Origin of the sequence: Porphyromonas sp. HMSC077F02 (genome assembly GCF_001815465.1) — a bacterium.
GTDB lineage: Bacteria > Bacteroidota > Bacteroidia > Bacteroidales > Porphyromonadaceae > Porphyromonas_A > Porphyromonas_A somerae.
The window spans coordinates 373-42,845 of sequence record NZ_KV820637.1 but is presented as its reverse complement, the minus strand read 5'-3'; the positions used below and the strand labels follow the sequence as shown (position 1 = coordinate 42,845).

The following is a 42,473-nucleotide window of genomic DNA, read 5'->3' as shown; positions in this document are numbered from 1 at the left end:
GTTGCATCTCGCCGATCGCTTAGTTGCAACTCAGCTTTGACTTTTATATAGCATTGGATATCAACCTGTTATAAATGGCTTTTTTGGACCATCACTTTCCATATTTTATAGGGTCATTAACTTATGCATCTACTCCTGATGCGTAAGCCCTGATCTGTGGGGACAAAAGGGTCGGAGTGTCGCTATTTTTATTTAACTTTGCGGAAAACTGTACAGGCACTATTGCAGGGTGCAAAGTAAATCGATTTTATAGAGGGTAAAACTATGTCGGAAAGGCAAATTAAGAGAGCGCTCATCTCGGTATTTAATAAGGAAGGACTGGAGCCCATAGTGAGGGAGCTGGCTGCACTTGGCGTGGAGCTGATCTCTACGGGAGGTACTCAAACATATATTACTGGATTGGGGTTAGAGTGTACCGCGGTGGAGGAATTGACCTCTTACCCCTCTATCTTAGGCGGGAGGGTGAAGACGCTACACCCTAGTATTTTTGGTGGCATCCTCTCCAGAAGAGATAATGCAGATGACGCCAAGCAGTGCGATATGTACGACATCCTGGAGATAGACCTCGTGGTGGTGGATCTTTACCCCTTTGATGAGACCATCGCATCGGGTGGTACGCACGAGGAGATCATCGAGAAGATTGATATCGGTGGAGTGAGCTTGATCCGTGCAGCAGCGAAGAATTACAAGGATGTCCTCATCATTGCCTCTCGTAAGTATTATGGTGCCCTTCTGGAGATGCTACAGAGTGGCAAGGGGGTGACCACTGAGGAGCAGAGGAAGGAAATGGCCAAAGCGGCCTTTGGGCTCACGTCGGAGTACGACAACCACATTCACCACTATTTTGTGGGCTCCAAAGTGACTGAGGAGCTACCTGAGGAGGGCATTGAGCTATCCATTCCTGTGGCTTATCCTCTTCGCTATGGGGAGAACCCACATCAGGAGGCAAAGTTTTATGGCACAGCCCTTACCGAGCGCTTTGAAATCCTCCACGGCAAGCAACTGAGCTACAATAATATCCTTGACCTAGAGGCGGCGTGTGCGTTGGTAGAGGACTTCGATGAACCTACCGCTGCGATCATCAAGCACAACACCCCTTGTGGCGTGGCTAGCGACAAAGATATCCACACGGCCTACACCAAGGCACTCGCCTCTGACCCTGTCTCGGCCTTTGGTGGCATCGTGGTGCTCAATAGAGGTGTAGACACAGCGTTGGCAGAGGAGCTGGATAAGCTCTTCATTGAGATACTGATTGCACCCGACTACTCGAGCGAAGCGCTTGAAATCCTTGAAAAGAAAAAGAATCGTCGCCTACTCATTGACCGTATCGGCTTTGACTCGAGCAAGTACACTTACCGCTCGGCGGTGGGCGGCTTGCTAGCACAAGCTAAGGATAAGAAGATAGAGAGTGCAGAGGAGCTCACCCCTACAAGTGAGTACCTAGCAAGTGACGAGGTGGTAGCAGACCTACTCTTTGCGATGAAGATCGTAAAGCACTGCAAGAGTAACGCCATTGTACTAGTGAAGAATGGTCAGTTGATCGGTGCTGGTTATGGGCAGACCTCGAGAGTGGACGCTCTAAACCAAGCGGTGGCGAAGGCAAGGGCTATGGGATTTAGCACTGAGGGAGCGGTGCTCAGTAGTGACGCCTTCTTCCCATTCTCCGACTGTGTGCAGCTTGCCAATGAAGCTGGCATCAAGGCGATCATTCAGCCAGGTGGCTCGGTGAGAGACGAGGAGAGCATTGTCTTTGCACGTGACCACAAGATACCAATGTACATGACGGGGGTACGCCACTTTAAGCATTAAAAAGGCAGGGAGAGGGCTTTTATAGAGATAGAGAAACAAGTATTTAAGACGAGATTGATAATAGTATGGGATTATTCTCATTTACACAGCGGATGGCGATTGACTTAGGTACCGCCAATACCGTGATCATTAAGGAGGGAAAGATTGTCATAGACCAACCTAGCTATATCACGATGAATCGCAAGAGCGAGAAAATCGAATGGGTAGGTAGCGAAGCATATAGGAGGGTAGGAAAGGAAAATAACGACCTTCTGACCGTACGTCCACTACGCGACGGTGTGGTGGCCGACCTCAATGCCACGGAGCATATGATCCGAGGATTTATCCAGATGGCGAGGACCAAAAAGAGTCTATTCCCATCGGCCCTGAAGGTGGTGGTGAGTGTGCCATCGGGCAGTACAGACGTAGAGCTAAGGGCGGTACGCGATGCTGCTGAAAAGGCGGGCGCCAGCGAGGTATACCTCATTATGGAGCCAATGGCGGCTGCCATCGGCATTGGACTAGATGTACTGGAGCCTAAGGGCAATATGATTGTGGACATTGGTGGAGGTACCACGGAGATTGCGGTGATTTCACTGGGAGGTATTGTCTCCAATAAGTCGATCAAGGTGGCGGGTGATGAATTCACCAACGACATTGTGGACTACATGAAGGCAAAGCACCAAATTCGGATAGGCGAACCAACGGCAGAGGAGATCAAGAAGAATGTGGGCTCTGCCCTGCCCGAGCTAGAGGCGGGACCCGATGACTATACAGTGATAGGGCAAGACCTAGCGAGTGTGCTACCTAAGACCATTACGGTGAGCTATCGGGAGATCGCTGGTTGCTTGGAGAAGTCTGTACAGAAGATCGAAACTGCTATCTCCAATGCACTTGATGCCACAGCACCTGAGCTCTATGCCGATATCTTTAAGGATGGAGTATACCTCTCTGGTGGTGGTGCGATGCTCAAGGGATTGGACAAGAGGCTACAAGATAAGTTCCAAATCCCTTTCCACGTAGCAGAAGATCCCCTTTATGCGGTAGCAAAGGGAACCCATATTGTACTCGAAAATAGCAATACTTACAGCCAGCTATTTAAGTAGTCAAGGCTTGGCATACCAGAGGCCGACTTGTAGGTAAGTATGGATAAGCTCTTAGAGTTTTTACGCTCCAATGCCCACACCCTGCTATTTGTGGTACTGGAGGTGATAGCACTCCTATTGTTATTCAATGGGAGTGTTTATCGCAATAGCGTACTCCTAAGCAGCACCAATGCCGTTACTGGCACCGTGACGGAGTATGCCAATAAGAGCAATGAGTACCTCGGTCTTAGGGATGCCAATGTAGCCTTGATGAGTAGGAATGCGGTACTAGAGGAGGAAAATCAACGCCTCAAGTATCAGCTCCGTCGCTTGGAGGTGGATTCGCTCACATGGCAAAGGCTCTCCACAGATAGCGTGATACGCCCTTTCCCCTACCAGTACAAGGTGGCTCAGGTGGTAGGCACTACACTCTTTGGTGGTAAAAACTATCTCACAATAGATATGGGTAGCTCCGAAGCGATCCAAAATGACATGGGGGTACTCTCCAATGAGGGCATCGTGGGAGTGGTGGAGACGACAGGGCGTAACTATGCCAAGGTGATTCCTCTGGTGAATAGCGACTTTAAGCTCAATTGCAAGCCCTCGCCGAGAAGTGAATATGTGGGCACTCTCTCGTGGGATGGGAAGGACTTAGAGCATACTTTGCTCACCAACCTCCCAAAGCACGCACCCTACAATGTGGGGGATAGTGTGGTGACGAGTGGCTACTCTGCCATTTTCCCTGAAGGGCTATTTATTGGCACCGTGGAGGGAGAGGGAGAATCGCCTAACGACAACTTCCGCGCACTGAGGGTGAAGCTGGGGGTTGCCTTTGGCACACTGAAGTATGTCTATGTGGTTCAGAACTATGAGCGTGAGGAGCGATTGGAGATCGAAGCAGTGGAGAAAGGTGAGCGATGAATAAGCACTACTTTAGTTATACGTTACAGAGCCTACTACTACTACTTTTGCAGGTAGTGGTGATGAATAATATCCGTCTCTTTGGGTACCTGATCCCTATTATTTATCTCTATCCATTGATATTTCTTCCCTACCAAACGCCCCGATGGCTCACCACCCTACTCGGTACTCTTGTAGGGCTTTTGATGGATATGGCGATGAATACCCCTGGGCTGAATATGGCGTCGGCCACCTTGGTAGGTTACCTCCGCAATCCCTTTCTATTTGCCTTCACTGAGGAGCAAGCGATAGAGGATCTTTCGGCTCCTATTCGCCCCTCTATCTACACGATGAAGCGGGGCAAGTATTTGCTATTTATCCTACTGATGGTTCTAACGCACGTTGGCACACTCCTCTTATTGGAGGCCTTCTCCAGCACTCTATTCCTACAGATGGTGCCACACATCCTTGGCTCCACACTGATCACCTGCGTGGTTTTTGCCATCTTTGAGGCATTCTCTAAGCGTAACCACCCTGCATGAAGGATCGCCAAAAGAATAAATTTGCACACCGAAAGTATGCTGTCGGTGCTGCCATATTAGTGGTAGTGCTACTCTACCTAGGTCGTCTTTTTGACCTACAAGTGCTTTCCCCGGAGTATCGAATTGCGGCAGAAGATATTGCCTTTCTCAAGAAGACATTATACCCTTCGCGAGGAATGATCTACGACTGTCGGGGCAACCTAGTGGTCTTCAACAACTCGGCTGCCGACATCCATATCATCTCCAGAGAGGTGGAGCCATTTGATACCCTCGAATTTTGTAGCATCCTCAACCTTGAGCCAGCCGAACTGAGGCAACGCTTTGCGGACCTCCGCAACCGCAAGAAGAATAGAGGCTACTCCCCCTATACCCCTCAGCTGCTGCTCCCACAGATTAGCGAAGAGGAGGCGGGGCTATTAGAGGAGAAGCTCTATAAGTTTCCCGGCTTTTACGTAGTGCACCGGACGGTAAGGGACTACAAGTACGCTGCCGCAGGCTTGATGCTGGGCTATATGGGCGAAGTGAGCCCGAAGGATATTGAGCGTGACCCCTACTACCGCCCTGGGGAATATATTGGCAAGAGTGGTATTGAGCTAAGCTATGAGCGATTCTTGAGGGGCGAGAAGGGCAAAGAAATCTATATCCGCGATGCCCACGGAAGGGTGAAAGGAAAGCGAGATGATAGCGAACTCAATGAAGCACTTACCTCGGGGCATGACCTCACCCTATCCATAGATATGGAGCTACAAGCTTATGGGGAGCGACTACTCGCCGGTAAGCGGGGAGCCATTGTGGTGATAGAGCCTAAGAGTGGAGAGGTACGTGCTTTGGTCTCCTCGCCCTCATACGACCCCAAGCTCCTGGTGGGAAGAGATCGGGGTAATAACTACAAAGCTCTGGAGGCGAACCCACAGATGCCACTTTTCAATAGGGCAATTATGGGAACCTACCCTCCTGGATCTACCTTTAAGCCAGCACAGGCAGCGGTCTTTTTACAGGCTGGAGCCCTCTCGGTAAGTGATAGTTACCCTTGCTACCACGGCTATCCACCTCTTAGAAATCGTCCTGCCTGCCACGGACACCCCTCGCCTATATCGCTTATTCCGGCAATTGCCACTTCGTGCAATGCCTACTTCTGCTATGGGCTCCGCAATATGCTGGACGATCGGAAGCTATTCCCCACTACTGCGACTGCCTTTAAGAAGTGGACGGAGTATATCGTCAAACTTGGATTTGGCTATCCTCTGGGGCTCGACTTACCTGGAGAGAAGCGTGGGTTTATCCCAAATAGCCTGATGTATGACAAGATCTATGGAGAGGGCAATTGGCGCTCCTCTACTATTATCTCTATCTCGATAGGGCAGGGAGAGATTTTAGCCACCCCTCTGCAATTGGCCAACTTCTGTGCTACGGTCGCCAATAAAGGGTATTTCTATACCCCTCACGTGGTGAAGGAGATATCGGGGCTCCCCTCCGATAGCCTCTATGTGGAGCGGCACGAGACGGGAATAGACCCACTTTACTTTAGCTACATAGACCAAGGCATGCGGGGGGCGGTGACGGGAGGTACCTGTCGAAAGGCCAATCTCCCTGATTTCAAGGTGTGTGGCAAGACAGGAACGGCGGAGAATGTGCACGGCAAAGACCACTCGCTCTTTATTGGCTATGCACCGCAAGAAGACCCTCAAGTGGCAGTGGCTGTGATTGTGGAAAATGGTGGCTTTGGTGCTACTTTTGGTGTGCCAATAGGGCGGCTGATGATGGATTTTTACCTCCATGACCACGAGATAGGTGCGGAGTCGAAGGTGTACGAAACAATGATGATGAATAGCATTATTTACTAATTGTATGGGAATCAATAATCATCGACATACCAGTCCGAAACCACTCAAGGGGGTTGACCTCATCACCATTGCTCTCTACCTAGTGATGGTGGCAGCGGGGTGGTTTACGATCTATGCAGCTGGCTTTGATCCCGAACAGACGATTAGGGAAATCACCATCTCGGGCCGCACGCAGTCACAACTCATCTGGATGGGCGTGAGCTTTGCCACGGGCTTGGCTATCCTCTTAATGGACCGTCGCCTTCTGAGGATGTCGGCCCCATTTCTCTACGCAATTACCCTGCTGATATTGGTGGCGACCATTTTCTTAGCCCCCAATATCAAAGGCTCTCACTCCTGGCTAGTGATCACAGATTCAATACGGATACAGCCGGCCGAATTTGCCAAGGTGACAACGGCGATGATGCTGGCATGGTGGACCTCGCGGTATGAATTTAATATCTCCAAACCCCGAGAGTTGGTGGTGGCTCTATTTATATTCATACTGCCGATACTCATCATTATCCTTCAGAGTGAAACCGGTTCGGCACTGGTCTTCCTCGCCTTTGTGATTGTGCTCTATAGGGAGGGGCTCACTAGTGCGGTGCCGTTTTTTGGCATTCTACTAGTCACCCTCTTTGTACTGACCCTAAGGTACAATGGTGTGGTGTGGGGGGCGACCAATGCAAGTCTTCTACTCCTTTCAATAGTCATCTACATTGCAGTGCTTATCACCACAATAGGCTATTGCAAGCTCCCCTATCGGCTGTGGCTTCCCACCTTGGCTCCACTTCCAGCGGCTATGCTATTGGCCTTTATTATCAGTTTTTTCAGACCTGTAGACTATGCCCTTTTTGCATTGGTTGCTCTAGGAGTGTTGCTAGTCTTCACACTAGTGCAGAGCTTTCAGCACAAGGGGAAGCACCTTTGGCTCGCCGCCCTTGTGGCAGTTCTGAGCTTAGGACTCACCTCGGGCGTCGACTATTTCTTTGACAAAATACTTCAGCCACACCAGCAGACGCGTATCCTGGTCTCCCTTGGCATGAAGGACGATCCTTCGGGTGCGGGGTACAACGTCCGCCAAAGTCTTATAGCGATTGGTTCGGGTGGTGCCACTGGCAAAGGGTATCTACAGGGGACTCAGACCAAGCTCTCCTTTGTGCCGGAGCAAGATACCGACTTTATCTTTTGCACGATAGGGGAGGAGTTTGGTTTTATTGGGAGCTTAGTGCTATTGGGGCTTTTCACCGCACTTCTACTGCGCCTCATCTACATTTCGGAGCGTCAGGTAGACCCCTACGTTCGCACCTATGGGTACAGTGTAGCAAGTATTATCTTCTTTCACCTCACCATCAATATTGGTATGGTGATCGGACTGATACCAGTAATTGGTATTCCTTTACCCTTCTTTAGCTATGGGGGTTCCTCCCTATTAAGCTTCACAATTCTCCTCTTTATACTCCTTCGGCTCGACCAACGACGTACCGACTAACTTTATATTTGGTATCTTTGCGAATTAGGTGTTAGAACATTATATAAAAGGATACAAAGTAACCATGGCAGACTTAATAGAGTTTCATAGAGTAGGATTGGAAGATAGGGATCAGATACTGGCTTACCTAGAGGATAATCCCTACTGTAACTGCGACTACTCTTTTGGAAACCTATACAATTGGGGCTTTCTCTACCTCACCTCTGTGGCTTTTCACAAAGAGATGATGCTGATACGCTTTAGAAGCTTCGATACTGGCAACCAAGCTTATCTGATGCCTATTGGCAAGGGGAACCTAGTGGAGGTCCTGAAGGATATGGAGCATACAAGCAAGATGGAGGGGCACCCGCTCATTCTAATGTCGGTGCAGGACTCCGCTATTGAACTACTAGAGCAGACCCAGCCAACCTCTCTCAAAATCTTTAGCAATAGAGACAATGCCGATTATCTCTACGACCGTGAGAAGCTAGAGACCCTCTCTGGGAAAAAGCTACAGAGTAAGCGCAATCATATCAATCGGTTCAAGCGTAAGTATCCCGACTATACCTACGAGCCAATCTCCGATGAGAATGCCAATGAGTGCATCGCTCTGGAGAACCGTTGGTATGCTGATACTGAGACTACACCAGGGATGGCAGACGAGCGGAAAATGGTGATGAAGGCGCTCAAGGAGTGGAAGGAGATAGGGCTCCGCGGCGGCTGTATCAGAGTGGAGGGCAAGGTAGTGGCGTTTACCCTAGGGATGCCGATTAGCCACGCCTGCTTTGGAGTGCATATCGAAAAGGCCGATACCGACTATGATGGCTCCTTTACCATTATCAATCAAGAGTTTGTAAGCCACCTCCCAGAGCAGTATGTTCGCATCAATAGAGAGGAGGATCTAGGGTTGGAGGGACTGCGGAAAGCAAAGCTATCCTACCAACCCATGAAGATATTGGAGAAGCACAAGGTGGCTATTTCGTATGAAGAGGATTGAGTATAGCAGCTCAGACAATCGGCTCAATCAACAAATACTACAGTTACTTGCCGAGTGCTTTGGCCCTCAATATCACGACTATTACCTTCTGCAGCTAGAGCATCTCCCTTCGCCTAAAACGACTAAAATACTTGGCAATGACCGAGGGGATATCATCGCTTTCACGCAGGTGGTAGAGTATCTCTACCGCACTGGAGATGGGAAAGCACCTCTTCGTGCTGCCTACCTCTATAGTGTCTGCACGGCAAAAGCAGAGCAAGGCAAAGGGGTGATGAAGCATTTTATCAAAGAGATACTCGAGGAGCTAGCAGCGGAAGGGTATGCCATGGCTTTTCTAGTTCCTGCCGAGATTTGGCTCATTGACTACTACAAGCGGTTAGGATTTAAGTGGGAAGCGACCGACGTTTATGCCAAGATACCACGCGATGCTGCTCCGCTCATCTACCCTGGAGAGGCGGCCAAGGAGTACCTTGAAGCGGTGAGGAAAATGGAGCGACAGACCATTAGCCAAGCAAAGTTTGAAGCTAAAAAGCTACAAGAGTGGCAGCGACTTGAGCCCCCAGTGCTGGGCTGGATGAGCTATCCGCTCGCCGAGGGACTGCCCCAAACACCCCCTACATTCCTCTTACTACCACTGACCTAAGAAGGAGAGCACGAATTAGAAAGGGCTTACCGTGAATGACCTCCCCTCGCGGGAGGTCCTTACCATAGACATTCCGATGAACACCACTCAGAAAGACCTTTCTAACGTATGCCAGCCGCTCACCGCAAAATACTTACTTTTAGGTATTGCGAGACTTGGCTACCCCTTGTACCTTTGCAATAAATAATTACAAGTGTATGATAAAACGAAAGTACCCTATAATATATTTGGATAGACATTCCTCAACTATCCAAGCGCACTGTTCACGAAAAGAACAGTGCGTTTTTTTTATGAACAAAATAGAACAACGTTCACTATTGACGCTTTACCCTAATCATGCAAACACTGAAAGATGACATTCGGCAACGCATCATCGCAACCGCCCGTGCAGAGTTTATCGCACATGGCGTACGTAGCACTTCCATACGCACGGTGGCTCGCAAGTCAGGTATTTCCGTAGGAAGTCTTTACAATTACTTCAGTAGCAAGGACGAACTATTTTGCGAAGTACTACGGCCTCTCACCAAGGCGTTAAACAAACACATTCTGTCGCACAATGACGAGAAGTTCCTGTCGATAGACGTATTCAGCATGCGACAATACCAAATAGATTACATCTTTGCCCTGCTCGCCATCATCAAAGACTTCCGACCAGAGCTTCGACTGCTACTATTCGATGCTGAGGGTACGTCGCTACAAGGATACAAAGAGAAGATGGTGGACAGGCAGATGAAAGTGGGTTTGGAATACATACGACTGATGAAAGAACGCTATCCACATCTCAACGCCGACATTTCGCCATTCTGGATTCGCATCACTTGCTCTACATGGATAACCGTTTTCTGCGAACTTGTAGAACATGAAGATTACAGCGGCGAGGATATCAAAGTTGCCCTGGAGCAGTACATGGACTTTAGTATGGCAGGATGGAAAGCATTGCTGAAACCATAACGACTAATTTCTAAAAGACAATAATATATGATTAAGACTCTCAATCGTTTAGGAGCTTACATGGGAGGGCGCAAATACTTGCTGCCATGCTCCGTAGCACTGTCGTCCGTCAACGGACTGCTGTCGCTTGTCCCATTCGTACTTTTGTGGCTCGTGGTACGCACACTACTAACAGCCAAAGGCAACCTCTCAGACACACCCCTTATAGACTATGCCCTATGGGCTTTTATCATATCGGTGGCGAACGTGTTGCTCTACTTTTTGGCACTGATGCTTTCTCATCTTGTGGCATTCCGTATCGAAACCAACATGAGGCGCAAAGCGATGCAACGGCTGATGCGTGCACCATTGGGCTATTTCGATGGACAAAATACGGGGCGTATGCGCAAAATTATTGATGAGGATTCAGGACAGACCCATACTTTCGTGGCACACCTGCTACCTGATGTGGCGAGTTGTGTCGTTGCTCCGATAGGGGTTATCGTACTGCTATTCACTGTGGATTGGCAGTTGGGAGTGGCTGCAATGATACCTCTCGTTGGTGCTATAGGCATTATGGGGTATATGATGAACCCAAAGAACAACCAATTTCAAAGGCTCTACCTTGATGCACAGGAGAAGATGGGGGCAGAGGCCGTGGAATATGTCAGAGGCATTCCCGTGGTTAAGGTGTTTCAGCAGACGGTCTTCTCGTTCAAACGTTTCTACGACAGCATTATCAGCTACCGCGATCTTGTCATCAAGTGTACGCTTGTGTGGCGCACGCCAATGTCCTTTTACATACTTGCTATCAATGCCTTTGCTTTCGTCCTCGTTCCTACTGCTATTATCCTGATAGGACACGGGGGAGATACAACCACCATTATCGCCAACGTGATACTTTATGTGGTGATTGCACCGCTTATTGCTGCCAACGTGATGAAAGCCATGTATCTCAGCCAGGACCTTTTCTTGGCAAATGAGGCTGTGGAACGACTGGAGCAGCTCACTCATATCGCACCGCTCTCGCAGCAGGACGACCCTAAGCGGGCAGAAGGGTATGATATTCGTTTTGACGATGTTTCGTTTCGATATGAGGGAGCGGAGAAAGATGCAGTGAGTCATATCAACCTTACTATTCCAGAAGGAAAGACGATTGCACTTGTAGGAGCATCGGGTAGTGGAAAGACCACCATAGCAAGATTGATACCCCGCTTTTGGGATGTATGTCATGGTAGCGTTACTATAGGAGGTATAGACGTGAGAGATATGTGTAAGGACGAACTGATGCGCAACGTGTCCTTCGTCTTCCAGAACACCCGTCTGTTCAAAACTTCGCTCATCGAAAACCTACGTTACGGCAATCCTGATGCAACGACCGATCAGATCAACCGTGCCATAGACCTCTCGCAAAGCCGAGAGATTATTGATCGTCTGCCACAAGGGTTGGATACCGTTATCGGTGCCGAAGGGACTTATCTTTCGGGAGGTGAGCAGCAGCGTATTGTTCTTGCTCGTGCCATTCTGAAAGATGCTCCTATCGTGGTGCTTGATGAGGCGACCGCCTTTGCCGACCCCGAAAATGAACAGCTTATCCGTAAGGCACTGGCACATCTCACCCAAGGTAAAACCGTGCTGATGATAGCCCATAGACTTACCACTGTGCAGGATGCCGACAGCATCGTAGTTGTGAACGATGGTGAGATTGTCGAGCAGGGAACGCACGAGGAACTATTGAGTAAGGAAAAGTGCTACCACCGCATGTGGAATGAATATCAACAGTCCGTTTCGTGGAAACTATAATCAATCAAACGTCACCAAGCCATGATTAAATATTTTCAAAAACGTTTCGCTCTTACGGAAAAAGGGGCAAAAGACTTGCGCCAAGGCATCGTCTCCTCAACACTGCTCAATCTTGTGCTGATGCTGCCACCCACCTATTTATTTTTCTTCCTAATGGAGTATCTCGATAATATGCAAATGAATGCTCCTCATACGTTGTGGTTTTATCTCCTCGTGGCAGCAGGTCTGATGATCGTGATGTTCCTCGTGATGCGCTGGCAGTACGACAGCACCTATACCACAGTATATAATGAGAGTGCGCAACGCCGTATCTCCTTAGCCGAGAAGTTACGCCGTTTACCTCTCGCTTTCTTTGGTGAGCGAAATCTCTCCGACCTCACTGCCACCATTATGGAAGACTGCACACAATTGGAAACGACGTTCTCGCACGCCATTCCCCAACTATTTGCTTCTATGGTGAGCACCGTCATTATCGCAGTAGGAATGTTCTGTTACGACTGGCGACTCGCCCTTGCTCTGTTTTGGGTAGTACCTTTTGCCTTGGTGGTGCTATTGGTTTCACGGAGTCGAATGGACAGGGCTTTTACACGTGTCTACCACATCAAGCGTGGCGTCAGCGAACAGATACAGGAAGGACTGGAGTGTGTGCAGGAAATCAAATCGTACAATGGCGAGGACGAATACAACCGGCGGTTCGACCGGCGATTAAAAGCATTGGAAAAAGGACTTGTTGCCGGTGAACTCGTGCCAGGCTTATTTCTCAACATCTCTGCTGTATTGCTTAAACTGGGTATGCCTACCGTCATCGTGGTAGGCGCATGGATGCTTCAGCATGGTGATGTGTCGGTGTTCGCCTATTTGGCGTTCCTCCTTGTTTCGGCAATGGTTTACAACCCTATCCTTGAAGTATGCAGTAACCTCGCCGTTCTAACTTTTCTCGATGTACGCATCAAGCGAATGAAAGAGATGGAGGCAATGCCCATACAGACGGGCGATACGGAGGTGGAAGTTTCGAACTATGACATAGAGTTCCACAACGTCAGCTTTTCCTACGAAACAGATAAGCAGGTGCTACACGATGTTTCATTCACTGCCCGACAGGGCGAGATAACGGCACTTGTCGGTCCTTCAGGTGGTGGCAAGAGCACCGCCACCAAGCTCGCCGCACGCTTTTGGGACATCAATAGTGGGAAGATAACACTGGGCGGACACGACATCGCCAGCATAGAGCCAGAGACGTTGCTCAAAAACTATGCCGTAGTCTTTCAAGATGTGGTGCTCTTCAACGCCACCATTGCCGACAACATACGCATAGGAAAGCACGACGCCACTGATGAGGAAGTAAGGCATGTGGCACGATTGGCACAGTGTGAAGACTTCATCAGTCGTATGCCAAAAGGCTACGATACAGTGATAGGCGAAAATGGGGAAACCCTTTCGGGTGGGGAGCGGCAGCGTATCTCCATAGCCCGGGCGCTCTTAAAAGATGCTCCTGTGGTACTCTTGGACGAAGCAACCGCCAGCCTCGATGCTGAGAACGAGACAAAGATTCAGGCTGGTATCTCCGAACTGGTACGCAACAAGACCGTCATCATCATTGCACACCGCATGCGCACCGTGCTAGGTGCCGACCACATAGTAGTACTCTCTGGTGGAACAGTTGTAGAGCAGGGCACACCCAACGAGCTGATGATACACAATGGAACTTTTGCACAAATGGTAAGACTGCAACAAGATACTACTTCGACAAATATTTCATCAAAATAGGCTGTTGCACGAAGACGATCTGTGAAACCTAGGCTTTCGTTAGTATCTAAGGGAAGTAAGGCAAAGTTGCTTTCAGAATTTGGGTCTGGTCTCTTACTCAAGTAAGCTTCCTTCGCCCTGGCGAGGGTCTTAATGCCCTACGTAAACCTTGCCCGTCATTGAATCCCTTGCCTCTTCTTCCTCGTGCAATATTCTCATCTCTGGAGTTTCAATGCAATGACACTGGAGTTTCGATGCAATGCAACTCCAGTGTCACTGCACCGAAACTAATGTCTTGAGATTACGCCTTAGAAGTTGCCACACTTCAGCTGGGTCGCAAGGGTGTTATTACGTCATTATGCACACAGACCTTTCTCATACGTAACCCCTAAAATCCATGGGGAAAAGTCTTGATTATTTAGTTAGCTTTTGGTATCTTGCCAAAAGCTAACTATAAACTAAACCAATAATAAGACCAAGACCATGGCAAATGAAATCTTAAACTTAAAACCACAGCTCGTGTGGAAGTACTTTTATGGACTCACACAAATACCACGCCCCACAGGCCATACCGCCGAAGTGGCTAAGTATGTAGCTGGGATCGGACGTGAACTAGGACTAGAGACACACACCGATGAGGTGGGCAATGTACTGATCCGCAAGCCTGCAACTAAGGGGTATGAGGATCGGCCCATAGTAGCAATGCAGGGACACCTAGACATGGTGCCACAAAAGAATAATCATATACAGCATGACTTTGAGAAAGACCCTATACAGCCTCGTATTGATGGCGAGTGGGTACGTGCTAATGAGACCACACTAGGTGCCGATAATGGCATTGGCGTGGCTATGGGTCTTGCTGTAATGGCCGACGATACACTAGAGCACGGTCCGATTGAGGCTCTATTTACCATTGATGAAGAGGTAGGGATGGTAGGAGCTTTCGGTCTGAAAGAGGGCTTCTCAAAAGCTGATATTATGCTCAACCTTGACTCCGAAGTGGTTGATGAGCTCTATGTAGGTTGTGCTGGGGGTGTGGATATCAACGTTTCACTAGAGTACAAAGATGACCAACCTATCCCAGAAGGGGATATTGCAGCCAAGGTAACCCTTAATGGATTGAAAGGTGGGCACTCAGGTATGGACATCGCCCTCGGCAGAGGAAATGCCAATAAGATGATCGCTCGCTTCCTCAAGAAGGCCATTGAAAGACTAGACCTCTCTATAGCTGAGCTCCAAGGTGGCTCACTGCGTAATGCCATCCCTCGTGAGGCGTGGGTAGTCGTAACGCTTCCCGAGGAGGAGCTTAGTGAGCTAGAGGAGATGGTTAAGGAGTTTGAAGCACTTTACATCAAGGAGTATAAGGGCATCGAGGAAGGCATCAAGATGAGTGTAGAGCGCCTTAACGAAACCCCTGCACACATTGTACCCCAAGAGATTGCTGATAATGTGATTCAAGCGGTAGAGGCAGTGCAGAATGGTGCGATCACCTATCTTTCCGAGTTCCCAGATACCGTAGAGGCCTCTAGCAACCTTGCAGCTATCCAATTGGGAGGTGGCAAGCTAGCCGTTACCTTCCTTACCCGTAGTTCAAGCGAGAGCCGTAAGGAGATGGTAGCTTCGAGCATTGAGAGTGCCTTCTCACTCATCGGTGCGGAGGTAGAGTTTGCGGCTCCTTACAATGGGTGGCAACCCGATGCCCACTCTCACGTACTTGAGGTGATGAAGAAGGTATTCAAGGATATCAATGGCACTGAGCCACCTGTAAAGGTGATGCATGCTGGGCTAGAGTGCGGAATCATCCAAGGGGTGATGCCTAAGACTCAGATGATCAGCTTTGGGCCTACTATCAAGTCGCCCCACTCTCCTGATGAGCGTGTAAACATCGCCACTGTGGAGAAGACCTGGGAGCTACTTATCCGCACGCTCAAAGAGCTATAATTCAGATAGAGGGCGATGCTGACAGAGACAGAGCTAATCGTACTCGGTGCAGTACGTTACTCCGACAATGCCAGTATCGTGTCCACCTATAGTGAGTGCTTCGGTGCACTCTCCTTTAAGTGCATTCGCTCGGCCTCTCGTAGAAGAGGTCAAGCGAATGCCTTTTTTATTCCTCTCTCAATTCTAAAGGTAACTCTCGACTATCTGCCCAATCGTGGGATTCAGCTACCGAGAGAACAAGTGCTACTTCACCGACCTATCCGACCATCCATTGAGCCTGTGGCCAATGCAGTAGCCCTCTTTACAGTAGAGCTACTCACCCGACTACTTCGCTCGAGTGGTGCCGATAGAGCTTTGTACCGCTACTTGAGAGAGGAGATAAAAGGGCTAGAGCACCTTAGCGATAAAGGGATTAGTTCCTTTCATCTTCGACTGATGACAGGGCTACTCCACCATCTCGGTATCTTGCCACAAAGTGAGACCTATAGGCCTAGTAGCGTACTCGACTTCTCCGAAGGCACCTTCCGCCCCTCCTGGAGCCCAGAAGAACAAGGCAAGGCCTATGCCTCCTCCCTACTCTACCAATTCATTAGTTCACCAGCACCAGAAGAGCTTCCCCTCTCAGGGCAGGAGCGCAACCTTCTCCTTAAGTTACTTCTCGATTTTCTAGGCTATCACTTCCCCGACCTTGGCAACTTAAAATCGCCAGAAATACTGAGTCAGCTATTTTAAGACAGGGAGTGTGGCAAATATCATTAGGTTAATTTTGGAGCTATAGACCGAATTGAGTAAGTTTGCAAAGCAAATATTTTATTAAGCTATCCGACATAATTAAGAAATGGATTACGGAATACTAGATTTTATCTACCTAATAGGTTCTCTCGGGCTCTTCCTCTACGGTATGAAGATCATGAGCGAGGGGCTACAAAAGGTAGCAGGAGACCGCATGAAGAGTATCCTCTCAGCGATGACCTCCAACCGCATCTTCGGTGTATTTACAGGTATTTTAATCACAGCACTTGTACAGTCCTCCTCTGCTACCACCTTGATGGTAGTCAGCTTCGTCAATGCATCATTACTTGACTTGGCACAGGCTGTTAGCGTGATTATGGGTGCCAATATCGGTACTACCGTCACTGCATGGGTCATCTCCCTTCTTGGCTTTAAGGTAGATATCAGTGCCTTTGCAGTCCCATTGATTGCACTATCTATTCCATTTATCTTTTCGAAGAAGCAAAATTACAATTCGTGGGGCGACTTTATCCTCGGCTTTGCTCTCCTATTCCTAGGGCTGCAATTCCTAAAGGATTCAATGCCCGACCTTCAGAATAACCCCGAGGCACTAGCCTTCTTGCAGAAATATACCAATATGGGCTTTGGCTCGGTACTGCTCTTCTTACTGATTGGTACCATCCTCACCTTCTTGGTACAAAGCTCAAGTGCTACAGTAGCCATCACCCTGGTGATGTGTAGCCAAGGATGGATACCCTTCTCCATGGGAGCAGCGATGATTCTAGGTGAAAACATTGGTACCACTATCACCGCCAATCTTGCAGCACTTAATGCCAGTGTCAATGCCAAGCGAGCTGCTGTTTCACACACCCTATTCAACGTGCTGGGTGTGGTTTGGGTCCTCTTCCTCTTTTTCCCAGCGGTCGACCTCGTTTCAGGGATGGTGGCACGTTCGAGTGGCTACGATCCTCGGGAGCTTTTCCCTATTATTGCCGACCTCAATGCCCGCTACGAGCCAGGCGATGTTGCACTCATCACTAGTGGTGCACCTATCTACGACGTTGAGATGAGTCGAATACAAGGCACCGTCATAGGTATGGCAGGAGCGATAAGTATGGGACTTGCGTTGTTTCACACCATGTTCAACCTCATCAATACCTTTGTAATGATTTGGTTTGTCCCCTTAATTGTAAAAGCGTGCAAGACCATTATCAAGCCAGCCAAGACCATCTCCGATAAGAAGGAGTACCCACACCTACAGTACCTCTCCACTCGTATGCTCTCCACCAGTGAGCTATCATTGCTACAGGTCAATAAGGAGATTGTCAACTACAGCAAAAAGACTCAGAAGATGCTCGGCATGGTACGCGAATTGAGCAATATGGAGGATGAAGTAGCTTTTGAAGAGAGCTTCACACGTATTGAGAAGTACGAGCGTATCTGCGATAGAGTAGAGATAGAGATTGTACAATACCTCACAGAGCTATCCAGTGGCGACCTGAGTGCAGAATCACGTAGAAATGTACAGAGCTACCTTAGAATCTCTAGCGAGATAGAGAGCATGGGCGATGCTTGCTTCAATATAGCACGCATCCTACGCCGCAAGTTTGAAGATGGCCGTGCCACTAATCCTACACTCTCAGCACACCTCACCGAGATGCACGATATGCTTGAGAACATCATGCAGTTTACAGTAGAAGTACTAGAGAGCGATGAGCGTACACAAAATATGATACTCCACTCTCACGACCTCGAGAAGGCACTCAATATCAAGTACAAGTTCCTAGTGGCAGAAAACCTCAAGGACCTCAATAATAACGTATACCCTTACCAAGACTCAGTATACTACCTTGATATCATCGATGAGTATGAACGCCTAGGCGACTATGCCGTCAATGTAGTTGAGGCCTACGTAAGACAAGTGAAATAACGAACTCTTTTTGTAAAAACGAAACTCTCCCACGGTAGCACCAGCTACTTTGGGAGAGTTTTCTATTTTCACTCCAGAATGTTGCACGAAGGATGAGATGCCAGACGCTGAGGGCAAGGTGCACGTAGGGCACCAGGCACACACAAAAGGATGAGGCTGAAGGGAGCGTACTCACGTACGTGACCGAGGCCGAATTCCGAAAGCAACGCAGCAGATCGCCTTCGTGCAACAGTCTCTACTCAACGGTAAAAGAGTGGTCGATATGATAGATACGAGAGGCTAAAGCTCGGAGATGCACCTCATTGTGCGATACCATGACTATGGCTGATTCCTTTTGTAGCTGTGGCAAGAGTGAAAGCATAGAGGTTTCAAAATCTCTATCTACATAGGTCGAAGGCTCATCCAGCACCAAAAGCATCGGCCGACTTACAAAAGCTCGTGCCAATAGCACCCGCTGTAGCTGTCCGCCCGAGAGATGACCTATTGCCCTAGTAGCATACTTTGTCATTCCTACCGACTCCAGTGCCTCCTTGGCAAGGGCTCGCATCTCACTCGTCGCCCTCAGCGTTTTCCTTCCGAATAGGCCACTCAGCACCACCTCCTCCACACTAATCGGAAACTCCCTATCCAGCTGATTCTGCTGTGGCATATAGCCAATAGTTATCTCCTTCAGAGGCATCCCCTCTCTTGAGAAGTAGCGAATAGAGCCATTCCTAGGTGCTATCAGTCCGAGCAACGCACGGATAAAAGTTGTCTTCCCCGCCCCATTCGGACCGGTAATCCCTACAAACTCATTCGGATAAAGCTTAAAATTGACTCCCGAGAGCAGACTAGGCTCCTTGCCATACCCTAGCTCCAGATCTTCAGCTATGATGATTGGTTTTGCTTCCATTATCTAAAGATCTCAATCAACCGCCTCATCTCAGCCCCCCAATCCTCAGCCAAAGGGTCAATAGAGACCACCTTTAGCCCTAGTTCTTTCGCCACGGCTGTTGCATTTTTAGTATCAAACTCCGCCTGCACTAGCACCGCTCTTGTATCCATGCTCCTTGCACGCTCAATCAGCTCCACCAGATGCCTAGGCGTTGGCTCCTCCCCATCTTCCTCAATAGGCAATTGCGTCAGCCCCCACTCCCGAGCAAAGAGCGATAGAGAGGGGTGATAGATCACAAAAGCAAGGTCCTTGTCACCTTTAGATATTCCTCTCCCCAATTGCCGAATAGCCTCCAATTCAGGCACCACATTCGCCTGATAATTGGCTTTGATCTCCTCCTGATGCTCTGGGAATAGCTCCAGCATCGCCGCCAAAATCGTCTCCGCCATTGCTTCCCCACCAGAGAGCGACGTCCAATAGTGCGGGTCGCCCAAGGCGTGCTGATGCCCTTCGTGGCCGCCCTCTACGAGCTCTCTCGGCAACTGCTTTGCGAGGTCAAAATAGGCCACATCCTTCGGCAAAACCGCCACCCACTGAGCTTCAAAAGGCAACGTACCAATAGCCAAGTAGGCAAGCGAGCTTTGAAGTATAGCGATATCCCGGGGAGAGGGGTCGTACGTCTCGGGGTTACTTCCTCGCGGTACCACCACATGCACCTCCGCCAGCTCCCCAACAATTCGCTCCACAAAGTACTTCTCGGGAAGCAGACTCACAGATATAATAGGCTTCTCCACCCGAGAGGCAGAGCTACAGGCAGTAAATATCGAGAGCATCACCACGCAAAGCCCCCAGCCAAAGCAATGCTTAGCCCACCGCATTAAAGATAATCCACACATTATAAAGGATAAAAACCAAAAGCATCACCCCCCCCTCGGCACGCTTAATCTCACGCTTTCCCCAAAAGAGAGCCACTCCCAATGCAATCACCATGGCAAGTAGCTGCATCCAAATATCTAGCGAAGTAAACTGCAGATTGCTCAACGGCCGCACCGTCCCCGAAATTCCTAGTACAAAGAAGATATTAAATAGGTTACTTCCAATCACATTCCCCACAGCAATATCGGTATTTCCCTTCATAGCAGCCACCACAGAAGTCGCCAGCTCAGGGAACGACGTTCCCCACGCCACCAGTGTAAGCCCTATCAACGTTTCACTCACCCCTAGCGACGAAGCGATCTTAGTAGCATTCCCCACAAAGAGCTGTCCCCCATAGACCAGTCCAGCCAAGCCGCCAACGAGATAGACCACTGCCAAGAGCCAGTGCATGTTGCGTTCCTCCTCCTCCGTCTCCGAGTCATCATCTCCCTGTTTTCCCACCACAATGGTATAAAGCAGGAAGAGTAGGCCAAAGAGGAGCAACGTCAAAGCCTCCGAACGAGAGACCAGCGAGGGCATCCCATCTAGTGGCATATCCGAGAGCACCAACATCAGCAAAATAGAGGCCACAAGTGCAATCGGAAGGTCAAAGCGAAGCGTATTCAACTTCACCGGCACAGGGTGTACCAAAGCACAAGCCCCCAGTACACAGAGCACATTAAAGATATTACTCCCGATCACATTACCCACAGCGATTCCACCGCTCCCCTCAATACTTCCGATCACACTCACCACCAACTCTGGTGCCGAGGTTCCGAAGGCCACAATCGTTAGCCCTATGATTATCTGGGGGATATGTAGCCGCTTAGCTATTGCCGACGCACCATCCGTCATAAAGTTAGCCCCTGCCACGATTAGAGCCACCCCCACGATCACTAAAACTATCTCAATCCACATAATCTATCATCAATTTTTCACCGCCCGTTCATCTAGGGCTGCATACTCCAGCGAAGTAGTCGAGCCGTAGAGAGGCACATCAATAAACAATTGCTCACGACTAAGCAAACCCTGTAAGGAGCGAGCCGAATTAATCACTCCACCGTGGCAAAAGACCAGCACACGACGGTACCCACTACACCTCAACTCAGTAATAAAGTCTGCCACCCGTGCCAAAAGCTCATCTACACTCTCGCCATTAGGAGGGAGCAAGTGCCCTGCCTCGTCGAGAAGAGCTGGAGACTTTCTCGCCAGCTCATCGATCTCCTCCCACCGCAGATGCTCAAAGTCGCCAAAGTTGCGCTCCGCCACACGGGGCTCCACCACCGCATCTGCTCCAAAGCCACACGCTTCACAAAGCTTACTAGCCCTTGATAAAGGACTTGTAAACACCGCATCATAGCGCTCCACGGAGAGTCGCTTCCGCACCTCTGCCGCCTCAGCTTCAAAGGTCTCCGCCACCTCTATATCACTCGCTCCATAGCAGGTATCCCCCGATATCTTGAGCGAGGTGTGGCGCGTCCAGTCTACCCTTAGCACTAGTACTCCTCCCCCTCGTAATTCTTTCCGCGTCGTTTCTTGCGATGGTCTTTCCGCCCCTTACGTAGCTCCTTACTCTTAGGGTTGTCGAGATAAGATGGATCATCCTGCATTCCCTTTCCATACCGCTCCCCGGTCCTCTGCTCAGCAGCCTCCCTTGCAAACTTCCGGAAGAGCCCCTTTAGCGGGATCATCACATCATCGAGCGACACCTCATCGTCCGCTCCTGCTTTATCCCCTATTCCCGACAAAGCACCATTGACCTTCACACGTCCCTCACGGATCAAGTCCTCCGCCTCTTTTCGCGTATACTCGTGGTATTCGCTTATAATACGACTAACGCGTACCTCCATACTTTTCTACAATTGTCTCGTAAGACTACTTATCAATACAGTTCAAACAAAAAAAGCTCCCTACTCCCTATATCTCATTCTCCCCCTTTTTCAAAAATAGAGGCAACCATCGCCTCAGCTGTCTCCCTAGGCTCCTCTGATGGGGTGAGATAAATCAATTCAAAGCCTCTCCGCTCCAACCCTCTAGCCCAGGTCATCTGTCGTTTGGCAAATTGATGGATCGCCAGCTCCAGCCCCCTATGCATCTCCTCCCAATTTCGCTCACCAAGCAGATACTCCGTCACATAGCGGTATTCCAAGCCATAGCCCAAGAGCACCTCCTTAGGCACCCGAGACAAAAGCCCCTCCACCTCCTCCACTAGACCCGACTTAAGGCGTGCCTCGAGCCGAGCTGAAATTCTCGCCCTCCGCAACTCTCTACTAGGGTCAAGGCAAAAGATAGGACCCCGCAGAGGCTTACGGGTGCTACTATCCGAAGCCGGCAGAGTAGCACCTGCCTCCCTTAGCTCTATAGCACGCACCAGTCTCCGAGGATTCACCCCCTCCCCTCCATCTAGCTCCTCGCTCTCCAGCATCTCAGCACCACCCAAAGTCTTTAATCGCGCCCTTAGCTCCTCCACAGATAGCTGCTCCAGCTCCGCGCGAAGTGCTTTATTGGGTGGCACCTCCGAGAGTCGATACCCACCATAAAGGGCAGAGATATAGAGCCCCGTGCCACCGCACAAGATCTTAGGTTGTTCCTTAGGTAGCTCATCATACGCCTTATCAAAGTCCTGTAGATAACGGTGCAGATCATACCGCCCCCCCGCCTCTGCCACATCAATCAGCCGATACGGCACCTCATAGCCATCTGCCAGGCGATACTCCGCAAGATCCTTTCCCGTGCCAATATCCATGCCACGATACACCTGGCGCGAGTCGGCACTCAGTACCACCCCACCCAGCATCTCTGCCAACTGACACGCTACCGCTGTTTTGCCACAAGCAGTAGGACCATAAATTGTCACTATATCTACCCCCTCAGGCAGAGCTTTCATCACTTCTTAAGCAAAGGCGAAGGGTAAACCCCCTTCTTGGTCAATTGCTCTAGTTTGGCTACCACATCAGGCCGATCGGCCGCATAGGTAACTCCAAACCACGTGGCCGAGGTATCCAATACCTTGCAGCTAGCTATTCCACGCTTCACGAGGTCATTCACCACGGTAGGGATATAATACTCTCCCTTCTCGCTATGCAAGTTGGCCTCCAAGAAGTGGATAAAGGCCTCCTCGGAGTAATCAAAGTACTCAGGGGTAAAGCCCCACATATTCATTGAGACTGGTGTCTGCTCCTCTAGCACCACTCGGCGCCCCGCCTCATCCTGAAAGGCGATCTCCCCTTGTTCATCACGTGCGATAGCTGTCCGCTCCACTACTTCTGTGAGCAAACCTTCGTGATCCACTTCGCAAACACCTCTTGCTACTGTACCGCTCTCGCTCAGTGTATTCCCCACACGATAGCCCACCATACAGTAGCGGTTGCGACCGCCAGCCATTGCTCGCAGTTCATCGCCCAGCACCTGGAAGCTCTCCGCCCCATAGAAGTCATCAGCATTGATCACCCCAAAAGGCTCGTTGATCACCCCTTTGCCCATCAGCACCGCATGATTGGTACCCCAAGGTTTGGTCCGACCCTCAGGGCAAGTAAAGCCCTCAGGCAGGTCCTCCACACTTTGGAAGACCACCTCCACGCCAAGTCGACCCTCAAACTGATCGCGGTAGCGGCTAGCCACCTTTGCCTCAAACTCATCGGCAAAGTCCCGGCGAATCACGAAGACCACCCGACCAAAGCCGGCTCTCACTGCATCATAGATAGAGAAGTCCATAATGGTCTCACCACACGGACCCACGCCATCTAATTGCTTCAATCCCCCATAACGGCTACCCATACCCGCCGCCAATACCATCAATGTTGGTTTTATCTCACTCATCTGTATAGAGACCTATATATGTATTCCTTATATATTAATGTGTCACCCCCTCCCCTAGTCCGAAAAAGGCAAAGCCCATTCCACGCTGTAAAGCTACCAAAAAATATCTTAACAGCCACCGAAATGACAGGGGTTACGCATTAGAAAGATCTTACCGTATGTGCTTATAGCAGAGAGTTGATAAGAAAGGACCTCGGCAGAGGTCCGTGTTAAATAGGCACAGGTCGGAGGGGCAAAGCCCCGAACGACCTGTGTATTAGAGCATATTTTCCACCTGCTTGACCCCGGCTGAGGGGTCAGACCTAGATAAGGTTGTCCTACCCCTCAGCCGGGGTCGTAAAGATGAAAATTTGATATTCTTTCTCATTCGTATATATATAGAGAGAGGACGCAAACCGAAGTATCATAACTATTAATTTCAAACAACCATGATTAAATCAACGAACGGACAAAAAAGGAAGCGAGAACTGAAGATATCTAGCAGCTTATCTTCCCGCCCAAATACTATCTGCTTTGAAACCCCTAAGGATTACCTCCTTTATCAAGCTACCAAGGGAGCAGAGGAGCGGTATTGTGCACCACTCTCCACCGAGATCCAACAACGGCTAGCACTAGAGCTAAGAGCAGTGGAGGAGGCGGGCATCACCCCTCAAATTGCTATGCTCCACGAGCAAATAGTCAAAGCTAAGCAACAAGGGGTGCTAATCGGCAATGGCCGAGGCACCGCACCTAGCTCTCTACTGCTTTATCTGCTAGGCATTACGAGGGTGGATCCCCTAAAGCACGGGCTCCTCTTCGAGCGATTCCTCAATCCCGACACCCCAACCAAGGTGAGCATAGACATAGAAGTAAGCGAGAGAGGTACTTTGCCACAGCGTAAGGAGGACCATCCCTACACCCTCCTTTATGATTCTGATGCGATAAGGATAGGATGGCTCACACTCAGCCACCTCACATGGCTCCAAGATCGCATGGAGCAAATAAAGCATCGGTTAGGAAAGGAGATCCAACTTGGGGCGATCCCCACCGACGACCCCGATACGCTCCAATCCATTGGCAAAGAGCGTGGAGGGAGGTGCTACCTCCTCCAAGCGCCCCGCCTACAACAGCTTTGGAAAGAGATAAAGCCCGATAGCTTTAATGACCTAATGCTCTCCATCGCCATCCTGTACAGCAAAGGGCAAGAGATCGTCCCCACCTATATCGCCCGAAAGCAAGGCAAGGAGCCGATCAACTACCTCCTCCCTGTAATGGAGCCATACCTCAGCGAGACCTATGGCATCACCCTCTACCAAGAGCAGATAATGCAGTTGGCAAAAGCGATTGCCAACTTCTCTTCTGGGGAGTCGGATAGACTTCGGCTAGCATTATATCGTGGGCTAACCGACGAATCTGCCAAGATGCGAAGCCAATTTCTCGCTGGCGGACAAAAGCAGGGGTATGACAAAATAATACTCGAAAAGGTCTGGAGTGAATGGGTAAGGATAGCCCCCCTCACGGTCAATAAAAGTCACATCGTAGGTGCAACTCTGCTCGCCTACCAGATGAGCTACCTCAACACCCACTACCCCGTGGAGTAACTCACGATTAATTTTGCAGGTGCGGAATCAAGGGTTTAGATTCGATAGGTAAGATCCGAAATAATTTCCTTACTTTTGTGGCGTAATACTTTTTTTGAAAAACATGAAAGAGATATTGACTGCAACTTAACTACCATTAGTATCTGGTCGTAATTGTAACACTAGTAAGGAGAAAAAAGGAATGATTGTCATCATTAATGGCATAAAATACATTCTTTTGCCCAATGGAGTGCTAACCCCATTAGAAGTATATTAAAGGGTAATCTAGCCGTGATAAATTCATTTGTTAATTCAAGATATGAGCACGCTTCAAAGTAGATTTAAGCTAGTTATTATATTATTATTTATTCCGATATTAAGCTTTGCGCAGTATCATATTACAGGTACTTGCGTTGATGAGCAGCAACAACCGTTGCCTTCTGTTATTGTCAAGTTAACAAAGGGTAATAACAGAGAGGTCATAAAGCATACTGCCTCTAATAGTGATGGGAAGTTTCTCCTCCAACCTATAGATAGAGGGGAGTATAATCTCCAGCTTTCGTATATAGGCTTCAAAGAAGTTGACACATTGATAGTAGTCCAAAATAGCATTGATATGGGAGCAATATCTCTAGCTATGGACTCCAAACTGTTAAATGAGGTGGTCATCTCTGCTCAAGTGCTTAATAGCTTTGGCAATAGAGATGAAATCCTCTTGACCTCGGAAGCTCTCAGCGTGGGGAATAATGCTTTAGATGCGATAAGCAGCTTACCTCAATTCAAGAAAAACTTTATGGATGAGCAGCTCATTACCGTTGATAATAAGTCCATACTCATCCTAATCAATGGTAAGAGAGCTACCTATAGAGAGCTGCAACAGATTTCGTCCAAAGATGTACAGAAGCTAGTGTACTATAGCGAGCCTCCAGCTCGCTTTGCTCACGAAAATATTGGTGCTGTCTTGGAGGTTCAAACAAGAAGGAGCAAAAGCAAGAGCCACTATTTCTATCTTGATGCGAAAAATTCATTTACAACAGGGTATGGTACCAATATGCTGAATTACACTTACTCCGATGAGAATAATCAGTTTACAGTTGGGGGATTTTGTGACTACCGAGCTCTCAATGATAATCGCATGAATAATGTCTATAAATATGGCGATGGAACGAGCAATACATATGAAGGTCTCCCTGGTAGCTATAAGGGGTATTACAACATTGGGCAGATAAGGTATAGAAGATATTTCAGCAATAATGCCTTCATTATATCTCAGCTTGAATATAGACAGAGCCCAGGGCACGAGAAATATGAACAGAGCGTGACAAAGATCTTTAATAATAGAGAGTTGATAGGGAAGAGTGGGAGAGACTTAAAGAGCAATTATAATAGCTTAGCATTCGATTTGTATTACCACCAACCTCTAGGAGAGAATAAACTTATTGGCATCAACTTTGTGAATACCATAAGTAATTCAAAGTCCAACAATAGTCTGAACAGAGTTATGGAGGGAGCGAATAAAGATTACGATTACACTTATGAAAATCTGACTCACAATAAAGTGTACTCACTAATCGGAGAGGTTCTCTATCAAAACGACGCTTGGAACTTTGGTGGACTATTTAGCCATGAGCAGCTTAGGCAGTCTGTGGGAGGGGACAAAAGCTCTCCACAAAACATCTCTAGCAATAAATTATATGTCTATTCTGACTATTCTGGTAGACACGATATGCTGAGTTATAATTTGGGAGTTGGACTAGAGTATTCTGCATTAAAAAACGGCGAGAATAAGACTTTTCGCTTTGTGATTCCGAGACCAGCTGTTACACTAAATTACAAGCTCGGCAAATCAAGTTCACTAAGATTGAATACAAACATTCAACCGACTCTACCTAGTTTAGGATACCTAGCCGATTCTCCTATATCAATAGATGAGGGATATTACTTTAGAGGCAATTCAAACCTTAAGCCCTACTACACCTCAAGAAATAGCCTAGACTTCCGTTGGAATTCCAGTGATAATAATTTCTTTATTTCCTCTTCTCTTAATTGTGACTATGCTCACAAGCCATTTATGCCTATCATATCATCAGACGGAGACCGAGTGCTGAGAAACTATGAGGCGGTGAAAAATAGTATGATATATGGGGCGTCTGTTAGCGGAAGCGCTCGTCTTTTCGACTTCCTGACGTTACAACCCTATTATCAATTGGCAGTAAAGAAATATGAGACGCCAAATCAAAAGATAAATCACCAGGTACATAGTGGTGGTATTGGTGCCTTGATTGCGTACAGAGCTTTTCAACTTAGCTATTATTTCAACTTTCCATTTACAGACGTCAATGGCGATTTCTTAGTAGATATTGGGAGCAGTCATTTTGCCTCACTTATGTGGAAGCACAAAACACTCTCTTTATCATTGGAGTGGATTAATAATCCTAACCCAACTAGGTCTTACACTGCTCTGCCTCAATTTAGTATGGAGGAGAGTACTGTGTGGAATAACTTTAGAAGCCTATTTTATGTCAAACTAACCTACTATTTTCAAAAGGGCAAATCCAAGAGACATGAAAATGCTGTGATAAGTAACCAAAGTAGAGAGACAGGTCTTGTCCCCGAAAATACAGCTAAATAGCATCCCATCTATTTTATTAATTGTTTTCCATATGTGTTTTCAAAATCAGAGAGATACCATGTGTTGATGATGTCATTAATGGAAAAGATTAGTCATCTTATCAATCGCTGTTAGGAGACTCGAAAAGGTCTGGAGTGAATGGGTAAGGGTAGCCCCCTTTACAATCAATAAAAGCCACATCGTAGGCGGTACTCTGCTCGCGTACCAAATGGGCTACCTCAATATCCACTACCCCTTGGAGTAGCCCACGATTGATTTTGCAGGTGCCAATCTTATTGAGAATGTTTGCACGAAGTGCCATTCTCGCACATTTGCTTCAAATGTGCCGAGACTTTGTCGGAGAAAGATAGCCTTTGAAAGATAGGTCAGGTCCAGTACGATAGGAGTGCTGACTGACCCGCCTTTCAAGGGCTTTTCTTTGGGCAGCAAGGAGCGGGGAAACATAGGCTCAAGCGGGCTGTCAGGAGGCAATAAATCCAACCTTTTGTAGCCCATTGAAATACAGGGCAGTAAAAACGCCTCAGCCGAGTTGCAACTAAGCAATCGGTTAGTTGCAACTAAGCAAATGACGAGTTGCAACTAACCGATTGCTTAGTTGCAACTCCACTTTTGCTCTACTACCTAGAGGAAATTATGGGCTATTTATTTAGGAGGAAGGTACCTCGAGAGGAGGCACCTTTATCGGACAAGTCGGACAGGTCAGACGAGTCGGACCTTCTGTCTTGAACATCACGGTCGTGATTTTATTGTGCAGTCGTGATTATTTAGTAGATTTGCATATTATGGTGTGGAGGCTATAAATGTAAGGTAGATAGATATTTTATGAGTAGAGATAAAAGGGGTGGTCTTGGCAGGGTTGGTAGCTTTTGGCATTCGCGAGTGATCAGCATCATCAGTATCTCAATGGTGCTCTTTTTGCTTGGTCTGGTGGTACTCCTTGGTTTGGTAGGCAGTGGCTTGAGTAGCTATGTGCGGGAGCAGGTAACGTTTAACGTAGTTCTAACGCCCGATGCCGACCCCGACGAGGTGGCACAGATGCAGCGGGACCTGAGGAAAGAGCCCTTTGTGCGAGAGGTGGTACTGCACTCAAAGGAGGAGGCACTAGAGGAGCTCACGAAGGAGCTGGGAGAGAACCCAGAGCAGTTCCTCGGTTGGAACCCCCTTTCACCCACCTTTGAGATCACGCTTGGTGAGGCTTATGTAGCTTCGGCGGATAGTCTACAATTGGTAGAGCGCCGACTGGAGCAGTATCGACTGACGCAATCACTGGGGTATCGGCAGGACTTGGTGGATAAGCTGAATGATAATATCCGTGGGCTGACGCTGGTGATGGCGCTACTTTCGGGGTTACTGCTACTCATCTCTATGGTGCTGATCAATAACACCATTCGGCTCTTGATCTACTCACGGAGGTTTTTGATCTACACGATGAAGCTGGTGGGTGCCACCTCACGCTTTATCCGCCGCCCCTTTGTCTGGTACAATATCTGGAGTGGTGTGATGGCGGCCATCGTAGCTGGTGGCTTCCTCACTTGGGGCTGGTATTATGTCCGAAATCATTATCCTCTCCTAAGGTCAGTACTGACCGTGGAGAGTGGGCTCATAGTGTTGGCAGTGGTGCTGGTGCTAGGCGTAGTAATCAGTTGGCTTTCAGCTACTGCAGCGGTAAGTAGGTACCTAAGAATGGATGTAAACAAGCTCTACAGAGCATAGTGAATAGATATGGAAGGCAGGGAAGATAAAAGGATCAAAGGATACGGCTTTGGGAAGGTGAACCTCTACATAGCTCTGGCATCGGTGGCGGTGCTGGTGGTGGGGTATCTACTTTTGGCCGGAGGTAAGTCGGAGGACGGAGTGAGCTTTAACGCGGAGGTATTCAATAGCACCCGCATTGGGGTGGCTCCTGTGGTGCTGACGCTAGGGTATGTAGGGCTACTGGTGGCTCTGCTGTGGCGTGGCAAGGGAGCGAAGAAATCTTCAGGAGAGGAAGAGAAGTAAGCTATGACGATAATAGAAGCGATTATACTGGCAATAGTAGAGGGGCTCACGGAGTTCCTGCCGGTCTCCAGCACGGGACATCTGGTGATAGCTCAAGCCCTGATGGGGATGGAGCCGACCCCCTATGTGAAGGCGTTTACGGTGATGATCCAATTTGGGGCAATCCTCTCGGTGGTGGTGCTCTACTTCAAACGTTTCTTTCGTTTTGACCTTCCCCAGGATATGTGGCATGAGGAGCGAAAGTGGCGGCGGGGGCTGAGCCGTTTTCGTTTTTACTTCCTACTGGTAGTGGGAGTGGTGCCTGCTGCGATACTGGGTCTGCTCTTTAATGACTGGGTGGATGAGGCGCTGGGCAAGGTGTGGATCATCGCTCTTAATCTACTGATTGGAGGTGTGGTGATGCTCTTTATTGACCGCCTAATTCGCAACAATCACAAGGAGGAGGTGACGTATGGCAAGGCTTTTGCCATTGGGCTTTTCCAGACCATTGCGATGTTTTGCCCCGGTATGTCGCGGAGTATGTCTACGATCGTGGGCGGTATGTCGGTAGGGCTGAAGCGCGAGGTGGCGGCAGAGTTTAGCTTTTTCCTCGCTGTACCTACGATGCTCGGAGCCTTTGTACTGGAGGTGATCAAGTTTTGGAAAAGCGATACGCTCTATATCCTTCAGGAGCATTGGGTCACGCTACTCATCGGGAATGTAGTCTCCTTTATAGTGGCGATGGTGGCGATACAGACTTTTATCAAGTACCTCAAGCGACACGGTTTTGCTGCCTTTGGAGTTTATCGTATCTTGGTAGGCGGAGTGATACTTGTATTAATGGGTATGGGGGTGGAGCTAGCCCTAGTTTAGTGAATGATGCAAAAGAGCCAAAGAGATCATAAGTCGCACGAAGTGCCTCAGAATATTTTTTCGGATGGTACCTTTGTGGTGGTGGATAAGCCACTCAAGTGGACCAGCTTTGATGTGGTGAATAAATTTAGGTGGCTACTTTGCAAAAAGCTCGGAGTGAAGCGGCTTAAGGTGGGGCATGCGGGGACGCTAGACCCTCTTGCTACGGGGGTGGTGGTGCTCTGCACTGGCCGATACACGAAGCGGATAGAGGAGGTACAGAAGTTGCCGAAAGAGTATACGGCGACGCTGAAGCTGGGGGCAACGACGCCTTCCTTTGACCTTGAGAGTGAAGAGGATGCCACATTCTCCACGGAGCATATCACGAGGGAAAAGGTAGAGGAGGTGCTGAAGCAATACGAGGGGGTGATACCGCAGGTGCCACCAATATTCTCGGCAGTAAAGGTGGCGGGTAGCCGTGCCTATGAATTGGCCCGAAAGGGAGAGGGGGTGGAGCTACAGGCGAAGGAGGTGCGGATTGACCGCATTGAGCTACTGGAGTACAGCTTACCCTACATTCGGATCAGGGTAGTGTGTGGCAAGGGAACCTATATCAGGGCTTTGGCAAGGGATATCGGGCGGTCGCTGGAGTGTGGTGCTTATCTGACCGCCCTTCGCCGTGAATCGGTGGGGGAGTTTAGAGCATCGGAGGGAATTGGGGTGGAGCAGTTTGAGGAGTATATTGAGGAACGTATGACTATTGACTAAGAAGGAAAAGGAGGAATATATGAATATGGCGGAGTATAAACTATCGAACTTTAATTTTAAGCTTCCTAAGGAGCAGATAGCACAATACCCTGAGAAACACAGGGATGAGAGCCGTCTCTTGGTACTCCATAAGGATACGGGGGAAATAGAGCATAGGCAATTTAAGGAGATCCTAGAGTACTTTGGGAAGGATGACCTATTTGTGCTGAATAATACTCGGGTATTCCCTGCTAAATTGGTGGGAAATAAGGAGAAGACGAATGCGATGATCGATGTATTTCTCCTCCGTGAGCTGAATGAACCGATGCTGTGGGATGTGTTGGTGGACCCGGCTCGTAAGATACGTATCGGTAATAAGCTCTTTTTCGGTGAGAATGACGAGCTGGTAGCGGAGGTGGTGGATAATACCACGTCGAGGGGGCGAATATTGAAGTTTGCCTACGACGGCACCTACGATGAATTTAAGGAGGCTCTTTTCTCGCTAGGAGAGACGCCCCTACCAGACTACATACACCGACCTGTAGAGCCTGAGGATGAGGATCGTTATCAGACAATCTATGCTACGGAGGAGGGGGCGGTAGTGGTACCAGCAGCTGGTCTTCACTTCAGTAGGGAGCTGATAAAGCGTTTTGAGCTGAAGGATATACGATTTACGTCGCTAACACTGCACACTAGCCGGGTGATGTATGATGAGATTGATGTGGATGACCTCTCGAAGTACAAGATGGGGTCGGAGCGGATGATTATTAATCAGGAGACTTGCGACACGATCAATAAGGCGGTAGAGCAAAAGAAGCGTATCGTGGCTGTGGGGACTTCGGTGGCAAAGGCTCTTGAGACGGCGGTGAGTATGGATGGATTTGTGAAGCCGTACGATGGCTGGTCGAGCAAGTTTATCTTCCCTGAATACCACTATGGGCTACAGAATGCGATGGTGACAAACTTCCATATGCCTTACTCGTGGTTGCTGATGTTGGTGGCTGCCTTTGGTGGTTATGACAAGGTGATGAAGGCCTACAAGACAGCGGTGAAGGAGGGGTATCGCTTTGGGCAATATGGCGATGCCATGCTGATTCTGTAAGGATAAGAGAATGGGTGTGAAGCAAACGGTTTTTATTGCCCTTGGCTCGAATATCGGAGATCGAGGTGCCTCGCTAAAGCAAGCTATCCAGCAGCTCTCTATGAGGGGTGTGGAGGTGGTGGCGGAGTCGCAGGTGCTGGAGACGGAGCCAGAGGGCTTTGAGTCGGAGCATCTATTCCTCAATCAAGTGGTGGAGGGGGTGACCGCTTTTTCACCAAGCCAACTGCTAGAGGTGACGCAAGAGATAGAGCGGGAGCTAGGACGGAGCGAGAAGAGCCACTCGGGCATCTACAAGGATCGGAGTATTGACCTCGACCTTATCCTCTATGGTGATGAAGTAGTGGAGCAGGAGGGGCTCACAATCCCGCACCCTAGGTTTAGGGAGCGTCTGTTTGTACTCAAGCCACTGGCGGAGATAGCACCCAACGTGGTGGACCCGGTGACGGGAAAGACAATACAGCAACTGCTATGGGACGCCTTGTAGCACTTGATATTGGGCGAAAGCGAACGGGAGTAGCCGCTACTGACTTGCTTCAGATAGTGCCGAATGGGCTTGGTTTTCAGCCCACTCACGAGGTGGCTCAATGGCTCAAGGAGTATGCTGAAAAGGAGCCTATCGACCTGATTGTAGTGGGGGAGCCAAAGCAGGCCGATGGCACTGACTCGGAGAGCGTGAAGTATATTGAGCCGGTGGTGAACCGTCTGCGTAAACTTTTGCCAACGGTGGAGGTGGTACGGTTTGACGAGCGATTTACTACGGTGTTGGCTCAAAGGGCGATGATAGATGCGGGGCTGGGAAAGATGAAGCGCCGTGAAAAGGGAATTGCCGATGAGGTGAGTGCGGTAATCATCTTACAAGGATTTATGGAGAGTAGAATATATCAAGAGAAGTACAAGAAGAAGTAATGGAACTACCTATATATGTCTATGGCACAGAGGTGCTACGAGAGAAGACGAGAGAGGTGACGGAGGAGGAGTTTCCGTCGCTAGGGAAGCTAATTGAGAATATGTTTGAGACAATGTACGCCTCGGATGGGGTGGGATTGGCAGCCCCTCAGGTGGGGAAGGCGATCCGTCTCTTTGTGGTCGATGCGGATCCTCTGGGGGACGACTTCCCCGATAGCAAGGGCTTTAAGAAGGTATTTATCAATCCTACTATCACGGAGTACAGCGAGGAGAGCTGTACGATGCAGGAGGGGTGCCTCAGTCTACCAGGGCTGAATGAAAATGTAGATAGGCCCAAGCAGATTACAATTAAGTACCTAGATGAGCAGATGGTGCCTCACGAAGAGAGTTACTCGGGATTTAATGCTCGGGTGATACAGCATGAGTACGACCATCTGGAGCAGACGCTCTTTACCGACAGGGTCAATCCAATGCGGAAGGCGATGATTAAGCGGAAGCTACAGAAGATGAGTCGTGGGCAAGTAAGGGCTCACTACAAGGTGATTACGAAGTAGATATGTTGAAAGGTTTTTGGAGAGTGGTGCTGATCGTGATGGGGCTCCTAGGTGGGAGTACCCTAGCTCTGCAGGCACAGATAGATACCCAACGGGTGATCTCTGTGGGGCAGAACGCGATCTATTTTAAGGACTATGTACTGGCGATACAATACTTCAATTCGGCCATACAGAGTGCACCATATCTCGCTGAACCTTACTATTACCGCGGGCTTTCTAAGTATTCACTAGATGATTACCTAGGAGCGGAAGCGGATAGCAGTGCCGCCATTGAGCGAAATCCCTTTCTAGTAGGCTCGTACTACCTTAGGGCCATCAGTCGGCACACGCTCGGCAAGGACTCCCTTGCGTTGGAAGATTACAAGGTGGTGCTACAGGATAATCCCGACCACAAAGGGGCACTCCACAACTCTGCTTTGCTTCAGATGGCGCTGAAGGATAGCATCGGCACAAGGGCAACTTTGGATCACCTCCATCGCTATTACCCTGATTATGCAGAGGGGTATATGATAGATGGCGGCTTTCAGTTAGAGCGAGGGGATACAGTGGCTGCAATCGATCTATTTGAGAAGGCTCTTGCTATCTCACCCACCCTCTCGGGGGCTTACCTCTCGATGGCAGGTATCTCGTACGACAGAGGGAACTATAGCGAAGCGGAGGGGTACATCAATCGGGCGATGGAGTATATGCCAGATAGGGCAGAGCTCTATCTCAATCGAGGGATTGTGAGGTATCAGCAGTACAATATCAAAGGGGCAATGGCGGACTATTCTATTGCCATTGAACTGGATCCGACCAATACCTTGGCACTCTACAATAGGGCACTTCTGCGGAGCCAAGTGGGAGAAATCAATGCGGCACAGGAGGACTTTAACAAGGTGGTGCAGCGGGAGCCGAATAACTACTTTGCTCTCTTCAACCGTGCTATTATCTCAAACCAAATCGGCGACTACCAAGTAGCAGAGGCCGATTTGGATAGAATCATTGAGCGCTACCCTACCTTCTTGCCAGCTCTTGTAGAGCGTGCAGATGCCCGAACGGGACAAGGAAAGTCGCAGGCGGCTCGGGAGGACCTTTACCTTGCCTCGAAGATGACCTACGACAAAGGTACCCTCCAAAAGGCCACGTCACAACAAGCAAAGCAGGCAGCACTGGCAGAGGAAACGGAGCGGGTACGTAGCGAGAAGGATGATAATATCCAGAAGTTTAGGTCGCTCGTCTATGCTAGCCAGCAAAAGGCATACGACGAGCTTTACACGGAGGAGCAGGGTATCCGTGGTCGTATACAGGATAGAGAGGTGCTGATAGAGCCAGAGCCACTCTTTACGCTCTCCTACTATGTGGCGGTGGATAAGCAACTGAAGACCAATACCAATACGGCCTACTCCTCGGCCATTGGGCTACCTACTGAGGAGTATGGTGTGCTGGTAGTGGAGCATCTACCGCAGTTATCGCAAGCGGAGTTGCAGAAGCACATCAATGCAGTGGATAGTTTTGACCTCAGCATCCCCCACTCTGCCGAAGCAATGATGCATCTGGCTCTCGACCAACTTACCATTAAGGATCACGATGCTGTGGTGCAGACGATGGGGCAGATTATTGAGGCGATACCCGATGACCCAGCGCCCTACTTCCAAAGAGCCACCTCGCGAATCCTTGCCTACGAGGCAGAGAGTGCCAAGGACGGAGAAAGGAATAGCCAAAATAGGCTCGGAATCAGTATGAATAGCACCCTCTCTAAGGAGTACCTCAAGAAGAAAGCCATTTCGGAGGAGGCACTTACCGACCTAAAAGTGGTGCTTGAGCTAATCCCTAATTATGTGCCAGCCCTATTCAACATTGCCTATATCAAGGCCTCCATGGGCAATTATAGCGAGGCGATTGAGTACTACAACCAGGTGCTTAAACTAGAGCCAACACTAGGCTCCGCCTACTTCAATAGAGGGCTCTGCCACTATGCCATCGGGGAGAAGCAACTGGGGGATAATGACCTCAGCCAAGCTGGAGCTTTGGGCTACTTCAAGGCTTACTCTATCATCAAGCGGATGAAGTAGGCGAGTGCCCTTTGAATTGAAAAGTGAAGAGTTATCAAGATGAGTAAAGAACCATCCATCATATATCAACAACTAACGGAGAAACTTGGTGAGCAACTCCTCTCTACCATCGCTGCTGCAGCGGATGAGGTGGGGCAAGAGGTGCGACTAGTGGGAGGAGCCGTGCGTGACCTTATCCTTAAAGGAGAGCTCAAGCAAGACCTTGACTTCGTAACCCTCGGCAGTGGTATCCGCCTCGCCAAAGAGCTTTCTCAGCGTCTTGGCAAGGGTGCCAAACTATCGGTATTCAAGTCGTTCGGCACCGCACAAATCCACTGGCATGGCCTGGACTTGGAGTTTGTAGGTGCCCGAAAAGAGAGTTACCGCCAAGATAGTCGCAAGCCGATTGTGGAGGAGGCGACCTTTGAGGAGGACGAAGCAAGGCGCGACTTCACTATCAACGCCCTCTCCATTACACTCAATGGTGAGAAGCGTGGCACCCTGCATGATCCTTTTGGCGGAATTGCCGACCTACAGAATAGCGTGATCCGCACACCGCTAGACCCCGACCAAACCTTTTCGGACGACCCACTCCGTATGATGCGAGCAGTACGTTTTGCAAGTCAGCTCAACTTTCAGGTGTGTGACGAAGCCTTTAACTCCATCCGCCGAAATGCGAAGCGGCTCAAGCCGCCAGTGGTCTCCATAGAGCGTGTAACGACGGAGTTTATGAAGATCATTGACTCTCCCAAGCCCTCGATAGGGCTAGGACTGATGCAGCGGACAGGGTTGATGGATCAATATCTCCCCGAAGTTTCGGCACTCAAAGGAGCCGAGACCAAGGAGGGCATCGGGCATAAAAACAACTTCGTCCACACCATCATAGTGGTGGATAACGTAGCGAAGGTGAGCGACAATAGTTACCTACGCCTTGCCGCCCTCTTTCACGATATTGGGAAGCCAGTCACCAAGCGATTTGAGTCGGGCATCGGGTGGAGCTTCCACAACCACGACTATGTTGGTCAGAAGATGTTGCCTAGACTCTTTCGTCGCATCAAGCTTCCACTAGGAGAGCGTTTGGAGTACATCCGAAAGCTCGTTCGCCTACATATGCGGCCTGCTCAGCTCGCCGATGAAGGGGTGACCGACTCGGCTATTCGTCGCCTCCTCTTTGAAGCGGGAGATGATATTGACGACCTAATGACTCTCTGTGAGTGCGACCTGACCAGTAAAAACCCTGCGAAGGTGCAGAAGTATCTACAGAACTTCGCCCTGGTGCGAGAGAAGTTGGTAGAGATAGAGGAGAAGGATCGGATTCGCAACTTCCAACCACCCGTCAGTGGCAATGATATCATGCATATCTACCAGCTCACCCCACGGAGAGAGCTGGGCTTAATCAAAGAACAGATCAAAGACGCCATCCTTGACGGGGTCATCCCCAATGAGAGAGAGGCGGCACTAGAATATATGTACAAGCTCGTAGAGGATCAGTTCCCAGAGTTCAAAGTAGTCAATAGATTAGAGGCATAAGATATGAAGAAGAGTGGAATATCCCAGTTAAAGTTCAAACCGTGGGGCTATATAATAGCTGTGGTACTGCTATTTTTAGTCATCTCACTTGCCTACTTCACCCCTGCTGCCTTTGAGGGCAGAGTACTCTTTCAGGCCGATGGTGCCGCCGCCTCAGGTACTGGGCGTGATGTGGTGGAGTACAAGGCGGAGACTGGCGAACGCTCTTACTGGACAGGTAGCCTCTTTGGGGGCATGCCCACCTACCAAATCTCCCCCTCCTACCCCTCGGCAGAGGGGATCAAGGTGGCACAGAACCTCTACCGCCTTCGCCTTCCATTCCTCAACTTCCTACCTGGGGATAGCTACCTGATATTCATGCTACTCATAGGCTTCTATATCTTCATGCGAAGCTGGGGATTGAAGCGACTGCTCTCTATTGGTGGGGCTATTATGTGGGCTTTCTCAAGCTACTTCCTAATCCTGATTGATGCTGGACACATTTGGAAACTCCTTGCCCTCACCTACATTCCACCCACAATCGCCGGACTGGTACTGGTATTTCATCGGCGAAAGTATCTCCTCGGCTTCTTCGTCACTGGGCTCTTCACTGCCTTGCAGATCTACTCCAATCATATCCAGATGAGCTACTACTTCGCCTTCGTAATGGTAGCAATGGTGGTGGCGTGGGGCATCGAGGCGGCACACAAAAAAGAGTGGTTGCACTTCGCAAAGGCAACTGGTACCGTACTCGCTGCGGGATTAGTGGGCATTGCAATCAATGGCACCAGCCTCTACCACACCTATCAGTATAGCCAAGAGACGATGCGAGGTGGGCGAGAGATTACGGTACTGGACCAGGCGACTGATAAGCAGGCCACCACTACGGGCCTTGACCACGCCTATATCACACAGTGGAGCTACGGCATTGATGAAATGCTTACCTTCTTAATCCCCGATGCCAAGGGAGGTGCCTCGGGATACATCGGCATTGAGGAGGCACAAAATGGGGGTGTTAGCGACCCACAACTCGTCGGCATCGTGGCGCAGCAGAATAGATATTGGGGCGACCAGCCCTTTACCGCTGGGCCAGTCTACGTCGGAGCCATTGTGCTACTACTCGCCCTCTTCGGAATGATGGTGGCTAAGGGGCCGATGAAGTGGGGCTTGGTAGTGGTCACCCTGCTCACCATTATGCTCTCGTGGGGGCACAATCTGATGTGGCTGAGCGAATTATTCATCAATCACTTCCCCCTCTACGATAAGTTCCGCACCCCCTCCTCCATACTAGTGGTGGCAGAATTTACCCTACCCCTCTTCGCCATTTGGGCCTTATATCTGCTCTCAACCCAGCCACAGCTACTCAAAGAGCACAAAAAGGCCGCTATCATTTCAGTAGCCCTCACCCTCGGAGTCGCCCTCCTGATGTGGGTAGCTCCAAGTCTATCGGGTGGCTTCCTTAGCCGTGCTGAGGCAGAGACCTTCAGCACCCTTACGGCAGAAAACCAAGAGGTGGCACTTGTGCGGAGCGCCCTTGAGCAGGTGCGCGAAGGCATCTTCAAGGCCGATGCACTGCGTACCATCATAGTGTTACTATTCGGCATCGGCATCCTTTACTTTTATCAAAAGGAGAAACTCAATAAGGAGTGGATGCTCTCCCTTCTATTCCTACTTATCTTAGTAGACCTTTGGGGTGTAGACAAGCGGTACCTCAATGATGAGAAGTACCTACCACAGCGGAGCGTACAGGCAAAGGTATCCCATACCACGGAGGCCGATAAGATAATCCTTGCCGATACCACTCAATTCAGAGTGCTCAATCTTGCGGTGAATACCTTCAATGACGCCACCACCTCCTACAATCACCGCTCAGTAGGTGGCTACCATGCGGCGAAACTGCAGAGGTATCAAGACCTGATTGAGGGGTATCTAGTGCACCAAGACCTCAATATCCTTCGAGCTCTCAATACGAAGTACTACATTATCCCCGATAGCCTTGGTCGAGAAGTGCCCATTGCTGACCCCGACACCTACGGAGATGCTTGGTTTGTCTCCAAGGCTCAAAAGGTGGATACCCCCGATGATGAATTTACCACCATCGGCAAGGTATCACTGCAGGAGGTAGCTGTGGTAGGAAGCGACTTTGCAAAGCATCTGCCCACCACCATTACCCCAGATAGCACCGCACAGATAAAGCTCACAAGCTATAGCCCCAATAAAGTTACCTACCAAAGTAGCAACGCACAAGAGGGGCTCGCCGTTTTCAGCGAAATCTACTATCCACACGGTTGGCACGCCACTATCGATGGAGCACCAGCAGAGATCTTAAGGGCCGACTACCTACTCCGTGCCTTAGTGGTTCCTGCGGGTCAGCATCAGATTGAGTTTGTCTTTGATCCCAAAACGCTGCACACCACCGAGTTGGTCGCTAATATTGGCAACCTACTCCTCCTATTAGCAGGCATCGGCACCGTTATCTACTACATCCGACAGAAAAAGCATGGAAAGTCTGATACACCTAGCGCAGATAGGATCAACGAATAACTACCTCCGGGAGTTACTCACAAAGGATCCCGAGCTACCAGCATACACCATAGTAGATACCCACACCCAAACTTCAGGGCGAGGGCAGCGAGGCAATAGCTGGGAGAGTGAGCCAGGACAAAACATCTCTTGCTCTATCTTACTACGTCCGGAGCTACCACATGGGGTCACCACCTTCGACCTCAATAGGGTCACCTCGTTAGCACTTTTCACGCTACTCTCTCGCTATATTCAGCCCACCGAGATCGCCATTAAGTGGCCCAATGACCTCCTAATAGGCCGGCGTAAGATCGCAGGTATTCTTACGGAAAATGAATGGCTGGGCGACCGACTCAACTACACTATTGTGGGGATTGGGCTCAATGTGAAGCAGACTCAATTTGGAGATTACCACCCAGTAGCCACCTCATTGGCACTCGAAGGCATTACCTTTCCTGAAAACTACGAAGCGTGGCACCACTCAATGGTCCGAGAGATAGCTCAACTGCTCCAGCACGAGATGGAAAGGCTCGCGGACGATGTAGAGGCACTCCGAAAACAGTATCACCAACACCTATACGGCTACCAACAGGAGCAAGAATACCAGCTCCCATCTGGCGAGCGGTTCCTCGGCACGATCCAACAGGTACTCCCCAATGGGCTGCTAGAGATAGAGTCAGCCACGAGAGGCAAAGAGCAATTTGCCTTCAAAGAGATTAGCACCATATTATAGTAGCTTGGAAACACGTTCATAAATCGGGCAGATTGAACAGGTACAGCTAAGCAAAATCCGAGATGCAACTAAGCAATTGATGAGATGCAACTAAGCAATCGGCGAGTTGCAACTAAGCAATCGCTGAGATGCAACTAAGTTTTCGCTTTCATAGCATGCTAAATATCAATGGGTTACAAAGGCACATTAGACCGTCCTATATTCAGCTATATTTTTCATTTTATTGCTTAGATAAAGGCATTTGCATTCGATGACATTCTTAAAATTAGTAACCCAACGAGGTAATAGTTGGTACTTGCCACATATTTTTGTAACTTTGCCACGTTTTATATAGGTATATCCTATATTGCATAGAGAAGAGATAAGATGGATAAGTATAATCACTTGACACTTGACTTCACGCACCCTCCAAAGCAGACTGAGAGCTACAGCTTCCACCTAGGGGACGACTTCTTTGATGAGGTCGAGGCGACAGAGCTTTTAGGGGGTGACGTAGACCTCGTGCTCACAGTAGCTCCACTCACCGCCAACCGCTTCAAACTGACCTTTGGCTACAGTGGGATAGTTTCTGTGGAGTGCGATCGTTGCCTAGCCCCAATGGAGCTAGATGTAGAGGCAGAAGAGTATGTGGAGGTGATACTTGGCTCTGCTCTTGATGACGAAAACGACGAGGAAATCACTCTCGATGCTCAGGATCCAGTCTATGACTTTTCGTGGATAGCATACGAGCTCCTGGCACTAAGCTTGCCATCCATAAAAGTACATGAGGATATCAGTGAGTGCGACCCTGAAGTGGTGAGCCACCTAGAGATGGAACCACCCACAGAAAACAACCCACACGACCCAATGTGGGCTGAACTGAAGGAGAGAATAAATAAGAATAAAAATAATAACTAAATAGAGATTATATCAATATGGCACATCCTAAACGACGTCAATCAAAGTCCAAGACCCGTAAGCGTAGAACCCATGATGTAGCTACTGCACCTACTCTAGCTAAGTGCCCAAACTGTGGTGCTTATCACGTATACCATACTGTATGCCCAGAGTGCGGCTACTATAGAGGTCAGATCGCTATTGAGGTAGAGGCATAAAACCCTCTCTCCTTGGAGAATAATAAATGGAGCTATAGCCCTTTCGGCTGTAGCTCCATTTATTATTAGCATTTACTTATTGAGAATGTTGCACGGTGTCTATTCCTAGCCCGAGGTGTCCGACCTCCCACAAGGGGAGGTCGTAGGGGTGGCTAGGAGATTACCGCATTCCCCTGGTCGTTCGGGCTAGCCCTCCGACCAGGGGCTAGGATCCGTCCGACCGCAAGCGGTCGATTTTACCTCTCTAGAGTAGATGATGTATCTTGTAATTAGAGACTATTGCACGAAGGCGATCTGCTGAGCCTAGGCTTCC

At 49.3% G+C, this 42,473-nt stretch carries 38 protein-coding genes and 1 pseudogene; 31 read left to right on the top strand and 8 right to left on the bottom strand.

Annotated elements, in window-relative coordinates; translation table 11 throughout:
• The first annotated feature begins 264 nt into the window (after positions 1-264).
• The 14 genes from purH (at position 265) to HMPREF3027_RS02115 (ending at position 18,331) form a co-directional block, all read left to right on the top strand.
• The gene (purH, locus tag HMPREF3027_RS02180) at positions 265-1,809 is read left to right on the top strand and encodes a bifunctional phosphoribosylaminoimidazolecarboxamide formyltransferase/IMP cyclohydrolase (protein WP_070706676.1); all 1,545 of its coding nucleotides are present in this window, start codon (positions 265-267) and stop codon (positions 1,807-1,809) included.
• Positions 1,810-1,874: 65 nt separating this feature from the next.
• Positions 1,875-2,894, top strand: a complete 1,020-nt coding sequence (locus HMPREF3027_RS02175; protein WP_021903779.1) for a rod shape-determining protein — start codon at positions 1,875-1,877, stop codon at positions 2,892-2,894.
• 39 nt (positions 2,895-2,933) lie between these two features.
• Entirely contained in the window at positions 2,934-3,794 is an 861-nt protein-coding gene (mreC, locus tag HMPREF3027_RS02170) for a rod shape-determining protein MreC (RefSeq protein WP_018027964.1), read from the top strand.
• Positions 3,791-4,315, top strand: coding sequence for a rod shape-determining protein MreD (mreD, locus tag HMPREF3027_RS02165; RefSeq protein ID WP_018027965.1), 525 nt, complete (start codon positions 3,791-3,793; stop codon positions 4,313-4,315). Before mreC ends, mreD begins: the two co-directional genes overlap by 4 nt.
• Positions 4,312-6,159, top strand: coding sequence for a penicillin-binding transpeptidase domain-containing protein (locus HMPREF3027_RS02160; RefSeq protein ID WP_070706674.1), 1,848 nt, complete (start codon positions 4,312-4,314; stop codon positions 6,157-6,159). Before mreD ends, HMPREF3027_RS02160 begins: the two co-directional genes overlap by 4 nt.
• A gap of 4 nt (positions 6,160-6,163) precedes the next feature.
• The gene (gene rodA, locus HMPREF3027_RS02155; protein WP_070706672.1) at positions 6,164-7,630 is read left to right on the top strand and encodes a rod shape-determining protein RodA; all 1,467 of its coding nucleotides are present in this window, start codon (positions 6,164-6,166) and stop codon (positions 7,628-7,630) included.
• 64 nt (positions 7,631-7,694) lie between these two features.
• Positions 7,695-8,606 (top strand): DUF2156 domain-containing protein, encoded by a 912-nt coding sequence (locus HMPREF3027_RS02150; protein ID WP_070706670.1) that lies wholly within the window; start codon positions 7,695-7,697, stop codon positions 8,604-8,606.
• Positions 8,593-9,249, top strand: a complete 657-nt coding sequence (locus HMPREF3027_RS02145; protein WP_070706668.1) for a GNAT family N-acetyltransferase — start codon at positions 8,593-8,595, stop codon at positions 9,247-9,249. Before HMPREF3027_RS02150 ends, HMPREF3027_RS02145 begins: the two co-directional genes overlap by 14 nt.
• 336 nt (positions 9,250-9,585) lie before the next feature.
• Positions 9,586-10,200, top strand: coding sequence for a TetR/AcrR family transcriptional regulator (locus HMPREF3027_RS02140; RefSeq protein WP_070706666.1), 615 nt, complete (start codon positions 9,586-9,588; stop codon positions 10,198-10,200).
• Between the two features lie 27 nt (positions 10,201-10,227).
• Positions 10,228-11,982 carry an ABC transporter ATP-binding protein gene (locus HMPREF3027_RS02135; RefSeq protein ID WP_070706664.1) on the top strand — a complete coding sequence of 585 codons (1,755 nt, stop codon included), beginning with the start codon at positions 10,228-10,230 and terminating at the stop codon, positions 11,980-11,982.
• A 21-nt stretch (positions 11,983-12,003) separates the two neighbouring features.
• The gene (locus HMPREF3027_RS02130; RefSeq protein ID WP_070706662.1) at positions 12,004-13,749 is read left to right on the top strand and encodes an ABC transporter ATP-binding protein; all 1,746 of its coding nucleotides are present in this window, start codon (positions 12,004-12,006) and stop codon (positions 13,747-13,749) included.
• 462 nt (positions 13,750-14,211) lie between these two features.
• Positions 14,212-15,669, top strand: a complete 1,458-nt coding sequence (locus tag HMPREF3027_RS02125; RefSeq protein ID WP_070706660.1) for an aminoacyl-histidine dipeptidase — start codon at positions 14,212-14,214, stop codon at positions 15,667-15,669.
• Positions 15,670-15,684: 15 nt separating this feature from the next.
• Positions 15,685-16,401, top strand: a complete 717-nt coding sequence (locus tag HMPREF3027_RS02120; protein WP_070706658.1) for a DNA repair protein RecO C-terminal domain-containing protein — start codon at positions 15,685-15,687, stop codon at positions 16,399-16,401.
• A 106-nt stretch (positions 16,402-16,507) separates the two neighbouring features.
• A complete protein-coding gene (locus HMPREF3027_RS02115; RefSeq protein ID WP_018028463.1) occupies positions 16,508-18,331 on the top strand; it encodes a Na/Pi cotransporter family protein in 1,824 nt (607 codons plus the stop codon).
• A 235-nt stretch (positions 18,332-18,566) separates the two neighbouring features.
• On the opposite strand, the gene HMPREF3027_RS02110 is transcribed toward HMPREF3027_RS02115, so the two are convergent.
• The 7 genes from HMPREF3027_RS02110 to HMPREF3027_RS02080 all read right to left on the bottom strand — a co-directional run bounded on the left by HMPREF3027_RS02110 (position 18,567) and on the right by HMPREF3027_RS02080 (position 23,930).
• Positions 18,567-19,223: a metal ABC transporter ATP-binding protein gene (locus HMPREF3027_RS02110; protein WP_070706656.1), complete on the bottom strand. Its 657-nt coding sequence runs from the start codon at positions 19,221-19,223 to the stop codon at positions 18,567-18,569.
• Positions 19,223-20,083 (bottom strand): metal ABC transporter solute-binding protein, Zn/Mn family, encoded by an 861-nt coding sequence (locus HMPREF3027_RS02105; protein ID WP_070706654.1) that lies wholly within the window; start codon positions 20,081-20,083, stop codon positions 19,223-19,225. The genes HMPREF3027_RS02110 and HMPREF3027_RS02105 overlap by 1 nt, the downstream gene beginning before the upstream one ends.
• The gene (locus tag HMPREF3027_RS02100; protein ID WP_083317471.1) at positions 20,070-21,038 is read right to left on the bottom strand and encodes a calcium/sodium antiporter; all 969 of its coding nucleotides are present in this window, start codon (positions 21,036-21,038) and stop codon (positions 20,070-20,072) included. Before HMPREF3027_RS02100 ends, HMPREF3027_RS02105 begins: the two co-directional genes overlap by 14 nt.
• A 9-nt stretch (positions 21,039-21,047) precedes the next feature.
• On the bottom strand, positions 21,048-21,617 hold the full coding sequence (locus HMPREF3027_RS02095) for a histidine phosphatase family protein (RefSeq protein WP_070706652.1): 570 nt from the start codon (positions 21,615-21,617) through the stop codon (positions 21,048-21,050).
• Positions 21,617-21,970, bottom strand: a complete 354-nt coding sequence (locus HMPREF3027_RS02090; RefSeq protein ID WP_018028458.1) for a S4 domain-containing protein — start codon at positions 21,968-21,970, stop codon at positions 21,617-21,619. Before HMPREF3027_RS02090 ends, HMPREF3027_RS02095 begins: the two co-directional genes overlap by 1 nt.
• A 74-nt stretch (positions 21,971-22,044) precedes the next feature.
• Positions 22,045-23,007: a tRNA (adenosine(37)-N6)-dimethylallyltransferase gene (locus HMPREF3027_RS02085; RefSeq protein WP_070706650.1), complete on the bottom strand. Its 963-nt coding sequence runs from the start codon at positions 23,005-23,007 to the stop codon at positions 22,045-22,047.
• Positions 23,007-23,930: a nucleotidyltransferase family protein gene (locus HMPREF3027_RS02080; protein WP_070706855.1), complete on the bottom strand. Its 924-nt coding sequence runs from the start codon at positions 23,928-23,930 to the stop codon at positions 23,007-23,009. The genes HMPREF3027_RS02085 and HMPREF3027_RS02080 overlap by 1 nt, the downstream gene beginning before the upstream one ends.
• Before the next feature lie 437 nt (positions 23,931-24,367).
• Here HMPREF3027_RS02080 and HMPREF3027_RS02075 point away from each other — a divergent pair, with 437 nt between their 5' ends.
• From HMPREF3027_RS02075 to HMPREF3027_RS02070, 3 genes and pseudogenes are all read left to right on the top strand, one after another.
• Positions 24,368-25,519, top strand: coding sequence for a hypothetical protein (locus HMPREF3027_RS02075; protein ID WP_070706648.1), 1,152 nt, complete (start codon positions 24,368-24,370; stop codon positions 25,517-25,519).
• Between the two features lie 298 nt (positions 25,520-25,817).
• Positions 25,818-26,108: pseudogene (locus HMPREF3027_RS09830) on the top strand (carboxypeptidase-like regulatory domain-containing protein); the annotation flags it as partial.
• A 6-nt stretch (positions 26,109-26,114) separates the two neighbouring features.
• Positions 26,115-28,130 carry an outer membrane beta-barrel family protein gene (locus HMPREF3027_RS02070; protein ID WP_246830507.1) on the top strand — a complete coding sequence of 672 codons (2,016 nt, stop codon included), beginning with the start codon at positions 26,115-26,117 and terminating at the stop codon, positions 28,128-28,130.
• Positions 28,131-28,230: 100 nt separating this feature from the next.
• Here the strand turns inward: HMPREF3027_RS02070 and HMPREF3027_RS02065 are convergent, their stop codons facing one another.
• On the bottom strand, positions 28,231-28,431 hold the full coding sequence (locus HMPREF3027_RS02065; RefSeq protein ID WP_070706644.1) for a hypothetical protein: 201 nt from the start codon (positions 28,429-28,431) through the stop codon (positions 28,231-28,233).
• 521 nt (positions 28,432-28,952) lie between these two features.
• Between HMPREF3027_RS02065 and HMPREF3027_RS02060 the strand changes: the two genes are divergently transcribed.
• The 14 genes from HMPREF3027_RS02060 (at position 28,953) to rpmF (ending at position 42,160) form a co-directional block, all read left to right on the top strand.
• Positions 28,953-29,843, top strand: coding sequence for a cell division protein FtsX (locus tag HMPREF3027_RS02060; RefSeq protein WP_018028453.1), 891 nt, complete (start codon positions 28,953-28,955; stop codon positions 29,841-29,843).
• 9 nt (positions 29,844-29,852) lie between these two features.
• The gene (locus HMPREF3027_RS02055; RefSeq protein WP_070706642.1) at positions 29,853-30,128 is read left to right on the top strand and encodes a DUF3098 domain-containing protein; all 276 of its coding nucleotides are present in this window, start codon (positions 29,853-29,855) and stop codon (positions 30,126-30,128) included.
• A gap of 3 nt (positions 30,129-30,131) precedes the next feature.
• The gene (locus HMPREF3027_RS02050) at positions 30,132-30,980 is read left to right on the top strand and encodes an undecaprenyl-diphosphate phosphatase (protein ID WP_070706640.1); all 849 of its coding nucleotides are present in this window, start codon (positions 30,132-30,134) and stop codon (positions 30,978-30,980) included.
• Positions 30,981-30,983: 3 nt separating this feature from the next.
• Entirely contained in the window at positions 30,984-31,727 is a 744-nt protein-coding gene (gene truB / locus HMPREF3027_RS02045) for a tRNA pseudouridine(55) synthase TruB (protein ID WP_021903105.1), read from the top strand.
• A 25-nt stretch (positions 31,728-31,752) separates the two neighbouring features.
• Entirely contained in the window at positions 31,753-32,808 is a 1,056-nt protein-coding gene (queA, locus tag HMPREF3027_RS02040; RefSeq protein ID WP_070706852.1) for a tRNA preQ1(34) S-adenosylmethionine ribosyltransferase-isomerase QueA, read from the top strand.
• Between the two features lie 10 nt (positions 32,809-32,818).
• A complete protein-coding gene (folK, locus tag HMPREF3027_RS02035; protein ID WP_018028448.1) occupies positions 32,819-33,292 on the top strand; it encodes a 2-amino-4-hydroxy-6-hydroxymethyldihydropteridine diphosphokinase in 474 nt (157 codons plus the stop codon).
• Positions 33,277-33,714: a Holliday junction resolvase RuvX gene (gene ruvX, locus HMPREF3027_RS02030; protein WP_018028447.1), complete on the top strand. Its 438-nt coding sequence runs from the start codon at positions 33,277-33,279 to the stop codon at positions 33,712-33,714. The genes folK and ruvX overlap by 16 nt, the downstream gene beginning before the upstream one ends.
• Positions 33,714-34,268, top strand: coding sequence for a peptide deformylase (def, locus tag HMPREF3027_RS02025; protein WP_018028446.1), 555 nt, complete (start codon positions 33,714-33,716; stop codon positions 34,266-34,268). The genes ruvX and def overlap by 1 nt, the downstream gene beginning before the upstream one ends.
• 2 nt (positions 34,269-34,270) lie before the next feature.
• Positions 34,271-36,322 (top strand): tetratricopeptide repeat protein, encoded by a 2,052-nt coding sequence (locus HMPREF3027_RS02020; RefSeq protein WP_070706638.1) that lies wholly within the window; start codon positions 34,271-34,273, stop codon positions 36,320-36,322.
• Positions 36,323-36,361: 39 nt separating this feature from the next.
• Positions 36,362-37,831: a CCA tRNA nucleotidyltransferase gene (locus HMPREF3027_RS02015; protein ID WP_246830506.1), complete on the top strand. Its 1,470-nt coding sequence runs from the start codon at positions 36,362-36,364 to the stop codon at positions 37,829-37,831.
• Positions 37,832-37,834: 3 nt separating this feature from the next.
• Entirely contained in the window at positions 37,835-40,354 is a 2,520-nt protein-coding gene (locus HMPREF3027_RS02010; RefSeq protein ID WP_070706636.1) for a YfhO family protein, read from the top strand.
• Positions 40,311-41,066: a biotin--[acetyl-CoA-carboxylase] ligase gene (locus HMPREF3027_RS02005; protein ID WP_070706634.1), complete on the top strand. Its 756-nt coding sequence runs from the start codon at positions 40,311-40,313 to the stop codon at positions 41,064-41,066. Before HMPREF3027_RS02010 ends, HMPREF3027_RS02005 begins: the two co-directional genes overlap by 44 nt.
• A gap of 366 nt (positions 41,067-41,432) precedes the next feature.
• Positions 41,433-41,963, top strand: a complete 531-nt coding sequence (locus tag HMPREF3027_RS02000; RefSeq protein WP_070706632.1) for a YceD family protein — start codon at positions 41,433-41,435, stop codon at positions 41,961-41,963.
• 17 nt (positions 41,964-41,980) lie between these two features.
• A complete protein-coding gene (gene rpmF / locus HMPREF3027_RS09395; RefSeq protein ID WP_021903113.1) occupies positions 41,981-42,160 on the top strand; it encodes a 50S ribosomal protein L32 in 180 nt (59 codons plus the stop codon).
• Positions 42,161-42,473: the final 313 nt, after the last annotated feature.

What these genes read in the sequence shown, in the direction of transcription:
- purH (WP_070706676.1), top strand. Translation starts at nt 265, where the DNA reads ATGTCGGAAAGGCAAATTAAGAGAGCGCTCATCTCGGTATTTAATAAG.
- HMPREF3027_RS02175 (WP_021903779.1), top strand. Translation starts at nt 1,875, where the DNA reads ATGGGATTATTCTCATTTACACAGCGGATGGCGATTGACTTAGGTACC.
- mreC (WP_018027964.1), top strand. Translation starts at nt 2,934, where the DNA reads ATGGATAAGCTCTTAGAGTTTTTACGCTCCAATGCCCACACCCTGCTA.
- mreD (WP_018027965.1), top strand. Translation starts at nt 3,791, where the DNA reads ATGAATAAGCACTACTTTAGTTATACGTTACAGAGCCTACTACTACTA.
- HMPREF3027_RS02160 (WP_070706674.1), top strand. Translation starts at nt 4,312, where the DNA reads ATGAAGGATCGCCAAAAGAATAAATTTGCACACCGAAAGTATGCTGTC.
- rodA (WP_070706672.1), top strand. Translation starts at nt 6,164, where the DNA reads ATGGGAATCAATAATCATCGACATACCAGTCCGAAACCACTCAAGGGG.
- HMPREF3027_RS02150 (WP_070706670.1), top strand. Translation starts at nt 7,695, where the DNA reads ATGGCAGACTTAATAGAGTTTCATAGAGTAGGATTGGAAGATAGGGAT.
- HMPREF3027_RS02145 (WP_070706668.1), top strand. Translation starts at nt 8,593, where the DNA reads ATGAAGAGGATTGAGTATAGCAGCTCAGACAATCGGCTCAATCAACAA.
- HMPREF3027_RS02140 (WP_070706666.1), top strand. Translation starts at nt 9,586, where the DNA reads ATGCAAACACTGAAAGATGACATTCGGCAACGCATCATCGCAACCGCC.
- HMPREF3027_RS02135 (WP_070706664.1), top strand. Translation starts at nt 10,228, where the DNA reads ATGATTAAGACTCTCAATCGTTTAGGAGCTTACATGGGAGGGCGCAAA.
- HMPREF3027_RS02130 (WP_070706662.1), top strand. Translation starts at nt 12,004, where the DNA reads ATGATTAAATATTTTCAAAAACGTTTCGCTCTTACGGAAAAAGGGGCA.
- HMPREF3027_RS02125 (WP_070706660.1), top strand. Translation starts at nt 14,212, where the DNA reads ATGGCAAATGAAATCTTAAACTTAAAACCACAGCTCGTGTGGAAGTAC.
- HMPREF3027_RS02120 (WP_070706658.1), top strand. Translation starts at nt 15,685, where the DNA reads ATGCTGACAGAGACAGAGCTAATCGTACTCGGTGCAGTACGTTACTCC.
- HMPREF3027_RS02115 (WP_018028463.1), top strand. Translation starts at nt 16,508, where the DNA reads ATGGATTACGGAATACTAGATTTTATCTACCTAATAGGTTCTCTCGGG.
- HMPREF3027_RS02110 (WP_070706656.1), bottom strand. Translation starts at nt 19,223, where the DNA reads ATGGAAGCAAAACCAATCATCATAGCTGAAGATCTGGAGCTAGGGTAT.
- HMPREF3027_RS02105 (WP_070706654.1), bottom strand. Translation starts at nt 20,083, where the DNA reads ATGCGGTGGGCTAAGCATTGCTTTGGCTGGGGGCTTTGCGTGGTGATG.
- HMPREF3027_RS02100 (WP_083317471.1), bottom strand. Translation starts at nt 21,038, where the DNA reads ATGTGGATTGAGATAGTTTTAGTGATCGTGGGGGTGGCTCTAATCGTG.
- HMPREF3027_RS02090 (WP_018028458.1), bottom strand. Translation starts at nt 21,970, where the DNA reads ATGGAGGTACGCGTTAGTCGTATTATAAGCGAATACCACGAGTATACG.
- HMPREF3027_RS02085 (WP_070706650.1), bottom strand. Translation starts at nt 23,007, where the DNA reads ATGAAAGCTCTGCCTGAGGGGGTAGATATAGTGACAATTTATGGTCCT.
- HMPREF3027_RS02075 (WP_070706648.1), top strand. Translation starts at nt 24,368, where the DNA reads ATGATTAAATCAACGAACGGACAAAAAAGGAAGCGAGAACTGAAGATA.
- HMPREF3027_RS02070 (WP_246830507.1), top strand. Translation starts at nt 26,115, where the DNA reads ATGGGAGCAATATCTCTAGCTATGGACTCCAAACTGTTAAATGAGGTG.
- HMPREF3027_RS02065 (WP_070706644.1), bottom strand. Translation starts at nt 28,431, where the DNA reads ATGGCACTTCGTGCAAACATTCTCAATAAGATTGGCACCTGCAAAATC.
- HMPREF3027_RS02060 (WP_018028453.1), top strand. Translation starts at nt 28,953, where the DNA reads ATGAGTAGAGATAAAAGGGGTGGTCTTGGCAGGGTTGGTAGCTTTTGG.
- HMPREF3027_RS02055 (WP_070706642.1), top strand. Translation starts at nt 29,853, where the DNA reads ATGGAAGGCAGGGAAGATAAAAGGATCAAAGGATACGGCTTTGGGAAG.
- HMPREF3027_RS02050 (WP_070706640.1), top strand. Translation starts at nt 30,132, where the DNA reads ATGACGATAATAGAAGCGATTATACTGGCAATAGTAGAGGGGCTCACG.
- truB (WP_021903105.1), top strand. Translation starts at nt 30,984, where the DNA reads ATGATGCAAAAGAGCCAAAGAGATCATAAGTCGCACGAAGTGCCTCAG.
- queA (WP_070706852.1), top strand. Translation starts at nt 31,753, where the DNA reads ATGGCGGAGTATAAACTATCGAACTTTAATTTTAAGCTTCCTAAGGAG.
- folK (WP_018028448.1), top strand. Translation starts at nt 32,819, where the DNA reads ATGGGTGTGAAGCAAACGGTTTTTATTGCCCTTGGCTCGAATATCGGA.
- ruvX (WP_018028447.1), top strand. Translation starts at nt 33,277, where the DNA reads ATGGGACGCCTTGTAGCACTTGATATTGGGCGAAAGCGAACGGGAGTA.
- def (WP_018028446.1), top strand. Translation starts at nt 33,714, where the DNA reads ATGGAACTACCTATATATGTCTATGGCACAGAGGTGCTACGAGAGAAG.
- HMPREF3027_RS02020 (WP_070706638.1), top strand. Translation starts at nt 34,271, where the DNA reads ATGTTGAAAGGTTTTTGGAGAGTGGTGCTGATCGTGATGGGGCTCCTA.
- HMPREF3027_RS02015 (WP_246830506.1), top strand. Translation starts at nt 36,362, where the DNA reads ATGAGTAAAGAACCATCCATCATATATCAACAACTAACGGAGAAACTT.
- HMPREF3027_RS02010 (WP_070706636.1), top strand. Translation starts at nt 37,835, where the DNA reads ATGAAGAAGAGTGGAATATCCCAGTTAAAGTTCAAACCGTGGGGCTAT.
- HMPREF3027_RS02005 (WP_070706634.1), top strand. Translation starts at nt 40,311, where the DNA reads ATGGAAAGTCTGATACACCTAGCGCAGATAGGATCAACGAATAACTAC.
- HMPREF3027_RS02000 (WP_070706632.1), top strand. Translation starts at nt 41,433, where the DNA reads ATGGATAAGTATAATCACTTGACACTTGACTTCACGCACCCTCCAAAG.
- rpmF (WP_021903113.1), top strand. Translation starts at nt 41,981, where the DNA reads ATGGCACATCCTAAACGACGTCAATCAAAGTCCAAGACCCGTAAGCGT.